Source organism: Haloarchaeobius pelagicus (assembly GCF_051207375.1).
Classification (GTDB): Archaea; Halobacteriota; Halobacteria; order Halobacteriales; family Natrialbaceae; genus Haloarchaeobius.
In genome coordinates this window covers 772,300-828,765 of the sequence record NZ_JBPJZD010000001.1, presented here as the reverse complement: position 1 = coordinate 828,765, position 56,466 = coordinate 772,300, and the positions used below count along the sequence as shown (strand labels likewise).

Genomic DNA, 56,466 nt, shown 5'->3' with positions numbered 1-56,466 from the left:
CTGGCGACCTCGTTCACGTTGTAGCGGGCGGGCGGCATTGCCTCGTCTGGCACTCGGTGAACAGCCAAGATGAAACTGTTGGCCTCTGTCGGGTCGACCAGGGGGACCCTGTGCTCGTGACTGGCGTAGCGTCGGTGGTTCGGAAGCGAACCGACTGCGCAGTGCCGGCACCCGCGCATCGAAATGGAGATGTGTCGGCGAGTCGTGTCGAGCAGCATGACTGACGACCGAGCCGTAAAGGAGATCGGTGAACTGGCGCTGCGCGTCGAGGACCTCGACGAGATGACGGAATTCTACCGCGACGTGGTCGGCCTCGAGGTGCTCGAACGGTTCGAGACGAGCACCTTCTTCCGCCTGCGCGAGGGCTACGGTGGCCACACGCAGATCGTCGCGCTCTTCGACCGCGCAGGTGGGGACGGGTACGTCGCGCCGGAGCCAGCCAGAACCACCGTCGACCACTTCGCGTTCACCATCGACCTCGCGGACTTCGAGGCCGAACGCGACCGGCTCGAATCGCTCGGTGTCGAGCTCGACTTCGCCACCCACGAGTGGGTGTCGTGGCGGTCGCTCTACTTCTCTGACCCCGAAGAAAATCGTGTCGAGTTCGTCTGTTACGACGACTCGGTCGGCGAGTGACCCATCATCACGGCCCGGTTCACTCTCCTGTTCTCACTCCAGTTCGGTGTCGACCATCCGGGTCTTCCGGCCGTTGACCTCGTGGTCGACGACCACGCGCTTCGGGTAGGCGTTGCGGAACCGCATCCGCGACTGGTACGGGACGTGCCCGATACACTGGATACAGGCCGCATCCGTCGACTTCGTGGCACCGATGGTGACCGTCAGCACGTCGTCCTCGAGTTCGGTCCCGGTGACCCTGGCCGTATAGCACGGGTTCGGCGTCAACACGAGCCCGTCGACCACGACCTCCTCGTTCTCGCGGATGACGTCCGCACCTTCGAGGGTGCCACACCGACCACTCTCGGTCGTGAGCGCCGTCTCGACGAGTTCCGCCCCGGGACATCCCTTGCGCGTCGTCGCCGTGGTCGACTTGACCGTCCCTTCGGGTTCGACGCGGATGGTCGTGGTCGCGGTGTTGCAGTCGTACTCGGTGATCCTGGTCTCACCGCCGAACCGTCCCTCGACGTCGACGGCGACGTCGTACTCCGTGGGCTGGTTCAGGGTTATTTCGAGCCAGCCGTTCGCCGGGTACTCGCGAATCTGCCAGAGTCGCATGCGCTCGGCGTCCCTGATGCGGACCCCGATGGTCCGGGCCTCGGGACTGTCGTTCCAGAGTCTGATGGTCCGGGCCACCTGGTTGTCCGGGAAGTCCACCCCGTCGCGCGTGCCGAGCGTCACGCGCGCGAACGGTTCACTCTCCGGGAAGGTGTCATCCCGTGGCCCGAGATTTGCCTTTCGTCCGTACCTGGACCGGTAGTAGCGCCTCCTGGCGTCGAACCGGTTGTTGCCGCGCCCCGTGGCTCCCCCAACGGAGCCAACAGCTGCGAGTGATGCGGTTCCACCGATTGCGGTGAGCAGTTGTCGGCGTCGCATAGTACCCTAATAGAATCCCTCATAAAAGACCATTAGGGTACCTGAAACGCCGAATTCAGCATTCTTTGAGTGGTAAGACTCCCGATTTCTCGTTTAGAGAGTGTGAGAATCTGACCGGTGCTACCGGGCGGTAACCAGTCGTTACCCGAAGCTCTCGACGTTGGCTTCGTCGGGGTCGAGTCCGGCGTCTGCCAGCGCGTCCTGGACCAGCCTGCAGAAGTCCTGGAAGCCGAAGACGTACAGGTCGCCACGGTCACTCGCGGCCACCACCGCGTCGCCGACCTCGCCGTCCGCGTCGTCCCCGAACACCTGCACAAGTGCTCCCGAATCTTCGAGTTCGACCAGACGGTCCTCGTGTGCCGGCTCGTCGTCCTGGTACACGACGGTCGCCTCGTGTCCGCGCTCGACCGCCCGCTCGGCGATGGCGACCGCGGGGCCGATGCCGGGCCCACCAGCGATGACGACCACGTCGCCCTCGTCGTCGTAGCTCACGTTCCCGAACGGGCCTTCGATTCGGACCTCCGCGCCTTCGTCGAGGTCGGCGAGCCACGGCGTGAGGTCGCCGTCGGGGTCGACGCCCACGGTTATCTCGAACGTCTCCCCCACCGTCGGCGACGACAGGGTGTAGTACCGACTCAGCTCCTCGCCGTCGATCTCGGCCCGGAGCAACACGAACTGCCCCGGCAGCGCGTCGAACCCGTCGGGTGTCTCGAGGTCCAGTGCCACAGTGTCAGGACCGACCGTACGAACGCCCCGCACGTCGACTACCGTCTCGTCCATAATTCTAGTTATTACGGTCCCGAGTAAATTCCTTCCGTTCCGGCGCGTTTCCCCATGTTTCAGAACCCTTTTACTCCCACGAGGGGTACCCCCGCACCAACATGGCCGAGGACTTAAACTGGGCAATCGGCGGGGAGGCCGGAGACGGTATCGACTCCACCGGGAAGATTTTCGCTCAGGCACTGTCACGTGCTGGACGTCACGTATTCACCTCGAAGGACTTCGCGTCGCGGATTCGCGGCGGCTACACAGCCTACAAGATCCGCACAGCAGTCGACCCCGTACAGAGCGTGGTCGACCGACTGGACCTGCTCGTCGCGCTCACGCAGCGCACCATCGACGAGAACCTCGACGAGCTCCACGAGGACAGCGTCATCATCTACGACGGCGAGCGCTCGTGGGACGCCGAGTACCCCGACGAGATCACCGGCGTCGACGTACCGCTGAAGTCCATCGCGGAGGACGCAGGGGGTGCCATCATGCGCAACGTCGTCGCACTCGGTGCCGCGTGTGAGATCACCAACTTCCCCATCGAGAACCTCGACGAAGCGCTCAAGAAGCGCTTCGGCTCGAAGGGCGAGAAGCTCGTCGAGAACAACAAGCAGGCGGCCCGCATGGGCGCGGAGTACGTTCGCGAGAACTACGACCTCGACACCGACTACGACCTCGACACCACGGACGAGGACTACGTCCTGCTCAACGGTGACGAGGCCATCGGGATGGGCGCAATCGCCGCCGGCTGTCGCTTCTACTCCGGCTACCCCATCACCCCCGCGACGGACGTGATGGAGTACCTCACCGGCCGCATCGAGCAGTACGGCGGCCACGTCGTGCAGGCGGAAGACGAACTCTCCGCCATCAACATGGCACTGGGCGCGGCGCGCGCGGGTGCCCGGTCGATGACGGCAACCTCCGGTCCCGGTATCGACCTCATGGCCGAGACGTTCGGCCTCGTCGCCACCAGCGAGACCCCGCTGGTCATCGTCGACGTCATGCGCTCCGGTCCCTCGACCGGGATGCCGACCAAGCAGGAGCAGGCCGACATCAACATGGCCCTGTTCGGCGGCCACGGCGAGATTCCGCGTTTCGTCGTCGCCCCGACCACCATCGCCGAGTGTTTCTGGAAGACCGTCGAGGCGTTCAACTACGCCGAGAAGTACCAGACCCCCGTCTACGTGCTCGCCGACCTCTCGCTCGCCGTCACCGAGCAGACGTTCACGCCGGACACGTTCGACATGGACGCCGTCGAGGTCGACCGCGGCAAGGTCGTCGACGACGACACCATCGGGGAGTGGCTCGACGACGAGGGCCGCTTCACGCCCCACGCCAACACCGAGGACGGCATCTCGCCGCGCGCCTTCCCCGGCACGGACCAGGGCGCGCACATGAGTACCGGCCTCGAACACGACGAACTCGGTCGCCGGACCGAGAGTACGGAGGTGCGCGTCGAACAGGTCGACAAGCGCAACCGCAAGGTCGAGACCGCGAAAGAACAGGAGAACTTCGACTACCGCGAGTTCGGCGATTCGGACGCCGACAACCTCGTCATCTCGTGGGGGTCGAACGAGGGTGCCCTCAACGAGGCACTCGACTACCTCACGGAAGACGGCGTCGACGTCCGCGTCCTCTCGGTCCCGTACATCTTCCCGCGCCCCGACCTCACCGAAGAGGTCGAGGCCGCCGACGAGGTCATCGTCGTCGAGTGTAACGCGACCGGCCAGTTCGCGGACCTCATCGAACACGACGTGCTCCAGCGCGTCACCCGCATCAACAAGTACAACGGCGTCCGGTTCAAGGCGGACGAACTCGCTGCAGACATCAAGGACGCGATCTCCCAGGAGGCAGACCAATGAGCTCAGACGTTAGATTCACCGACTTCAAGTCCGACAAGCAGCCCACCTGGTGTCCCGGGTGTGGTGACTTCGGTACGATGAACGGCATGATGAAGGCACTGGCGAACACGGGCAACGACCCCGACAACACGTTCGTCGTCGCCGGTATCGGCTGTTCCGGTAAGATAGGCACCTACATGCACAGCTACGCGCTCCACGGCGTCCACGGCCGCGCGCTCCCCGTCGGCACGGGCGTCAAGCTCGCCAACCCCGACCTCGAAGTGATGGTCGCGGGTGGCGACGGTGACGGCTACTCCATCGGTGCCGGCCACTTCGTCCACGCCGTCCGCCGCAACCCCGACATGACCTACGTCGTCATGGACAACCGCATCTACGGGCTGACCAAGGGCCAGGCCTCCCCGACCTCGCGCTCGGACTTCGAGACGAGCACGACCCCGGAAGGCCCGCAGCAGCCCCCGGTCAACCCGCTCGCGCTCGCCCTCGCCTCGGGCGCGACGTTCATCGCCCAGTCGTTCAGCTCCGACGCCCTGCGCCACGCCGAGATCATCCAGCAGGCCATCGAGCACGACGGCTTCGGCTTCGTCAACACGTTCAGCCCGTGTGTCACGTTCAACGACGTCGACACCTACGACTACTTCCGCGACTCCCTGGTCGACCTCAAGGAAGAGGGCCACGACCCGACCGACCGCGAGGCCGCGAAGAAGAAGATCCTCGAAGGCGACAAGGAGTACATGGGCGTCCTCTACCAGGACGAGGACTCCGTCCCGTACCACGAGGTCCACGGCGTCACCGAGAACATGTCTGAGATTCCGGACGGCGCGCCCGAGAACGCGATGGACCTGGTCCGCGAGTTCTACTAGTACCTTTTTCTTCGTCGGGTTCGCTCACTTCGTCTTCGTTCGTACTCCGTGAACGACAGCACTCGGGTTCTGCGAACCGCTCGTGCTGTCGACGGTTGTATTGCTTGTTGAATCGTTGGAGGGCGCTATCTTCGAGACGGGACTCACAGTTGTTCGGTTCTGAGTCCGACCACGTTCTTGCCAGCGGTGAGCGTGAGTTGGTCGCCCGTACTGCTGACCTGCCGCAGTGTGAGTGGTTCGTCCGTATCGCTCGCCTCCCGCAAGTCGCTCACAGCCTGCGGGACCCCCTGGTAATAGGCCGTTCCGTCATCGAGGTGGAACCCGTGAAGAGACGTCGTCTCGTCTTCACTGTCCTCACTGACGACCCAGCAGACGTCTTTCGCTATCGCGACCGACGACGTGACGGTCTCGCCGATGTCCTGCGTCCAGACCGAGTCACCGGACTCGATGTCGACCGCCATCACGCGCTGGTCCGCACCGAGGTACAGGGTTCCCTCGTCGAACGACGGTGGTGCGACCGCTGCCGCTCTTCCCGTCTCCGTGCCGAGCTGTGACGACCACAGTCGCTCCCCACTGGACGGGTCCAGCCGCAGCAGCTGGTTGTCCGATGAGTGGACCGCGAACACACCGCCCTTCTGGTCACTGAATGGTCCGTGTCGTGGCGACGCGATGGTGGCGTCAGTCTCCCACAACTCCGTACCGGACGATGGGTCGTATCCAGTTACCCGGCCGTTTCGGAACGCAGCAGTCACTGCATCGTCCGTCGTTACCGCTCCATTGAACCCGGTGAGGTCGCTCGATACCGTCCACTGCTCGGCGAGCGTCTCCGAGTGCAATCCGTACAGTGTGTCCTCACCTGGACCACTGTTCGTGCCGATGACGAACGTGCTGTCGGCGAGCGCACCGGCTCCCTGCGTGTCACCGATTTCCGCCGACGCCAGCTGTTCACCTGTCTCCAAATCGAGCAGATACACCGTCTTCAGATTACTCGCGCTGACATACAGTGTGTCAGCATCCGATTCGAGATACAGCGCCCCCGGGAAGCCGCCGAGTTCTGTCGTCCACGTGCGCTCGCCCGTGGCGCTGTCCACTGCCGTGACCGCACCCTTATCGTCAGGGCGCGCGCTGCTGATGTACATCGTGTCGCCGTGTTTTCGGCTGTCGATGGCAGACTGAAACGAGGTCTGCCAGCGGGCTGTGATGGCGAGACGATTCTCGACCGCGTCGGTAGTCGTCGTCTCACCGGCTGTCGACGTCTCCGTTGGAACGGCTGTGTCAGTGGGTCCCTCGGTCGACGAGCGCGTGCTTGACGACTGGTCGGGTGACTGTAATCGAAGACACCCTCCAAAAACGACGGAGCCCAGCGCAGCAAGCGCTCCTCTCCTGTTCATACGGTCTGTTCAGAACAACAATAATATAAATGCGGTGATAGGGGAGGGCGTCGGCTACTCCTCGTCGGTGTCGTGGCGGACGTTCTGTATCATCGTGTAGATGTCGGCCTCCTCGTTGGGCAGTTTCGTCGGGTGGCCGCCGATGGCGACGACGTAGTCCTCGCCGTGTTTGACCTTCGTGACGTAGAGGCTGATCTCGACCGTCTGCCCCTCCAGGGTGGTCTCGCCGGTGAAGATGGTCACCTCGGTCTGCTGGCCGAGCATGGTCACCTGCTCGGTGCCGGTCTGGCGGACGTTCGAGATGTCGCCGTACCCCGTCTGGTACTGGCCGAGCACCTGGTCGATGAGGTCGCTGTTGCTCATGTTCCCGACCGGGTTCTGCGGCTGGCCGATGACGTCGACCTCGTGGGTGGAGACGACCGCGAACAGCCCGACCTGCTGGTCGATGAAGTCGTCCTGCTTCTCGTACTGGGCGATCCAGTTGTCGACGATGATGGTCCGGTCACCGATGCCGACCTCGGTGCCGTTTATCTCGATGGTCTGATTCTCGACGCTGCTCTCTGTGTAGCCGGTTCCGCTGTCACCGAGTGCCCCGTCGGCGACCGTCGCCTTGTTCGCCGAGTACTCCAGCGGCTCCTCGCCCATGACGAAGCCGAGACATCCGCTCGTAACCAGCACTGCGGCGATAGCCACGACGGCCATCCCGCGCCTCGTATCCATGTCCGGAACGTCCCCGCGGTCGGCTAAGAAGGTTCCGGCTATTGGGGTGACGCGGGTGCGTCAACGGCTGGCACAGCAGGTCGAACCCAAAAGACCTTTTTCGAGGGTCGTAATTACATCTCATTACAGATGTCCGAGTTCCCCGACTACCTCGACGTCGATTACACGGACGGCGAAGGCGAGTCCCCCGCAGACTACCCGTCCATCGAGCACAAACTCGAGAAAGCGCTCGACGTGACCAAGAAAGGTCTCGAACAGTACGAGAACCCGGCCGTGATGTGGACCGGCGGCAAGGACTCCACGCTCACGCTCTACTTCGTCAAGGAGGTCGCCGAGCAGTACGACCTCGACCTCCCGACCACGGTCTTCATCGACCACTACCAGCACTTCGACGAGCTCATGGACTTCGTGAAGCACTGGGCCGACGAGTGGGACCTCGAGGTGAAGTGGGCTCGCAACACCGACGTCGGGCAGTACGTCGAGGAGAACGACCTCGAACCGGGCGACGACATCCCGGTCGACGCGCTCTCCGAGCACAACCAGCACCACATCCGCAACATCCTCGAGTACGAGGAGGAGACGTTCCCGTTCCTGCTCGACACCTACGTCGGCAACCACCTGCTGAAGACCGTCGCACTGAACGACACGCTCGAATCCGAGGGCATCGACGGCATCATCTCCGGCATCCGCTGGGACGAGCAGGAAGCTCGTGCCGACGAGACGTTCTTCAGCCCGCGCCACGACCCCGACATCTACCCGCCCCACGACCGCATCCAGCCCATCCTCCAGTTCACCGAGGCAGACGTCTGGGAGGCGTTCTGGCACTTCGTGGTGCCCGAGACCGTCGAGGACTACCCGGACGAGGGCTACGTCCCGCAGGACTACGACGACCTGCCGAACGGCCTCACCCACGAGGACATCCCGGTGTCGCCGAAGTACTTCGAGGGCTTCCGCTCGCTCGGCTCCGAGGTCTCCACGGAGAAGGCCGAACAGGAGCCCGCCTGGCTGCAGGACCTCGAGAACACGACCGAGCGCGCCGGCCGCGCCCAGGACAAGGAGGACCTGATGGAGCGCCTGCGCGACCTCGGCTACATGTAAGCTCGGCCGCCGAGTCACACACCCGATAGCGATACTTTCCCACACCGCTTCTCTAGGGGTATGGAATCCACCCCTGCTGTCGATTACACCCTCGGTACTGGCGAGACCGCCGAGGACTACCCGACGGTCGAATCGCGCCTCGATCGGGCACGCGGGGTGGTCACAACAGCGCTCACGACCTACGACAACCCCGTCGTCTGCTGGACCGGCGGGAAGGACTCCACGCTGTTACTGTGGCTGGTCCGCCAGGTCGCGGCCGAACGGGACCTCCCGGTTCCGCCGGTCGTCTTCATCGACCACTACCAGCACTTCCGAGAGACCGCCGCGTTCGTCGAACGCTGGGCGACTCGCTGGAAGCTGGACCTGCACGTGGCGCGCAACCGGGACTTCCGGACGTTCGAACCCGGTGAATCGGTCCCGGTCGGGGCGCTCCCCGAGCGTGCCCGCCGAGAGCTCCGGACCGTCCTCGACTACGACCGCGACGAGTTCACCGTCAGTGCCGACACGACCGAGGGGGCGCACATGCTGACGACGCGGGCACTCGTCGACGAACTCGAGAACCACGGGTTCGACGCGGTGCTCACCGGCGTTCGCTGGGACGAACAGTACGCCCGGGCCGACGAGACGTTCTTCTCGCCACGTCGAGACGCACCCGTCCCGCACGACCGGGTTCAGCCGCTGCTGGCGCTCGGCGAGCGCGACGTGTGGGCGGTGACCTGGGAGACGGTGGTCCCGGAGGCCGTGGTCGGGTACCCGATGGGCCACATCCCCCGGAACGCCGCGGACCTGCCGCCGGACCTCTCGGTCTCGGACCTGCCGGTCGCTCCACAGTACTTCCACGGCTACCGGAGTCTGGGCACGGCGTCGGGCTCGGGGCGGGAATCCGACCGACCAGCCTGGGTGCTCGCGGGCAACGGTATGCCAGAGCGCGCGGCCCGCGCAGACGAACCGGAAGCGTACATGCGGCGGCTGCGCGAGTTGGGGTACATGTAGGTCCCTCGCTCGTGCGGCGACGATGCACGCTCCGGATACGGGTAAGAGGGTTCGCGACCTCCCTACCAGCATGGGAGAGAAACACACGCGCCGAGCGATGCTCGCCGCGGCCGGCGGTGGGCTCGTCGGCCTCGCGGGCTGTCTCGGTGCCGGCGGTGGCAACACCGCCTCGGTCGGTGGCGGTGGTGGCGGCGGGACCGGCACGACGGCCGCCGACACTGGAAGCGACCCCACGGCGGGCGGCGGCAGCCCCGGGACCGCCGTTCCGCTGGCCGACGAGCGGTTCACCGTCGAGTACGACTACGCGACGCTGAACGACTGGGTCCGGTCGGGTGGCCCGCCAAAGGACGGTATCCCCTCCATCGACGAGCCCACGTTCGAGGCCGCATCGACGGTCGGCTCTCGGGTTCGGACGGGTGACCCCGTCTTCGGCGTCGAACTGAACGGCGAGACGAAGGCGTATCCCCAGTCCATCCTGGTCTGGCACGAGATCGTCAACGACACCTTCGGCGACGAGAACGTCACCGTCTCGTACTGTCCGCTGACCGGGACGGCCATCGGCTACCTGCGTGGCGACACGGAGTTCGGTGTCTCCGGCAACCTGCTCAACTCCAACCTGGTGATGTACGACCGCGAGACCGACAGCCGGTGGCCACAGGTGATGGGCACGGCCATCTCGGGCGGCTACAGGGACCACAGCCTCCAGCACGTCCGCGTCACCTGGACCACCTGGGACAAGTGGAAAGCGGTCCACCCCGACACGACACTCCTCACCGAGGACACCGGCTACATCCGGGACTACGGTCGCGACCCCTACGGGACGTACAACCCGAAAGCGGGCTACTACAAGACCGATGGGATGCTGTTCGAACCCGAGAAACAGGACGGCCGCCACGCGCCGAAGATGGTCGTCATCGGCGCGCGGACCGGAAGCGGTGCCTTCGCCGTCTCGAAGATACACCTCAGCCAGGAACGCGTCGTGACCGGCATGGCCGGCGACGTGCCGGTCGTCGCGGTGTACGAACCCGACCTCGACACGGGCTACGTCTATCGGGCCGACAGCGAGGTGGTAGCCGACGGCGAGCAGTACGCGGTCGACGGCGAGACCCACACCGGCGACGCCCTCCCACTCGAGTCGATACCCGCGTTCGACGCGATGTGGTTCGCCTGGTTCGCGTTCTACCCCTCGACCGAGATCTATGTCTGAGACGAACCAGCGGTCCTGGTCGGTTCCCGACAGGGTGTCCCGGACCGGTCACGCGGTCCGACTCGCACTCGGTCGTCGGGACTCGCTGGCTGTTACCCTCGCCGTGACGGCCCTGTACCTCGGCATCTACCTGGTTGCCATCGGCGACCTCGCCATCCGGAGCGGCTTCGGGGTCGGCTACATCGTCGTCAGCGACCCGGTCGCGCGGATGTTCGAGCCGACGACGAGCCGGTTCGCCTGGGAGGCTATCGCGCTGGTGAACCTCGAAGTCGTCCGGCTGCTGGTCTCACCCCTGAACATCGCGCTCGGGCTGGTTCTCGCCGGCCTCGTGGGCATCAACCTCGGCGTCACGTACCTGACGTGGCGGCACCCGAAAGCGTGTGGCATCGACCGCGGTGGCGCTGGCTCCAGTACCAGCGTCCTCGCGGCGGTCCCGGCGCTGCTCTCTGGGACCGCGTGCTGTGGCCCGGTCGTCCTCATCGCGCTCGGGGTCTCCGCTTCGGGCGCGCTCCTGACCGTGTTCGAATGGCTCCTCCCCGTCGGCGTCCTGCTGTTGCTTGCCAGTCTGGTCTACTCGGGCGGGAAGATGGACCCCGTCGGCGCGGCCCACGGCTGAGCCTCGGCCGTCGGGAACCGCCAGTATTCTGTCGGTGACTTAGTCGTCCATCGCCGACTCGGGTTCTGCCCGGTCCTCTCCGACGCCGCCGGTCGTGCCATCCGTCTCGAACTCGAACCGTGCCCCGCCCGCGTCGCTCTCGGTGAGGGTGACGGACCAGCCGTGTGCCTCCGCGATGCGACTGACGATGCTCAGCCCGAACCCGGTTCCACTCTCGGTCGAGGTGTGACCGAACTCGAACACGGCGTCGCGCTTCTCGGGTGGAATGCCGGGGCCGTCGTCCTCGACGAAGAATCCCCCCGTAGTCTCCCCGATCGTGACGGAGACGCCGGGTGGGTCGTCTGGGTCTGCTCGAATGTTCCTCGAGCCGTGCTCGACGGCGTTGCCGGTCTCCGACCGGCTGTTCGTGGAACCGTGTTCCACGCTATTCCGAAACAGGTTCTCGAACAGTTCCCGGAGACGCTGTCGGTCCGCGGTAACCGTGTCGGACACGTCCACCAGCAAGCGGCCTGTCGCGTCCGGGACCGCCTCCCAGGCCTCTCGAGCGACGCTCTCGAGGTCGACTGGATGCTTGTCGTCGATGGTCCGCCCCTCACGCGCCAGGGTCAGCAGGTCCTGTATCATCCGGTCCATCCGCTTGAGTGCCTCGTTCACCTCCTCGAAGGCCGCATCCTCCCCGGTCTGGCGACCGAGTTCGAGATAGCCCGTGGCCACGCCAAGGGGGTTGCGCAGGTCGTGACTCACGACGCTGGTGAAGCGTTCGAGGCGCTCGTTCTGCGCTTCGAGCTGGCGCTTTCGGTCCTCGCGAACCGTGATATCGCGGGAGTTGACGACGATGCCCCCGATGACGGGGTCCTCGACGAGGTTGCGCGCCTTCGACTCGACGAGACACCACGAGCCGTCGGCCCGACGGAGCCGATGCTCGAACGTCACCGACCCGCCCGGGTCCGAGAGGACCGTCTCGATGTCGGCCCAGACCCGGTCCCTGTCTTCGGGATGCGTGAATTGCTCGACCGAGTTGCGACGGATGGCGTTCGGGTCGTACCCGAGTACGCCCCGTACCGAGGGGCTGACGTACTCGATGCAGCCGTCGCTATCGAAGACAGTCACGAGGTCCGAGGACTCCTCGACGAGCCGACTGTGTCGCTTCTCGGCGCGTCGCCTGGCCGTGATATCTCGGAAGACGAGCAACTGGTCGGTTCCATCGGAGTTCTCGGAGACGTACGTCCGCCGCATATCGAAGTGGCGGCGCTCCCCGGCGACGGTGACGACCACGTCCTCGGGGTATCGCTCGGCCGTGTTCCCGTTCCCGCCTTCTGGCACGACTGCCGAGAACTGCTCGCCGACCAGATCGTTCATGGACCGCTGCAGTATCCCCGCCATGGCGGCGTTCGCGTCGACGATCCGCCCGTCGTCGTCGAGCGCGACGAACCCGTCCTGCATCTCCGCGACCAGCGTGTGCCTGGCGACCGGGAGGACCCGCAACAGCTCGAACGAGAACAGGCTCACCGCGAACGACACCCCGGTCACCAACAACAGGAACGGGGAGAGGTCGAGGTGTTCGACGGGACTGACACCGAACCACCAGAGGAGGTTCCCGAACACCGGAACCATGACGCCCCCGAGCATGGTCAACGCCTGCAACCGGTAGAGGCGCTGGTCCCGGGACGCGACCATGACGAGTACTCCCAGCGTTATCGCTATCTGGGCGTACTGCAGGAAGTACCACGCCGAGAACAGCGGCGTGTAGGTGAAGTCCATCACGAGCACCGGCGACTCCCGGACCACCGTGGTGTCGGCCCAGATCATCGACGGTGCGAGCCAGACGACCGTCAACATTGCGAGTGGTGGGACGACGAACAGGCCGACCCGCGGCCACCGGGTCCATCCCTCGTACCCCGCATAGGCCAGGACGAACACCAGTCCGAGCGCGACAGCCGTCTGTGCGCCGAACCTGCTGACGCGGTACCAGAACAGGAACGCTTCGGGGTCGGTCTGGCCGTACCGGACGGCGTTTCCGAGACACCAGACCGCGATGCTCGTCAGTAAGAGGACGAACCATCGTGACCCGACCGCCTCGGACCGACGAAGCCCGACAACCGCCAGTGCCAGACTGATTCCTCCCGCGATCACCAGGGCGACAACGTAGGTGTTCGGCACGTTATCAAAGACTGGACCCTGATATACAAAGCTCGATTGGCCGAGATTCGCACAGAACGGTGCTCGGCAGTGGTGGTTGCTATCTGGGCAGACCGGCGTACGGATTCGGGGAAATCGAATATTTCCCTGCTCGCCGAATCGCACGAGACGGTCGCTCACTTCGTTCGCGCTGTGACTCGTTGATTTGACGAAGCTCCGCTTCGTCGAACACCGTGAAGCTCTGCTTCACGAGCGTGACTTCGGCTTACACTTCGTCAAACAGCGCAAATCGGAGATTTGCTGGCTCGACGAGTCGTTTCACTCCTCGTCGAACAGCGTCTCGCCTTCGACCATGTGCTCCTCGACGGCGTCCATGTCCAGCGTGACACCCAGGCCCGGCTTCTCCGGCACCTCGATGTAGCCGTCCACGATGACGTCCTCTTCGACCAGGTCCTCCCACCAGCCGAGCTCGTAGGAGTGGTACTCGACGGCGAGCGCGTTCGGGATGGCGGCACCGACGTGGGCAGAGGCCATCGTCGCGACGGGCGAGGAGACGTTGTGCATCGCGACCGGGATGTAGTACTGGTTGGCGACGTCCGCGATCTTGCGGGTCTCGCGCATGCCACCGACCTTCGGCATGTCGGGCGCGATGATGTCGACCGCCTGGTTCTCGATGAGGCGGCGCTCCTCGGTCACGCGGTACCGGTTCTCACCGACCGTGATGGGCGTGATGGTGGACTTCGTGACCTCCTCCTGCACGTCGAGGTTCTCCGGCGGCACGGGGTCCTCGAGCCACCAGACGTCGTAGTCCTCGATGGCGTTGGCCAGGCGCTTCGCGGAGCCACCGGAGAACGTCCAGTGGCAGTCGAACGCCACGTCGGCGCGGTCCTTGACGCGCTCGGTGACCGTCTCGACGATTTCGGCCTTGTGCCGAATCTCGCCGGGGCGAAGGTGGCGGTTCGCGCGGTCCTTCTCGAAGCCGGAGGGCACGTCGAGGTCGAACTTGAGGGCGTCGTAGCCCAGGTCCTCGACGACGCGCTCTGCCTCGTCGGCACAGGCCTCGGGGTCGGCTTCCGCCTCGGTGTGGCAGTCACAGTAGACGCGCATCTCGTCGCGGTACTTGCCGCCCAGCAGCTGGTACGCCGGGATGTCGAGGATCTTGCCCGCGAGGTCGTGCAGGGCGATCTCGATGCCGGAGATGGCCGTGACGGTGACGCCCTCGATGGAGCCCTCGCCGGACATCTTCTGGATGAGGTGTTCGTAGAGGCGGTCGATGTCGAGCGGGTTCTCGCCGACGACCATCGGCTTCATGCGCTCGATGAGCTCCGGGACACCCGCGCCCCAGTAGGCCTCACCGGTGCCGACGACGCCCGCGTCGGTGTAGATTCGCACGAGTGTCCACGGGAAGTTCCCGTCTATCATCGTGGTCTGGACGTCCGTTATCTGGACGTCCCGGCCGCCGCCGCGCTCGCGCGTGACTCCCATCGTCTCGCCGGAGAGCTCACGCATCGTGTACTCCGCGTTCGGATCGTGAAGGTCCGAGTAATCGATTCCCATACCTCGTGATTTACTCGCAACATAGTAAATGTTGGGCAATCCGCAGCGACGTGTCGGAAGAACGGGCAGGTGACTGGACGGCGCGTGTGCTATTCAGTGTATTGATACTGACTCACAAGGAGGCCATGTCGAGCGATTCCAGCCCCGAACCTACCCGAGCCGTGCGTCGGTAATCTCGATGTGCCCTCGCGTCCCCTCCCACACCGTCTCGTACTCCAACTCGATGGGCCGGTCCATATGCGGCCCGTCCGTGACGAACGTCCCAGGAACCACCTTTTTCGTCGTCGGGTGGACTCGCTTCGCTCGCCCACCACTCCTCGAAAAAGCTGGGCCAAAAAGACCGCCAGCTGCGCTGGCGGGACTTCACAGTCTCGCCGAGTCAGCCAAGCTGCGCGTCGGTAATCTCGATGTGCCCTCGCGTCCCCTCCCACACCGTCTCGTACTCCAGCTCGATGGGTCGCTCCATGTGCGGCCCGTCCGTCACGAACGTCTCGAACTCCCCACCCTCTCCGAGGACGTGAACGCCGTACTCCTCGTTGAGCGCTTCCAGTTCCGCGAAGGCGTCGGCGTCGAGGGTGCGCCCGAGCCAGGACTCGTCGAGACCGTGTGCAGCGACCTGCAGGATGGTTATCTCGAAACCGGCGTCGAGCATCTCGCGCGCCAGTTCCGAGGGGTCGCGCTGCCAGAGCGGCGCGAACACGTCACAGCCGAGGCGGTCGGCCATCGCCTGGATGCGCGAGGTCTGGTACTCGCTCTCGATAGCACCCGCGGTGACGCCCGCGAGGCCCCCCTCCAGATCGTCGCTGAGGCCGGCGAGCGCGGCCTCCAGCGGTTCCAGTTCGGCATCACCCTGTTCGCCGGAGTCCGTCGCGGTCATCGCGTCGAAATCATCGGGTGTGACGTTGACGTGCTGCAGGCCGATGCTCTCTGCCGCCAGCGACGTGAGTTCGGTCGCCGGCACGTGGTACATGTACGACTCGCCCTCGGGGTGGACCGTCAGCATGTGCGAGACCGGAAGCCCCTCTTCGAGCGCCCGGTAGAGGGCCCACGAAGAGTCCTTCCCGCCGGAGAAGAGGCTCACCCAGGAACCGTCGGCTGTCATAGCTGACCAAGTGGACCGCGAGAGTAAACGTGTGACGGACCGCGGATGACGCTACGAACCCTGTTCGAGTTCGGCCTCCTCGATACCCGTCCCAGACAGCGCCGCCGCGATGCGCACGCCCACGAGCGCGAGCAGGACTGCGACGACGACGAAACCGGCGAGGCGCTCACCCGGGAGCAATGCGAACGCCCCGAACTCGCTCTGCCCGACGGTCACCCGGGGAATCTGGAGCGCGTCGATGAGATCGCTGCGTTCGAGGAAGTACGCCGAGAACCCACGAATCACCAGCGAGACGGCGACGAGGATGAACGGCATGTTCAACATCGCGTTCGGGACGGCCTCGGAGTCGATTGCCTCGTCGAGCACCCGCCCGATGCTCGCGGTCGCACCCGCCATCGCTAACCACGGGACCGCGTGGAAGACGAACATCATCGACGGCAACACGACGCCTTCGACACCGCTCATCCGCGAGACCTCGAGCGCCCCGACGAACATCCCGACCATCGTCAGCCCGGCCGCGACGACGTACGTGACGACGGAGACGTTACCGGAGTAGAGCGCGGTCTGGACCTGCGCCGCGCCGTCTTTGGCCAGTTCGTCCACCGCGAAGCCCTTGTAGAGCAGGAACAGCCCCACGATGGCGGTGATGGTCGCCGCGCCGACGGCCGGCCCCGCCGTGAGCGCCAGCGCCGGGAAGGCGACCAGCGCCACACCCAGTGGGACCAGCACGGTCTGGCGCAGCTCCTCGTCGGCGAGGAACTGCTTCAGCAGGTAGTACGTCGACTCGATGTCGCGGGCCTGTCGCACGACGACGCGGTCGACCGAATCGACGCGGAGTCGTGACTCGACGACCGGCACCAGGCGTTCGTCCTGTGCACTGTCGATGACGACGACGGCGGAATCGAGATCGTAGCGCGCGATCAGCTCGTCGAGCTGGTGGGCGACCGACCGGTCAGCCCCCACGACGTTCTCGCTCGCACCGGAGATGACCGCCACGACGGTCTCTTCGTCCTCGTCGCGCAGGTCACGCGCGACCCGGAGTGTCTCTAGCAGACAGTTCACGTTGGAGTCCTCCGGGTCGGCCAACCCCACGTCCGTGACGAGCGAACGCACGGCTTCCCAGCCGACAACAGGCGTCTCCAACCCCGTCTTCCGTCCGATGTCGTCGGTACGGTCGACGCACACGACCAGCGTAGCCACTACCCAATGCGAGCACGAGAAGGGATAAAAAACTGCCGTGACCGGCGGTGCTGTCGCTCACGGACGGTCGAGAAAAACGCAATCAAAGTGCTGCACGTCGGGACCGCAAACAGAGAGAGTCCCCGAGTTGGGCGCTTAGAGGCGGCCAGCCTTCTGCAGCTTCATCAGGTCCTCGGTGTCGAGGGTCTCGCCTTCCTTGAACTTCTGGTAGATCTCCTCGGCCTCGGCCTCGACTTCCTCGCGCTTCTGGTCGCGCTTGGACTGCTTGGCCTCCTCCTCCTTCTTGTCCATCTCGCGCAGGCGCTTCTGGACGCGGACGAAGTCCTCGTGGTGACGGTCGGCCGCTTCCTGGGCCTCGACGAACTTCTCGTGCATCTCGTCGGCCTCGTCACGGATGTCGTCGGCCTCGCGGTAGGCCTCGATCATCTGGTTGTGGTGCTCCTGTGCCTTGTCGGCGAGCTCCGTGACCTTCTGGTGGTGCTTGGATGCTTCAGAACGGACCTCCTCGGCCTCCTCGACGAGCTCGTCGAGGTCGTCGTTCTGCCCCATCTTCTCCTTGCGGCTCTGGTACTCCTCGCGCTTGGACTCGATCTTCTCGATGAGCTCTTTCTCCTCCTCGGAGGAGAGAACCTCGGTCTGCTGCTTGAACTCCAGGTCCTCGATCTCGGACTCGAGCTCTTCGAGGTCCTTGCCGTCGTCGAGCTCCAGGTCGGACTTCATCTCCTCGACCTTGTCGAAGAGCTCGTTAGCGTCGGCGTTGAGGTCGTTGCGCTTCTGTTTGTGCTCCTGGACCAGCTCGTTGAGCTCGTCACGCTTCTCGCGGTGTTCCTGGGCCTCGTCGACCTTCTCGCGAGTCTTCGCGTTCAGGTCGTCACGGCTGGAAGCCCGCTCAGAAGCCATCTGGTTGAGATCGTTACGTCGGTCTCGCAGCTGTCCTGCGAGCTTGATAAGTTGACCTTTGGATTTGTTCGCAAGGTCGTCTTCTGTGAGTTCTACGTTCTTGGATGTGTCTATCGAATCAGCCATTGTGTATTCGTACCTCGATTCCGTCCCGCGCCGGAACGGTAGCTCTCGCTGGCGGCCTGCGACCTCTCGGGGACAAGATTCCGTGTCATTCTGGTCGGCTAGCGATGCTACCGGAACACCGGCGGCGTTCTGGTATCGATTACTACCACGGCAAGTAATTTAAAGGTACCGATTGCCTATATTCCCGGAATCGGGAGACAGCGCCGACACAGGGTGTGTAAATTGCTACCATACACGACGATTCCGGTTATAAAGAGTACTCGTTGACGTACCGCGTCCCACCAGCCTCGACGACGAGCTCGAGCCGGTCCGCACCAGCCGGAATCGAGACGGTGCCAACTGGCTCGCGGGCGCTCGGCGCGACCACGACCGGTATCGATTCACCAGCGTCCCCGGCGGTCCACGAGAAGGTCCCATCGACCTGTGCAGGCGAATCGTTGACCACCGTGACACCGACAGAGCCCGTCGGCTCGCCGTCGAGCAGCGCGACGACCGGCTGGAACGAGTCGGCCAGCGCGTCGTAGGCTGGCTTCTCGGTCCCGTCGACCGAGACGATACCCATGCCACCGCCGGCGTCAACGTCGCGCAGACAGAACGCGGCGAGGATGTCCGTACCCGACCGCCGAAGCGCCTCCGCGACACGCTTGATGGTTCTCGACTGCGCGGCTTGCGACGCCCCTGCCCCGTCGCCGCCCACAACCGCATCATGGGTCTCACGGTCGAGGCCAACCGGGTTCTCCCCCCGTTCGGTGAGCGATCCTGCGCCGAACTCGGTCACGACGGTCCCGAACTCCGGATACGTCGAGAGAAGCCACTCGACCGTGTCGGCGTCGCCGTAGTTCCAGCCGGGATACAGGTGCGCCGCATCCGGGGAACTGCCCGGCGGGCCACACACCGGGAACACGGTCGCACCCTCGGGGAACGCGCTCGCGATCGTGTCCGCGGTCGACCGATCGAACGTGGTCCCGCTGACGCGCCGCCGGAACCGAAGACGAGCGAGGCGACCGCTCCCCAGTCGCTCCGGGAACGGGTCGACGGGGTCGTCATGGACGCCGAACAGGGCGACCGACGGGTGGTGGTCGTATTCGGCCGACAACGTCCGGGCGAGTCCCTGTCCGCGGCCGGGGTCGACCGCCTGTGGCCCAGTGAGGGGGAGGTCCTGCCAGACCAGTATCCCCGCCTCGTCCGCCGCGTCGTAGAACGACTGCGGCAGCACGTGCGCGTGAACACGAACGAAGTTACAGTTCGCCGCCGCGGCGCGTTCGAGGTCTGCAATGGGTGAGTCACTCGGCATGACGTTCACCCCGCGGGCCTGGACGCGCTCGCCGTTCGCCCAGAGCCCGCCGTCATAGCGGACCGGACAGACACCGGTCGTCCGGCTCCGTTCGTGGTCACGGAACTTCGCCCGGACCGTGTACCGGTGCTGGTCCCCGTACCCACGAGGCCACCAGTACGCCGGGTCACGAAGCGCCAGCGTTCGGGTGACGGTGACGCGCTCTCCCGCGGCCGCGTCGACGTGGACACGTTCCATCGCGCCACCACCACGGAACCCTTCGGGGCGGAGGGAGAGCGTCACCGGTTCGTCGACCGGCTCCGCCGCATCCACACAGACTGCGGTGTCGATGACCGCACCCTCGTCGGTCAGTCGCGGGTTTATCATGAGGTCGGTGACGAACGCGGGCGGGCGCAATCGAAGGTGCGCCCCCCACCAGATGCCGGGGACTGCCAGGGAATCCGGCACCATATCCGTCTCGTACACACCACCGAACCCGTCGGTCGGGCGGTGGCACTCGACGACTAGTTCGTTCTCCGGCTCCGGATCGAACTCGAACTGCGCCGGCTGGAAGTACGTGTCGTGCTCGCCGAGCAACTCGCCGTTCAGCCAGATACGAGCGCGTCCGTACACACCACGGAAATCCAGGAGTACCCGCTGGTCGCTCGCCGACCGTGGGTCGCCGAACCGGAGTCGGTAGGCGACCGCATCGTCGCCAGCGAACGTGGTCGGCCGACCCGGAACCGTCACGGGTTCCCACGAGTCGACCGCCGGTGGCTCGTCGCCGTGTGCCTCCACGACCGTAGCCCCCTCCCACTGGCTCGTCATACGAACAGACAGACCGACCGCAATCAGGAAAGGTCTTCCGACCACTTTCACTTTCACCGCGCGGTTGGCGGACCTTGACATGGGGTGCGGTCGTTCCCCGTAGTATGCTCGAACACCTGACCGGCACCTGCGAGGGCTGTGACGCGACACTCGACGCGGACCGCCTGATGCTCACCATGCGGACCGACGGTGGCGTACGGCGCGCCTACGAGTGCACCTGCGGTGCGGTGACCGTCACGGTCGTTCGCGAGGACTAAGTTCACCGGTCGGATACGCCGGGGCATGCAAGAGGTCATCCACGCCCGCGGCCACGAGAACGTCTCCGCCGAGCACACGAGCACGTTCGAAGTGACCACGGACGACTATCTCACCCCGGCCGGCGACTGCATCCTCGCCATCGACGCCGACCGCAGTCCGGCTGACTTCGACCCCGAGTTCGTCGAGTTGTGCCAGACTCAGGGCGCACGAATCACCTTCACCATCGAAGCTGGCGGCTACTCGGACTCCGTGACCGGTCTCGGCCATCCCTCGCTCGAATTCACCAACGACCGGAGCATGGTCGGGCGTACCTCCGACTACGTCGACGACCGGACCATCATGCTCGCCGCCCCGTTCGCCGCCGAGGGCTTCGACCGCGACCTGGTCGCTGCGCTGGCCGAGGGAGCCGAGGTCACGGTGACGCTCGAAGTCGACGCCTGAACTCGTTTTAGAAGCCGACCTCGGAGAGCGCGGCGGTTTTCACCCTCCCGTCCCAACCCACGGCCATGCCAGACGACGAACCCACGGAGAACATCTCCGGTGGTCCCAGTGGTGGCGGCATCGCCGCCGAGTTCCAGCCCGGCGAGTGCGCGACCCGCGCCGAAGCGGTCGTCGATCGCCTCGGTGAGATGTACTGGCAGAAAGCGTACGGTGGGCAAGATGCCTTCGAGTGCCTCGTGCGCACCATCCTGAGCCAGAACACGAGCGACAAGGCGAGCCAGCCCGCCCACGACCAGCTCATGGCCCGGTACGGTCCCGAGGACGAGCTGGCGGAGACGCTGGTCGACGTCTCCCAGGACGACCTCGCGGAGACAATCTCCGCGGCCGGGCTCTACAACCAGAAGTCGGAAGTCATCCAGCGCGCCGCCGAGTGGGTGCTCGATGAGTTCGGCTCGACCACCGCGTTCGACGAGTACGTGCGAGATGGCAACCCCGACGACGTTCGGGACACCCTGCTGGGCGTCAAGGGCGTCGGCCCCAAAACGGCGGACTGCGTCCTCCTCTTTTCGGGGGGTCGTGGCGGCGTCTTCCCCGTCGACACGCACGTCCACCGCATCGCTCGTCGGATGGGCCTCGCGCCGGCCGACGCCGACCACGAGGACGTCCGAGAGTACCTGGAGCGTGACGTGCCCGCCGAGAAATGTGGCTTTGGGCACACCGCGATGATACAGTTCGGGCGGGAGTACTGCACTGCCCGCAAGCCAGCGTGTCTGGACGACCCGGAAGCGTGTCCACTCGCGGACGTCTGTGACCAGGTCGGTGTCTACCCAGAGACGGGTGAGGTCATCGACCCGGCCGACGCGCCCGAGTGAGTGTCGTCACTCCGCCTGCGATTCCAGCCGCTCGACCAGCTCGTCGAGCACGGCGTCGGCACTCGCCAGGTTCGTCGCCAGCGGGACCTCGTGCACGTCGCAGATGCGAAGCAGGGCCGCCACGTCGGGTTCGTGGGGCTGTGCAGTGAGCGGGTCACGGAGGAAGATGACACCAGCGCACTCGTTTTCGGCGATCTCGGCCCCGATCTGCAGGTCGCCACCGATGGGGCCCGACTGCTTGCGCTCGATGTCGAGTCCGGTCGCCTCCATGAGTCGCTTCCCGGTGGTTCCGGTGGCCATCAGGTCGAAGCGAGCGAGGTCGTCGCTCCGGCTGCGCGCGAAGTCGATGAGGTCTGGCTTCTTCTCGTCGTGGGCGATGAGCGCGAGGCGCATGCTCCCCGGTGCGCAGGGGACCGACAAGAAGGTTGGCGCGTGCCGGATTCTTACCGCGCCAGCAGGACGACCGCGACGACAGCGAACCCGATGCCGGCGACGCGTTCGAGCGTCAGCGGTTCGTCCAGCACCGCGATGCCGATGGCGGCCGCGACGACGAAGTAGAGCGCAGAGACGGTGGTGACCACGCTGGTCGAACCGCGGGCGAGCCCGGCGTAGAACGCGACCGCACCGAGCCCGGCGAAGACCCCGGCGACTCCCGCGGTGACCAGCCCGTCACGGGTGTACTCGATGCTCTCTGGCCGCGTGAACACGTACCCCAGGGCGAGGCCGGCACCGACGAAGTAGGAGACGACCATCGCGACCGTCGGTGAGACGCTTCGGGTCGCGATGTCGGCGACGACGGCCCAGAGCCCCCAGGCGAGCATGGCCAGCAGCGCCCACGAGACGGGAGAGTTGAGCATGGTCTGTCGGACCGCTCCCTCGTGGAAAAGCGTTGTCACTCGAGACTCGGTGGTGGCGAACAGGCGACACTCGATTCTGGGTCGGGGACTCTCGACCCGGGTCCATCACGGTGGGAGTGCCGCGCACCCGCGACCACCGTGTGGCGTTCGTCACAGCACGCCGGTCCGTGGCCGCGGCTTCGTACTTGAATTCGCGGACCCAGCCGTGCTGGTTGACGACCGAGAACCGTGAAAACCGACGGGAGAAACGTCCTACTTGAACCGGAACGTCTCCAGGTTCTTCGGGGCGAACGTCCGCATGTTGAACTCGTGGTAGAGCGCGGAGGAGAGGTCCTGCACGGAGGATTCGTCGCCGTGGACACAGAGCACCTTCTCGGGGCGCGGGTTCATCGTGCGGACGAAGTCCATCAGGCCCTGCCGGTCGGCGTGACCGGAGAAGCCGTCGACGGTCTCGACGTCCATCTTCATCTTCATCGTGTCCGAGCGCCCGCCGCCGTTGCGGCCGTTGACCGGAATCTCGTCCCAGCCGTTCTGGATGCGGCGACCGAGCGTCCCCTGTGCCTGGTAGCCGACGAAGACGAGACGGGAGTCCTCGTCGGGACCGATGTGGCGCAGCCAGGACATGATGGGCCCACCGGTGACCATCCCTGAGGTGGAGAGGATGATACACGGGCCGCCGTCGGCGACGTCCTGTCGCTCCTCCTCGCCGCCGTCGATGTGGTTGAACTCCTCGGCGAGGAAGGGGTTCTCGTCCTCGTGGAAGATGCGGTCGCGGAGGTCGTCACGCAGGTACTCGGGATACGTGGTGTGGATGGCGGTCGCCTCCCAGATCATCCCGTCGAGGTGGACGGGCATCTCGGGGATGTCTCCGTTGCGCATCGCCCGTTCGAGCACGAGCATGATCTCCTGGGACCGACCGACCGCGAACGCCGGGATGAGGACCTTCCCACCCTTGTCGTGGGTCTTGTTGATGACGTCGATGAGCTTCTGCTCGGAGTCCTCCTGGTCGGTCTGGTAGTCGTTTCGCCCACCGTAGGTCGACTCCATGACGAGCGTCTCGACCCGCGGGAAGTCGTTCACCGCGCCGTTGAACAGGCGGGTGTCCTTGTAGTGGATGTCGCCGGAGAACGCGACGTTGTAGAGGCCGTCGCCGATGTGGAAGTGCGACACCGCAGAGCCGAGGATGTGGCCCGCGTTGTGGAACGTGAGCTTCACGTCGGGCGCGATGTCGGTCACGTCGCCGTACTCGAGCGGGATGGTGTGCTTGATCGCCTCGCGGACCATCTCGGACTCGTACGGCGGGGTACGACCTTCCTTCGCCGCCACGTCGAGGTAGTCCAGCGTGAGCAGCCCCATCAGGTCACGGCTCGGCTCCGTGGTGTATATCGGGCCGTCGTAGCCGTACTTGTACAGCAGCGGGACGAGTGCGGAGTGATCGAGGTGGGCGTGGGTGAGCACGACCGCGTCGATGCTGTTGAGCGGGGTCGCCTCGGGGACGTGGAGGTAGGGGACCTCGTCCTCGGCACCGGGCTTGTCACCGCAGTCGATGAGGATGCGGGTCTCGGGCGTCGAGAGGATGAACGAAGCCCGCCCGACCTCGCGACAGCAGCCCAGCGTCGTGATGCGGACCCACTCGTCCTTGGACATCTCGTCGCGGTGGATCTGCCGGCCGACGCGTTCGAGGATGTCCCGGCGGTCCTCGCGCTCTTGCTTGAGGAAGTTACGGACGTTCGAGACGGTGGAGGACTCGATCGGCGGCGTGCGGACGACCTCGGGTGTCCAGCCGACCTTCTGCGTTATCTCGCGGAGCGTGGAGCCGTGACGGCCGATGACCATCCCCGGCTTCTGTGCCTCGATGACGACCTCACCGGTGTCAGCGTGGAAGTCGAGGTCGGTGACGCCGGCCTCCTCGGGGATGACGCTCATGACCTCCTCGCGTGCGGATTCGGGCGGGGAGAGGACGTCGGGGTCGGGCCTGACGGTGATTCGCTTGCGTAGCTTCGAGGCGAGTTTCCGGATGAGGTCGCCCTGCTGGGCGAACTTCTTCGGGTCGCGCGTATAGACGACCAGCTCCGGGCCTTCGTACTTGACCGCGGAGACGGAGATGTCGTTCGGGATTTCGCTCGTGATCTCTGCTCGTAGTTCTTCGAGTTGTTGGTCTACGGAACTCATATCTCGGGAAAAGGTAGTGCCATGATGTCCGAATGCGGGCGGTGTCTGTCACCGCACCTGCGGACGGGTCCTTGGATTCCGGTCGCAGGAGTGCCCGGCGCTGGGGCCGCCGCGGAACGGTCACGTCGCTGTGTACCGTGTCGGCGGTCACACTGGAATCGCTGGAAGTCTGTAGTATCGGCCGGGTACATGTTCGTGGTACCTGCGGTTGGAGCCCGTCCCAGACAGTCGTCTGCGCGGGAGGACCCAGGGAGAACCCGCTTATTCGACGGTATGCCATTCGAGTTATAAAAGCCTTCGCAATACTCAGGGGGTTCACCCCCGAACATCGGTGTATGGAAGTGACACCAGAGCGCGTCGCACAGGAGCGAGACTGGGTCAGAGCGCGTGTGAACGTCATCGTTCCGCTGGTCAACGACATCCGCGCTGCCCTGGCGGAGCAGTTCGCCGTGTCGGTCGACCCGATCTCGGCGGACCAGTATCACGCCGCCGTCGACGACCTGTTCGCCGACGGCGACCGGGCGGTGAACGTCGCGGCCATGGTCGCCATCCTGCGCGACCTCGACGTCGACGGCGACTATCCGGGCTTCATCGTCGACGAGGTGCTCGGCCGCGAGCTCGCGGCGACCATCGCCGGGAAACAGCCGCTTCGACTGCTCGGCGAGGCGACGTTCCACTACGCCGACATCATGACCCACGGGGAGGCAGGGGACGCCGCCGGTGCGGACGACCTCGACGCCGCCCTCGCGGCGGGGTTCCAGGAGGTCATCCCGGGCTGGGGCTGGACCGCGCGCGAGAGTCCGTTCGCCGTGCCTCCGGTCGGCGAGGAGGAGCCGTGACGGGGTCGGAGTCAGCGCGCATCCGAGACACCTATCTCGCCGCGCTCCAGCACGACCTGTTCGACCCACAGCCCGACGAGACGCTCGTCGGGGTCGTCCGGCGGCCGACGCGCTGGTTCGCCGGGGCGGTCGACGAGAACGTCCCGGCGCTCGGCCCGCCGACCGACCTGCTCGACGCGGTGAAAGACGAGGAAGAGACGCTGAAGATGCGAGGCATCTGTGACGAGGAGGCCCACAACGCGGCCTGGGACGCCGTCGATTTCGACGCGCGCTACCGGGCGCACCTGCGAGAGTCACCAGAAGCAAGCGAGGCGATGGCCGACCTCCTGCGACGCGTCCGCGACGGCGAGGGTCTCGTCCTCGTCTGCTTCGAGAACACCGAGAAGAAGCACTGTCACCGGACCATCCTCCTGGCGGAACTCGACCGACGACTGGCCGACGACGGAACCAGCTAGGTGAGTGCCAGGAACCACAAGCGGTTAGCCGACCGCCCGCACACGACGGGGTATGGATAGTCGGCCGGTCGTGCGCCTCCTCCTCGTCGCGTGCCTTCTCGGTGCCGTCGGCGTGTTCACCCTGGACTACGCCGCCACCGAGGAGTCGGTGTCGACCTACCCGACCGACCAGGAGCTGGACCGTTCGTTCGAGCGGTACCACGGCGACGAAGTGTTCATCTGGGTCGAGGTGGTGGCGGTGCGTGACGCGAGTTTCGTCGGCGAGTTCGGCCCCACCGACGACCGTGTCGTGGTGACAGACACCCGGGCCGCGGTCGACGTCGGTGACGAGGTCCAGGTGTACGGCATCGCCCGACCCGACCAGCGCATCGACCCGCAGCGGCTGGTCGTCTCCGAGCAGGGGAACCGGACCTACATGCTCGCGGTCTCGGGACTCTCGGTCGTGCTGACGCTCGGGCTGGTGTTCAGCCGGTGGCGGCCCGACCCCACCCGACTGCGGTTCGTTCCCCGGGATGGGGACGATGGAAGAGGTGACGCCGATGAGTGACCTGCTGACCCACGTCCTCGCGGCCTACGTCCTCGCGACGGTAGCCTCGTGGTCGCTGGACTGGCTCGAACCCCATCACGTCCCGATGGCGATGGTCGGCGCGGTCGTCCCGGACGCCGCGAAGGTGTACCTGCTGACCGGTACGGACCGGTTCACCGTCGCGGGCGTCACCGGGTCGTGGTACGCCCTGCAGACCGTGGGGGCAGCGTTCTGCTTCTCGCTGGCCGGGTCACTGCTCGTCCCGAAACGGGAGCGTCGGGTCGTCCTCGCGGTCCTGCTCGGCGCGGTCGGGCTCCACGTCACGATGGACTACATGGTCATACGGGCTGGCGGCGTCGCCCCGCCGTATCTCTACCCCCTCACGTGGGCGGAACTGCCGTCGCTCGACGTGTACCTGAGTTCGAGTCGCTGGCCGTCGCTGGTCGCGGTGCCGACGGCGGGCGTGGTGTGGCTGGTCGACAGGAGCCGTCGCCCCTAGACAGGTCCGTCGGGACAGCAAGGATGATTGCCCGGCAGTCCCGACGTGACGTATGGACGAGGATTCGCCCGACGAGGCGACGCTCTGTTTCCCCCTGCGTGGTGACCTCCCGCTGTCGCCGGACGACGAACTCCTCCTCATCGAGAAAAAGCGCGGTATCGGGGCCGGGCTCTACAACGGCCCCGGCGGAAAGGTCGAAGCGGGTGAGACCCCGCTCGAAGCAGTGAAGCGTGAGGTCGATGAGGAGGTCCACCTCGAACTGATCGACGTGGAAAAGCGTGCGGAACTGCTGTTCTACTTCGGCTCCGACCCACTGTTCCGCTGTCACACGTACGTCTCTCGTGCCTTCGAGGGCACCGCGACGGAGACCGACGAAGCGGACCCGCTGTGGGTCATTCGACGGGACATCCCGTACGGTGAGATGTGGGAAGACGACCAGTACTGGCTCCCGCACCTGCTCGACGGTGACCGGGTACAGGGGACCTTCCACTTCGACGAGGATGGCGAGGAGTTACTGGGGTACGACCTGCGTGTCGTCGACCGTTTCACTGACTGACCGCCGGCCTACTCCTCGTCGAACACGATACCGTCTGGCTGGATGCGGACGTGCAGTGTACTGGCGACCGACCAGTCTTCGGTGTGGTCCGTGTCGCCATCGGCCGCAACCGTGACCGACACGGTCTGTTCCATCGCGACTTCGTTGTTTATCTTCGATTGCTCACCACCGGCGAGGGTGACGGACTCGGTGACGATGTCGGTGCCGTCGGAACCGGTGACAGTGAGGTCGATGGTCTGTTCGGCGTCGCCCTCGTTGTGGAGGACGATGTCGGCGGCACCACGGTTCTGTCCAGACAGACAGCCAGCGGTGGTCGCACCGACCAGGGCGGGGATGGCGGTCTTCAGGTACGTTCTGCGAGTCGGGGACATGTGTGGGGGTTCAGTGTGGTGTTCAGGCAGTTCGGAGACGGGTCGCCAGCGCGGGACCCGGTTCGGTGTTTACGACTTCGTTACGATTTCGTGACCTTCGTGTAGGAACATTCCGACCAGCTACCCCACGTGAGATAGTGGGAGGAATCGTCCCACGTGTCGTGCAGTTCCAGTTCGTCACCGTTCGAGGCGTACCCGACGACGGTCGTCGAGTGGTCGCCGTAGTTCTGTGAGCGGTCGTTCGCCGAGCCGCCGTCGTTCATGTTGAGCAGGAACGGCCTGCTGTTGTCGGAGATCTCTCGCTTCGTGAAGTCAGGGTGGTTCCAGAGGTAAATATTCCGCCCATTGTATGAATGTGAACCGTTGCTGAACTTATCGAATCCGTCGTCGATGTCTGTCGGCCAAGTGGAGCCGGCATCGTTGGTGTTCATGTCGTCGTGCAGGCGGTCGATGAGGTACTCACGCCACCAGGTATCGGATTCGTCGAAGCCCTCGTGGTAGGCGATTATCATCGACGCCGCGACGGGAACGCAGCCGTCCCAGTCGTCCCAGGAGTCGTCACCCGTGCCGTAGCTCGTGGACCCAGAATTACCGTCGTCGTGTTCAGTCCAGGCAGGAACCCCATAGATGGTGTCCCAGTGACTCTGGATTGTCACATCGCTCGTCGTGACGGAGTCCGTCTGGAGCGCGTTCCGTTGCTGGGCGACCTGTTCGCTATCGAAGCCCATGTCAGCAGGATCGATACCACGGCCAGTTGCCGTTGGGCGTCCGTTACGGACGTTCATCGCTCGTCCGTCGCCGAGTTCGAGTCCGTACTTCACACCGCCATGGTACAGCAGTCGTCCGGTCGTGCCATGCCCGTGAGCAGCTGCCTTCGACTGTGCCTGTTCGACCAGACTGTCCGGCGATGTCGCAGTGCTGTACTCCAGTATCGGTGCCCAGTCGGCCCGGGCGGACGCGGTAATGTACCCGACTTCCTCACCCGCGTTCCGAACGCTGAACGTGTAGGCGACGGGGACGTATGCCGGTCCGGAACCGGCGTTCTTCGCGTGAAACGTCGTCGGCTTCGCCAGCGTGGCCCCTCGCCAGGAATCGAACCGAGACCGCTGTGAAACAGCGTCCAGTTTCGTCTTGGCGGCGCGCCTGGCGTCACCACTAGAAACGGTCACGTTGCGAGTAGCGCCCGCGACTGAGCTCAGCCCAGCGAGTCCGAGACCGGCTGCACCGAGCGATTGCAAGACAGTTCGTCTGTCGTACTTCGAGGCATCTCGTGCCACAACCAACAGTTATAGCCAAAACATACAACCTTTGGCAACATATAAGAAAACAAGATTAATAAGATGGATGGCTTTTCCTCTCTTCTGATATCGGAAGATGCAGACGATTACAGCCACAAGTGACGAAGTACACTTCGAATATTTTGGAATTAAAACGATACCATGCGTACGTCTGGGCCCTACATCGAAATCGAGAGGGCTTCCAGACGACCCCCGACTATCAACACCGGCTACAACTCATACGGGAAATCAGTACTCGTTACTATCACGTTTCAGTAACAGCTAGAGACCGGCCATATGAGAGGCGACGACCGGAACAAATGTGGCAGCCGGTGCCGCTACTTCGTGACGACGCTGCCGCCCAGGTCGTGCTTCTCCAGCTCTTCTTCGAGCCCCGCCTCGGGGTCGCGGGTGATACCGGTCTGCTTCGCGAGGTTCGTCGCGACGTCGGTGTCGCGCTCGCCGAACTTCACGACCCAGAAGTACGGCGTCGACGCGGGGTTGGCCGCGACGAACTCCGCGGGCGTGCCCTCGTACCACTCGAAGGAGTCGAAGAACTCGTCGTCACCGCCACCGCCGACGAACACCCACCAGAGGTCGTTCGGTCTATCCTGCGTCGCCGAGGCGACGTACAACTCCGCGATGGTGCCGGGTACGTCGAGCGCCCGGGTCGCGGCGACCGGGCCGGAACCGTCGTGATTCGCGACGGCCTGGAGCCACACGTCGTGGACGAACGTCGGAACCGTCTCGGACTCGAACCCGATGAGCAGGCGCTGGTCGTCGAGCAGTTCGAGTTCGGCGAACCGGCCCGGGTTCCCCGGGTAGACACCGGCGTAGACACGGTTGCCCGGTTCGAGGTCGTCGATTCGCTCCTGAAGCTCACCGCCGTAGTTCATTGTCCCGATTGGCATGGCAGCGCCGACCCAGTACTTGCCCGGGTCCTCGATCTCGAACAGTGGGTGGAGGAGCAGTTTCTCCTCGTCCGCGCGGAAGCCGAGCACGCGCCACTCGCCCTTGAGCATCTTCGTCACTGTGCCGCCCCCTGAACCGGTTCCCCCGATATCATGTTCTGTAGAGAGGTTTGCTGAGGTGATAAGTATGCCGTGGGTAACGAGGTGTGCCAGCCGATAGTGAGGCGTTCGCGCCTGCCTGGCACACCTTCAAGGGGTTTAAGATACCGACGAGAGTTCTTCCATACAATGAGTGGAGAGCAGGAACTTGGGATGACCAAGAGCAAGGAGTACAACACAGGCGAGTGGTACGCCGAACTCGTCCAGAAGGCGAAACTCGCGGACTACGCCCCCATTGGTGGGTTCATCGTCACGCGACCCCGCGGCTACGAACTCTGGGAGCGACTCCAGGACCATCTGGACGGGTGGTTCAAGGAGACCGGCGTCCAGAACAGCTACTTCCCCGTTCTCATCCCCGAAAGCTATCTCGAACAGGAGAAGGACATCGTCGAAGGGTTCGACCCCGAGGTCGCCTGGGTCACCCACGGCGGGCACGAGGAGCTGGAGGAGCGCCTCGCGGTCCGCCCGACCAGCGAGTCCATCATCACGCCCTTCATGAGCGACTGGATCCGCAGCCACCGCGACCTGCCCATGCAGCTCAACCAGTGGTGCAGCGTCATCCGGTGGGAGGCGACGGAGACCAAGCCGTTCTTCCGCACCAAGGAGTTCCTCTGGCAGGAGGGCCACACCGCCCACGCCACCGAGGAGGACGCCATGGACGAGGTCATGATGCGTCTGGGCCAGTACGAGCAGCTGTACGAGGACGTGCTCGCCATCCCCGTGATGCGCGGCCGCAAGCCCGACCACGACAAGTTCCCCGGCGCGAACATGACGACGACCGTCGAGGCGCTGATGCCCGACGGGAAGTCGGTCCAGGGCGGCACCTCCCACCACCTCGGCCAGTCGTTCGCGGACGCGTACGACCTCACCTACACCGACGAGGACGAGGAGGAGCAGACCGCGTGGACGACCTCGTGGGGGCTCTCCTGGCGCGCACTCGGCGCACTCATCATGACCCACTCGGACGACCAGGGCCTGGTCCTGCCCCCGGCACTCGCGCCCGAGCAGGTCGTCATCGTCCCCATCTACAACGAGGACAACAAGGACGAGGTGCTCCAGTACTCGAACGAGGTCGCCGCGGAACTGCAGGAGGACGGCGTGCGCGTCCACCTCGACGACCGCGACGAGCGCAACCCCGGATTCAAGTTCAACGAGTGGGAGCTCAAGGGCGTCCCGGTCCGCTTCGAAATCGGCGGCTACGAGGTCGAGGACGAGGAGGTCACCGTGGTCCACCGCCCCGACGGCGAGGAGGTCGTCGAGGACCGCGCCGACATCGTCGAGGCCACCCACGACCACCTCGATTCGGTGTTCGACAAGCTCTACGAGGCCGCCGAGGAGAACCTCGAGGAGAACGTCCGCGAGGTCGACGAAGTCAACGAGATTCTCGGGACCATCGGCCAGCACGGCGGCTACGTGAAGACGCCGTGGTGTGGCGACGAGGCCTGTGAGGCCGCCGTCAAGGAGAAGGTCCACGCGGAGATCGTCATGCTCCCGATGGACGAGGAGGAGACCCCCGACGCCGACGAGTGTACCATGTGCGGCGACGAGGCGACCGAGATCGCCTACTTCGCGAAGTCGTACTGAGCCGGCGATTTCGCTTCTTTTTCGACGCGACAGGCGGGTAACAAGAGCAAAGTACGAGCACGTCCCAGTTTCTGGCGACCGGGTCCACGGACGGGACTCGACGGAACGATGAGTGACAGCAACGAACCGGCGACGGCGGTGCGAGACGTCCCGCTCGACACCGAAGACGAATCGCTCGACGAACTCCACGCGGCGACGCGGCGGCTGCTCAGGGCCGAGGGGACGGAGGCGATCCTGACGGTCGCCGGCGAGGCGGCGAACGACGTACTCGGGTTCCCGGGGTCGGGCGTGCGGGCGTACGACCCCGAGACGGAGACGCTCCGGCACGTCGCGCTGGGGGGCCGGGTCGGCGGTATCGAGAGCCGCCCCTCGTACGACGTCGCGGATTCGCCACACGGCCGGGCGTTCCAGCGTGGCGAGACCGTCGTCGAGGACATCCCGGACGACGACCGGTTCGACCGTGACTCCTTCGTCCAGACGATGTACGTCCCTCTCGGCGACCACGGCCTCCTGAGCGTCGGGAAGACTGACGGACCGTTCACCGAGCGGGAGGTCGCCCTGGCGGAGATTCTGGCGGGGAACACGACCGCGGTGCTCGACCGCGCCGACCAACGCCAGCAGCTCGAGACGGAGCGCGAGCGCCTCGACGAGTTCTCCTCGGTGGTCGCCCACGACCTGAAGAACCCGCTGGGCGCGGTCCGCGGGTTCCTCGACCTCATCGAAGACACCGGCGAGACGCGCTACGTCTCCGACGCTCGGAACGGCCTGGACCGGATGGAGCGCCTCATCGACGAACTGCTCTCGCTCGCCCGCGACGGGCGAACCGTCGACGACCTGACGACGGTCGGGATCGCCGACGTGGCCCAGGACGCCTGGGAGACCGCGGAGACAGACTCGCTGTCGCTCCACGTCGGAGACGATGTCGACGTGCAGGCGGACGACGCACGGCTCGAACGCCTGCTGGAGAACCTCTTCGCGAACGCGGCGACCCACGCCGACGGGGCGACCACGGTCACCGTCGGTACCCTGTCGAACGGGTTCTACGTCGAAGACGACGGTGCAGGCATCTCACCTGCGGAACAGGCCACCGTGTTCGAGACGGGCTACACCACGGCCCCCCGTGGGACCGGGTTCGGCCTCGCCATCGTCGAGCGCATCGCGGACGCCCACGGCTGGTCGGCGCGGGTGACCGCCGGCGAGACGGGTGGGGCACGTTTCGAGTTCACCGGCGTGGACCGGACTTGCTGAGTCGGAATTCGGCGCGAATGCCACTGTGTCGGCGATTTCTCTCGGTTCCGCAACTGACTCAACTATACACATTAAATCCCTTAATATGTGTTATTAATACCCTTAGTCATTGAGGAGTAGCCTCTTATACGAGTGCGTGGCAGCAGTACACATGACTCAGCCACACCGGGCAGCCCCTGCCACCGAGGGCCTGGCCGACCCCACCGATGAACGCTCGAACTGCGGTGTCGGGGTAGTCATGAACCTCGACGGCGCGACCGACCACGACGTGGTCGCCGATGGACTCCAGCTCCTGCACAACCTCGAACACCGCGGTACGACCGGGGCAGAACCAAACACGGGGGACGGCGCGGGTATCTTGCTCCAGCTTCCCGACGCCTTCTTCGCCGAGACGGTCCCGGTCGACCTGCCCGACGAGTACGCGGTCGGCTCCTTCTTCTTCCCGCAAGATTCGGCGGCCCGCGAGACGTTCCAGTCGCTCGTCGAATCCCAGCTCGCCGAACGCGGCCTCGACGTGCTCCACTGGCGCGACGTGCCGACCGACAACGACGGTCTCGGCCAGACCGCACTCGACTCCGAACCGGACGTCTGGCAGGCCTTCGTCGAGCCGACCGACACCGACAGCTCGGAGCGGGCGTTCGACCAGGCGCTCTACGAAGCGCGACGCGAGATAGAGACGACCGTCGACGACGGCGACTACGACGGTGCCGACCGCTTCTACATCTGTTCCCTCGACCGCAAGACGGTCGTCTACAAGGGCCTGCTCACGGGTGAACAGGTCCCCTCCTACTACCCCGACCTGCGCGACGAGCGCGTCACCTCGACGTTCGTGATGGTCCACGAGCGCTTCTCGACCAACACGCTCGGCGCGTGGCACCTCGCCCACCCCTACCGCGGCATCATCCACAACGGCGAGTTCAACACCATCCAGGGCAACGTGAACTGGATGCGTGCCCGCGAGACGGACCTCGAATCCGACGACCTCGACCTCGACGCGGTCACGCCCATCATCCAGGACCCGGACCAGTCCGACACCGCGAGCGTCGACAACGCGCTCGAACTGCTCACCCAGAACCGCGACCTGCCCCACGCGCTCCGGATGCTCGTGCCCGAGGCGTGGCGCGGCAACGACGACATGGACGAGGGCCGCCGGGAGTTCTACGACTTCCACGCCTCCCTCGTCGAACCGTGGGACGGGCCCGCGCTCGTCGCGGCGACCGACGGCGAACGCGTCGGTGCTGTGCTGGACCGCAACGGGCTGCGCCCGTGCCGGTACGACGTGACCAGCGACGACCGACTCATCATGGCCAGCGAGGCCGGCGCACTCGAGATCGACGAAGCGGACATCGAAGAGCGCGGCCGGCTCCAGCCGGGGCAGCTCTTCCTCGCGGACCCGAACGAGGGTCGCGTCGTCCCCGACGCCGAGGTCTTCGACGACCTCACCGACGAGAAGTACGGCGAGTGGATCGCCAACGAACAGGTGCAACTGGAGGACGAGGCCGACGACGACCCGCGACCCGGCCCGTTCGACGGGAACCTGCGCTCGCGACAGGCCGTCTTCGGCTACACCCACGACGAACTCCAGCACATGATAGAGCCGATGACCAAGAAGGGCAAGGACCCCGTCGGCTCGATGGGTGACGACACGCCCCTCTCGGTCCTCTCGGACTACAACCGCCCGCTGTTCTCGTACTTCAAGCAGCTGTTCGCGCAGGTGACGAACCCGCCGCTGGATTACATCCGCGAGGAACTCGTCACCTCCCTCGAGACCCGGATGGGCTACCAGCGCAACATGCTCGACGAGTCGCCGGAACACGCCCGGCAACTCGTGGCCGATTCGCCCGTCCTCACCGACGCCGAGACCGACGCGGTCAAGAACCTCTCCACCAACGGCCTCTCGACCGAGGTCGTCGACACGACGTTCGACGTCGATTCCGACCTCGAATCCGCCGTCGAGCGTGTTCGGGCGGACGCCGAGGCGGCCATCCGCGACGGCGCGGACGTGGTCGTCCTCTCGGATACGAACATCGGGGCGGACCGACTGCCGGTCCCGGCCCTGCTCGCGATGGGCGCGGTGCATCACCACCTCGTCCGCAACGGGCTGCGCAACCACGCCGGCATCGTCGTCGAGTCCGGCGACCCCCGCACCGTCCACCACGTCGCGACCCTCGTCGGCTACGGGGCCGACGCGGTCAACCCCTACCTCGCGTTCCAGACCATCGCGGACATCACCGCGGGCGCTGACGGCGCGGAACTCGAGGCCGCGGTCGACGCCTACATCCAGGCGGTCGAGAGCGGCCTGCTGAAGACGATGGCCAAGATGGGTATCTCGACGGTCGAGAGCTACCAGGGTGCCCAGATCTTCGAGGCCGTCGGGCTGAACTCTGGCTTCGTCGACGAGTACTTCGAGGGCACCGAGAACCGCACCGAGGGCATCGGTATCACCGACATCGAGTCCGACCTGCGCGACCGCCACGAGGTCGCCTACGGCGAGGACCCCGACCTCGACCGCTCCGGCGAGTTCGAGCACCGGTCCGACGGCATCCGCCACGGCTGGAACCCCGAGACGGTCGGGACGCTCCAGCAGTCCGTTCGCTCGGGTGACTACGAGCGTTACGAGGACTTCGCCGAACTCGTCAACGACCAGACCGAGGAGCTCCAGACGCTACGCGGCCTGCTGGAGTTCGACTCCGACCGCGACCCCATCCCGGTCGAGGAGGTCGAACCCATCAGCGACATCGTCCAGCGCTTCTCGACGGCCGCGATGAGTCTCGGCAGCCTCTCGCCCGAGGCCCACGAGAACAACTCCATCGCGATGAACCGCATCGGCGGGAAGAGCAACTCCGGCGAGGGTGGCGAACCCCCGGAGCGCTTCGGCACCGAGAAGGAGTGCAACGTCAAGCAGGTCGCCTCGGGCCGCTTCGGCGTCACCTCGACCTACCTCGCGAACGCGGACGAACTGCAGATCAAGATGGCCCAGGGCTCGAAGCCCGGCGAAGGTGGCCACCTGCCCGGCGAGAAGGTCAACGAGATGATCGCCCACGTCCGCAAGTCGACGGCCGGCGTCGGCCTCATCTCGCCGCCGCCGCTGCACGACATCTACTCCATCGAGGACCTCAAGCAGCTCATCTTCGACCTGAAGGCCTCCAGCCCCGACGCGGACATCAACGTCAAGCTGGTCTCCGAGGCCGGCATCGGCACCATCGCGGCCGGCGTCGCGAAGGCGAACGCCGACGTGGTCCACATCTCGGGGCACGACGGCGGGACGGGCGCGTCACCGCGCACGTCCATCAAGAGCGCGGGACTGCCCTGGGAACTCGGCCTCACCGAGGCCGTCCAGATGCTCCGCCAGACCAACCTGCGCGACCGCATCCGCGTCTCGGTCGACGGCGGCATGAAGACCGGCCGCGACGTGGCCGTCGCCGCCCTCCTGGGTGGCGAGGAGTACATCTTCGGTACCTCGGCGCTCGTCACCGGCGGCTGCGTGATGGCGCGCCAGTGCCACAAGAACACCTGCCCGGTGGGCGTGGCGACCCAGCGCGAGGACCTCCGCAAGCGCTTCCCCGGCCAGCCCGAGCACGTCATCAACTACATGACGTTCATGGCGCAGGAGCTGCGCGAGATAATGGCCGAACTCGGCTTCGAAACCGTCGAGGAGATGGTCGGCCGGGTCGACTGCCTGACCCAGCGCGAGACCGACCACGAGAAGGCCCGTCACCTCGACCTCTCGGCCGTCCTGGCCGACGTCGGCGAGGGCCCGCGCACCAAGGTCCGCGAGCAGGACCACGAACTCGACGGCCACCTCGACTACGATCTCATGGACGAGGCCCAGCCAGCCATCGAACGCGAGGAGCCGGTCGGCATCGCCGCCGAGGTCACCAACACCGACCGCACCGTCGGTGCGATGCTGAGCAACGCCATCTCCACCGAGTACGGCGAGCGCGGCCTCCCGGACAACACGGTCAACGTCTCGCTGCGCGGGACCGCCGGCCAGTCCTTCGGCGCGTTCCTCGCCCCCGGCGTCGCGCTCCACCTCAACGGCAGCGCGAACGACCACGTCGGCAAGGGCCTCTCCGGTGGCCGCATCGCCGTCGAGACCCCCTCGAACGCGGGGTACGACCCGACCACGAACGTCGCGGTCGGCAACGTCGCGCTCTACGGCGCGACCGACGGCGAGTGCTACGTCAACGGCGTGGCCGGCGAGCGCTTCGCGGTCCGGAACTCCGGCGCGACGGCGGTCGTCGAAGGCGTCGGCGACCACGGCTGTGAGTACATGACCGGCGGCGTCGTCGCGGTGCTGGGCGACACCGGGAAGAACTTCGCGGCCGGTATGTCCGGCGGCATCGCCTACGTGCTGGACGAAGAGGGCGACTTCGAGGAGCGCGTCAACACCGGCATGGTCCACGTCGACCACCAGCTCGACGAGCGCGACCGCGCGATGCTCAAGCGCCTCGTCGAGAACCACCGCGCCTACGTCGACTCCGGGCGCGCCGCCGAACTGCTCGACAACTGGGAGGCGACCCTCGACGCCTTCGTGAAGGTCATGCCGGACGCCTACGAGCGCGTGCTGACCGAGGAGGACGCCGAGGACGTGCGCGAGAGCCTGCCCGACAGCGCGACCGTCGAGGGCGAGTCCGCGGCGGCCGGGTTCGCCTCCAGCGACGACTGAGAGCGAGAGACCCGCACCGCGCCGGCACACCGCGCCGGAACCACCACCGTTTTTCCTGCCTCTCCCATCGCCCCAGTCATGGACACAGCGATGGTCATCGGCGGAACCCGCTTCATCGGCCGCCACACCGTCTCGGAACTCCTCGCCCACGACTACGAGGTCACCATCTTCAACCGCGGCAACCACGAGAACCCCTTCGCGGACGACGACCGCGTGACCCACGTCGAGGGCGACCGCACCGACGACGGCGACCTCGCGTCGGCCGCCCACGCGGTCGACCCGGACGTCGTCATCGACTGCGTGGCGTACAAGCCCCGTGAGGTGCGCATGGCCTGTCGGGTCTTCTCGGACGCCGACGCCTACGTCTACATCTCCTCGGGCGACGCCTACGGGCGCGAGGAGATTCCAAAGCGCGAAGGTGTGACGCCGATGCGCGAGTGCACCGACGAGCAGGCGAAAGACGATTCCGACGAGACCTACGGCAACCGCAAGGCCGAGGGCGACCGCGCGGTGTTCGCCGCTGCCGAGGACGGGGTCAACGCGATGTCGGTCCGTCCCTGCATCGTCTACGGCCCGGACGACTACTCCGAGCGCCTCGACTTCTGGATTTCGCGGGTGAACGAGTACGACCGAATCGTCGTCCCGGGCGACGGCACGAACATCTGGCACCGCGCCTACGTCGAGGACGTGGCCGCGGCCCTGCGCATCGTCGCCGAGGAGGGCGAGGCGGGCGAGGTCTACAACGTCGGTGACCAACGACTCGTGACGCTAGAGGAGCTGGTCCACCTGATCGCCGACACGCTCGACACCGATGTCGAGGTCGTCCACGCTTCCGAGCGCGAGTTGTCCATCGGCGACCTCTCGGGCGAGGACTACATCCTGTACCGCGACTACCCGCACGTGCTCGATACGAACAAGCTGGCGTCGCTGGGCTGGGAGTCGACCCCACTCGAAGAAGCGATGCAGCGCGCGGTCGACGACCACCTGGACTCGGAACGCGACGGGAGCGAGCACGACCCTGGCCGCGAGAACGAAGAGCGCGTGCTGGGCGTGCTCGACACGCTGTGACGGCACTGACACCTCACCGCGCCGCCGACAGTGGCTATACCGGCACAGTGCCAATCACTCCCATGGCGCTCGAGCAGCCTGACCCACCCACCGGCCCGGACGAGAATCCCACCTTCCGCGTGGCGGACGACGACGCCGGCCACGTCGTCGAGTACGGACCGGACGACTACGTCGACTACGAGTACTCCGACGACGGGAACTGGCTGGTCCTCACGGTCGAGACCGAGGACGGTCTGCTCGCCGAGAAGCGGTTCTTCATCGGCTACCCCGCCTGAACCGAATCGGCAGATAGATTTATTCAGCACGGAAGATGTAGTGTAGTAACAACCTCCCACGATGGCCACGGAGACAGACACTTCGCGCCGACACGCCGACGCAGAGTCGGTCCCGTGGCCGCAGCAGGTTCGAAGTTTCGCCGTCCGGTCGACACGGACCATCGTCCGGGACCGGTCCGCGCTGTTCTGGGCGTTCGTCTGGCCCGCATTCTGGTACATCATGACGAGTCTGACGTTCATCTCCCCACCGGCGGACGCGTCGAACCCGGCCCAGCAACTGGGGTACGCGAAAGCAGGGACCGCCATCTCCATCGGCGTCTTCGGTGCGATGTCGGTCTCGCTCATCGTCCTCGGGACCCGCCTCTCGACGGACCGAACCGAGCGACGCTACCGGATGCTCCGGACGCTCCCGGTGTCGCCGTCGGCCGACCTGACCGGCCGCTTCCTCGCGACGTTCGCGTTCTCGCTTGCGTCCTTCTGCACCATCGTCGCCATCAGTCTGGTCGACGGCGCGCTCTACCCGGCCGCAGGGCCGCTCGCGGTTCCCATCGTCCTTGGCTGTCTGCTCGGCGTCTGCCTCACGAGCGCCGGCGTGAGCGTCCTCCTCGCCGAGGTCGTCCGGCAGCGCGAGTACGTCGTCGCGGTGGGCACCGTGGGACTCCTCGTCTGGTTCTTCTTCAGCGGCTTCAACGGCGGCGTGCCGTCGCTGCTCCCCGAGCAGGCCCGGCAGTTGCTGAACATCGTGCCGAACACGGTCGGGACGCGGACCATCACGTCCCACCTCATCGGCACCCCACTCCCGTCCGACCCGCAACCGCCTGACGCGGCGGTGGCCCTCGCGACCGTGCTGGGCTGGGGCGGACTCAGCTACGGGCTCGGCGTGGCCCTCGCCACCCGGTCGATCTACGACAGGGGTGGTCGCTGAGATGTGGGTCGTCGACGCCTCGGACGTGACGGTCCGCCTCGGCGGCGAACCGGTGCTCGATGGAATCGACCTCGGCGTCGAGGAAGCCAAGATATCCGTGGTCATGGGCCTGAACGGGGTCGGCAAGACCGTGCTGTTGTCCTGTCTCGCCGGGAGTCTCCGCCCCGACGAGGGTGGTGCGAGTCTGTTCGGACACGCGCCCCGGGACGTGCGCCACCGGTTCCGGTTCATGCTGGACGACGGCCTGAGCGACCCGGCACTGACCGGTCGCGAGAACCTCGCGTTCCACGCCGACCTCCACCCGCGGTCGACCGACCGGTGGCGCGACTTCGCCGAGACGCTCGGAATCGCCGACGTGCTCGACCGGCCCGTCCACGAGTACTCGAAGGGGATGCGAAAGAAGCTCGACCTGGTCATCACGCTGTCGGCGGACGTCCAGTTGTACCTGCTGGACGAGCCGACGGCTGAACTCGACCTCGCCGCCGTCGACCGGCTGCACACGATACTCCGGGAGCTACGGGCCGAGGGGCGGACCGTGGTGCTGACCAGTCACCGCCCCGTCGACGCGTCGGCCGCCGACGACCTCGCCTTCCTCCGGAACGGTGGCGTCGTCGCCCGCGCGAGCCCAGGCGAACTCCTCGACCACGTTCCGCCCGTGGTCCGCGTCGAGGGCGGCCTCAGCGAGGTGTTCGACCTGCTCCAGGCCGACGGACAGGTCGACGCGCTCCGGGACCTGGTCCGAGACGGGAAACTGCTGGAGGCGGGCGCAGAGCGCCGTGGCTTCCTCGCCGAGGGCGTGGCCCCCGCGACCGTCGAGCAGTTGCTGCCAGCCGCGTCGCTGGCCACGGCGACGGTCGAACAGCCCCGCGTCTCGGACCTGTTCAACTACTACGTCCACTTCCCGGACGCGGCAGTGTCGACCGAGACGGGCCAGGATGACCGATACCAGGAGGACCTCGAACTGCAGTTCGACGACCCCGCGGACGACCCGGCCCACCAGCAGGGCGACGAGGAGGGGTACGAGGAGGACCTCGACCTCGAAGAGTCCCTCGACTGAGCCCGGCGCAGACGAAAAAGAGTTTCCTGTCCCCCCGATGACTGTCACGTATGTTCACCAAATCTACCTGGATCCGGCTGCCACGGAACGTCGTGGTGGGCCACGGCGTCCTCGACCAGACGGTCGAGGCCGTCGAGGAGCTCCACTTGCACGGGCGACCGCTCATCGTCACGAGCCCGACGCCCCGCAAGATAGCGGGTGAGGCCATCATCAAACAGTTCGCCGAGCGCGGGCTGGACGCCGAAACCGTCGTCGTCGATACGGCGAGTTTCGAGGCGGTCGAGCGCGTCATCGAGGCTGCAGAGGAGATCGACGCCGGGTTCCTGCTGGGCGTCGGCGGCGGCAAGGCCATCGACATCGCGAAGATGGCCGCCGACCACATCGGACGGGGCTTCGTCTCTGTCCCCACTGCCGCGAGCCACGACGGTATCGTCTCCGGGCGCGGCTCGGTCCCCGAGGGCGACACCCGACACTCGGTCGCCGCGGACCCGCCGCTGGCGGTCATCGCGGACACCGAACTCCTCGCCGAGGCTCCCTGGGAGCTGACGACCGCGGGCTGTGCCGACATCATCTCGAACTACACCGCCGTGATGGACTGGCGACTCGCGAACCGACTGAAGAACGTGGAGTACTCCGAGTACGCGGCCGCGCTCTCGGAGATGACCGCGGAGATCCTGGTCGACAACGCCGACCTCGTCAAACCCGGGCTCGAAGAATCCGCCTGGGTCGTCACGAAGGCGCTCGTCTCCTCCGGTGTCGCGATGTCCATCGCCGGCTCCTCGCGCCCCGCCTCCGGGGCGGAGCACCTGTTCTCCCACCAGCTCGACCGCATCGCGCCCGACCCGGCCCTCCACGGCCACCAGGTCGGTGTCGGCTCCATCATGACCGCGTACCTGCACGAGGGCGACCGCGGCATCTGGACGGATATCCGCGACGCCCTCCGCAGCATCGACGCGCCGACGACCGCCCGCGAACTCGGCATCGACTCCGACACCGTCATCGAGGCCCTCACGACCTGCCACACCATCCGCGACCGCTACACCATCCTGGGCGACGGGATGAACGAGCGCGCCGCCCGCGAGGTTGCCACGAAGACGGGCGTCATCTGACGAGGCCACCGAAAACGAGCGACTCAGACGTGTTCGTCGAGGAACTCCGCGACCGCGGAGTACGCCTCGATCTTGTTCTCCAGCTTCGAGAGCCCGTGGCCTTCGTCCTCGAAGATGAGTTCGCGGACGGGGACGCCCTGCCCGCGGGCTTCCTCGACGATCTGGTGGGCCTCGCTCACCGGCACCCGCGGGTCGTTCTCGCCGTGGATGACGAACAGCGGGGCCTGAATCGATTCGATGTTGTTGGTGGGTGAGATGGACTCGAGGAACTCGCGGTCGTCTTCCAGCGAGCCGTACTCGGCCTCGCGGAGCTTGCGCCGCCACTCGCCGGTGTTCTCGAGGAACGTGACGAAGTTGGCGATGCCGACCACGTCGACGCCCGCAGCCCACAGGTCCGGGTATTCGGTCAGACAGGCGAGCACCATGAACCCGCCGTAGGAGCCGCCCATGGCGACGAGCCGGTCGTCGTCGACCGCCGGGTGGGCGTGGAGCCAGTCGACGCAGGCCTCGATATCTTTGACAGAGTCCATCCGCTTTCGCACGTCGTCGCGGTGGCTGTACGCCTTGCCGTACCCGGAGGACCCGCGGACGTTCGGCTCGAAGTAGCCGTACCCGCGGTTCAGGAAGTACTGTTTGACCGGGTTGAACGACGGCCGCCGCTGTGATTCGGGGCCACCGTGGATGGAGACGATGACCGGGACCTCGCCCTCGTCGTAGCCGTCGGGAAGGGTGAGGAACCCGGGAACCGCCAGGTCGTCGAAGCTCTCGACGTGGACCAGTTCGGGCTCGCGGAACGTCTCCTCGGGGATGCCCGCCGTGGCCGCGTAGGTCCAGCGCTCGGTCTCGCCGGTCTCGGTCTCGACGACGTAGACGTTCGTGTTGACCGCCGCGCCGGTCGCCGTGATTGCGAATCGCTCCGCGTCCGGGCCCCAGGAGACGCCGCCAGCGATACCGTTCGGAAGGTCGGGCGACGGGTAGGTGTCGTAGCTGGTGGGACCGGTGAACTTCCCGACCGTTATCTCGGTGAACCCGTCGACGTTGCGCGAGTAGACGAACCGACCGGTGTCCTGGTCGAGCGCGATGCCGTCGACGTTCCAGCCGTCACCCTCGACGACGGTCTCCAGTTCCAGCGTCTCCAGGTCGAGCCGGGCGAGGTACAGCGTGTCCGAGCCCTCGTCCGTGCTGACGTACAGCGCGTCCCCGTCGGGTGCCCACGTCGCGCTGTAGAACCGCACGTTCCCCTCGTGGGGCGTGACGTGGCGCATGTCGCCCGAGTCGATGTCGAGCACGTAGAGGTCCTGGTCGAAGTTCGAGTACGCCTGCGAGACGATGAGTCGCGAGTCGTCCGGGCTCCAGCCACCGACCGTGAGCCAGCCGTCGCCCTCGTGGACCAGCGTCGCCTCGTTCCCGCGCTCGTCCCGGCCCTGGACGTAGACGTCGAAGACGCTCTCGTCCCGGCGGTTCGAGGTGAACGCGAAGCGCTCCCCGTCGTGGCTCCAGCCGCCCCAGCGGTGCTTCGCGTCCGGGTGTTCGGTCAGGTTCACCTCCTCGCGACCGTCACCCGAGAGTCGGTAGAACTGCTGGCGCTCGTTGCCACCCTTGTCCATCCCGAAGACGAGTTCGTCGCGTTCGGGCGACCACGAGGCGAAGGTGACGCGCTCGTCGTAGAAGGTCCGCTGGTCCGGCCACCCGCCGGGTTCGTCGATGGTCCAGACCTGCGAGACGCCGGTCGTGTCCATCAGGAAGGAGAGTCGCTCGCCGTCCGGCGAGAAAGACGCGCTGCCGGCGCTCCGGATATGGAGATACCGCTCGATGTCGTACGACATACAGTAACATGGGACCCCACGCCGTTAAGCGGTTGTGGTGGCGGGGGATTTCGAGTGTGGTTCCGCATTGCCCGGTGACGGCCACGAGGCCATCCACGATTGCAGCCACGACCGACTCGAACCACGCGAAAAGGGGGATTTTTAATACGCTATACAGTGCCTCTCGAAACGAGCAATGCGTATCGCCTTCGTCTCGCTTGAAACTGCCCTCCACTGCGACTACGAGGCGATAGACCGCCTCACGCGGACCGCAGAACTCCTCGCGGCGCGCGGGCACGACGTGACCTGGTTCTGTGCGAAGTGGTGGACCGGGGAGAAATCCGAGTGGGAGCACGAAGGCGTCTGCTACCGGGGACTGGTCGACGACCTGGCCGATGCCCGGAAGTTCCGCTACAGTCTGGCCGTCGCGCTGCCGAAGTTCTCTCCCGACGTCGTCCACGCCGGGGCCATCCCGCCGGGGCAGGTCTCGGCCGCGAGCAAGGGTGCACGGGTCGCCCGCGCGCCACTGGTCACGGACTGGTACGGCGACGCGGCGAACGTCAGCCGCAGCCACCGCAAGGCGCTGAAGAAATCGGACGCGGTCATCGCCCCGTCCCGGCTCGTTCAGACGCGCGTCTGGGAGCAGGGTCTCGCCGAGGACGCGGTCGAGGTCATCCCGAACAGCGTCGACATGGACTACATCGAGTCGGTCGACCCGGTCACCGCCGGCGACATCGTCTACTCCCGCCGGCTGGACGAGGGGGCGAACCTGGAATCCCTCCTGCTGGCGCTCGCGGAACTCCGGCAGGTCGACTGGTCCGCCGTGGTGGTCGGCGACGGCCCGGAGCGTGAGAACTACCAGCGACAGGCGCGCGACCTCCGCATCGACGACCGCATCACCTGGCTGGGCGAATGCGACCGTGAGCAGCGGGTCGCGGTGTACAAGGGCGCACACGTCTTCGCCCAGACCGCCCACGAGTGCCTGTTCGCGACCGAACTCCTCTGGGCGCTGGCCTCGGGCTGTATCGGTATCGTGGAGTACCACGCCGACTCCTCGGCACACGAGCTGGTCGAGCTGCGCCAGATGGACGCCGAACGAGGCTTCCGGACGACCAGCGAGTCCGAACTCGCGGACGCGATCCGCGAGGCTGCCGACATGGAGCACAAGGTCGTCGACGAGAGTTTCGCCGAGTTCGACCACCGCCCGGTGCTGGAACGGTATCTCGACTGCTACCGTGAGGAGATGGAATCCGCCGGACTATTCTGAGCAGACAGCGGGTCACACCGACCGATTCAGGCCGCCTGTGCCAGCACGACCAGCGTGTCGCCACCATCGACCACGAGTTCGAGGACCGGTTCGAACCCGGCGACGGCGAGCGGCGTGTACCCGGTCTCGGCGGTCAGGCTCGTCAGGAGGTACCCGTTCGGCCGCAGGACCCGCCGGTACTCGACGAGCGTGTCGTGTGCCGGGGTCGCGGCGACCACCGCGTCGATCGTGCAGGTGTCACCGATGGGCATCTCGGCGTCGACCGTTCGCCGAGGCTCCGGAAGGTCGAGGACAGAGAGGGAGTCGTCGGTCTTGCCGACGAGCAGGTCTGCGTCGTCGGCGAGCACCGCCTGGAGGGCCGCCGTCATGGAACCGGGACCGCCACGTTCGAGTCGGGTCACCGTCGGACCGTCACCGTGGTGCGTCGCAGTATCGAGATCGCCGCGGGGAGTCGTCGTCGCCATGGTGAACAGCCACGAAGACCGGGGGTATCCCCGTTCTCCTTAATCACTTAGGCTCGGCGCTGGCCGAGCAGGAACTGGAAGGCCCCGTCGCCCATCTCGTCACCGACGATATCGGCTCTCTCGACCACGAAACCGGCGTCTTCGACGAGTTCGCGCTCGGTCTCGGCGTCGTAGAAACTCCAGCGCATCTCGACGCCACCGTCGAGCCAGTTCGGGTTCGAGCCCTCCCACTCGCCCGCGCCGGTGCTCACGAGGAGCCAGCCGCCGGGCTCGACGACCCGCGCGAACTCGCGGTAGAGGGCAGCGTGCTCCGCTCGCGGGATGTGGATGGTCGCGTGGTAGCAGACGAGGCCGGCGAACGCGCCAGTCGGGAACGGGAGTCGAGTGAGGTCGCCCTGGACGAAGTCGCCAACGGGAACGGCGTCGATGGCGCGACGGACTTGCTCGCGCGAGATGTCGAGGCCAGTCACGTCGTACTCGGGGACGAGGCGTGCAGCACAGCGCTGGCCATCGCCACAGCCGGCATCGAGGATGGCGCCCCCAGTGGGGACACGCTCGCGAAAGTGCTCGAGGAGCGGCGCACCGGCCGGCCCGTCGTCGCGCTCTGCGGCGTAGGCATCGGCGACCACGTCGTACCCTTCGCGGACGACGCGGCGGTGCTCGTCGTTCGTCATTTGCGGGAGCGACTCGCGGCGGAGAGAAATCACTTCGGGTGGGGTGTGACCGGGTGTGTTGGGGGCAAACAGGCGGGTCGATGACCGAATCGGATTCCCGTCGCGGTGACCCGCACACCAGCCTCGACCGACGACGGGTCGGTTCTCAGGAGATAGCGGGACTGGCCGCGGCATCCGATAAGAAGGGGCGGGGCGGATTCGAGAGTGCTTACTTCGAGAACAAGTCGGGGTCGCGTGCCGCTTTTGCCACCCGGACCGCGGCGACGTTCTCCGCGACGTCGTGGACTCGGATGACGTCCGCGCCGCGGTCCGCCGCGATGGCCGTCGCGGCGACGGTGGCGTGCTCGCGGTCGTCGGCGTCCTGGCCGATGTAGCCGAACATCGACTTGTGGGAGTGGCCGACGAGAACCGGGCAGCCGAGCGCGCGGAACTCGTCGATGCGTCCGAGCAGGTCGAACGACTCCGCGGCGGTCTTGCCGAAGCCGAGACCGGGGTCGACGAGTATCTGCTCGCGGTCGAGACCGGCCTTCTCCGCGAGTAAGACCTGCTCGCCGAGCTGGTCGATGACGTCGTCGACCACGTCGTCGTACTCGATGTCGTTGTCGGGGTCGACCGGTGTGTCGATGCTGTGCATCACGATGAGCGGGGCGTCGAACTCGGCAGCGACGAAGCGCATCTCGGGGTCGTCGAGCCCGGAGACGTCGTTGAGGACGTCCGCCCCGGCGTCGAGGGCGGCGCGAGCGACCGCGGCCTTCCGGGTGTCGACAGAGATAGTGGTGTCGATGCCGGCGTCGCGGATGGCCTCGATGACGGGGACGACGCGGGCGATCTCGTCCTCGACGGAGACTTCCGCTGCGCCGGGCCGGGTCGACTCGCCGCCGATGTCGATGATGTCCACGCCGGCGTCGACCATCTCCTCGGCGTGTTCGACGGCCGCGTCGACGGCGTCGAACTCGCCGCCGTCGTGGAAAGAGTCGGGCGTGACGTTCAGGATGCCCATGACGGCGGTCCCGTCCTGCCAGGGATAGTCGGTGGGGGAGTCGGGCTGCTGGATGTCGAGCGCCTCGCGGAGTTCGGTGGCGAACTGGGCCAGCCCGTAGGGTTGCCCGTCGAGCTTGTCGGTGAGGCGCTTGAACTGCGAGAGCGTCCCCATGAGGACGACGTCGAGGCGTTCACCGTCGGTCTCCAGGCCGGAGACGGAACACTCGCCGCCCAGGCTGAGCATCTCCTCCTTGAGGTAGGACGCCTGTCGCTTCTGGACGCGGGTCTTGAGCACGCGGTGGACGCCCTTGGCACGCATCCGCCAGATGCCGGGTTGGGTGACGCTGGCTGATTCGAGCACCTCGCGGGCGTCGTCGAGGTCGCGCACCCTCTTCGGAATCTCGACGCGGGTCCAGCGCGTCCGGGCCTCGGCGACGGTGAACAGCGACCCCGTGACCAGCACGCAGTCGTCGGGACCAGCGGCCGCCATGGCCCGGTCGAGTGCGGTGTCGACCGACGTCCGGACCGTGCGGTCCGACACGCCCGCCTCCTCGAACACCCGGGCGAGGACCGCCGAGTCCTCGGCACGGTCGAGATTCGGTTCGCAGGTGTACACCGCGTCGGGTGTGGGCAGGACCGCGGCCATCTCGGCGTGATCCTTGTCGTGCATCGCGCCGAAGACGAGGTGCAACTCGTCGTACTCGAACTCGTCGAGGACCGTCGCGACCTTCTCGCAGGCACCGGGGTTGTGCGCCCCGTCGAGGACGGTCAGTGGCGATTCCGAGAGTACCTCGAAGCGCCCCGGCCAGTGGGCGTTCCGCAGCCCTCTCGCGAGCGTCGCCTCGTCCACGTCGGCGACCTGTCTGGCGAGGACCGCCGCGATACCGGCGTTGACCGCCTGGAACTCCCCGAGGACCGGAATCCGCGTCTCGACGCGCCAGTCCGGGCCGTCGAGGACAATGCCCGCTTCGGCACCATCGACACGACCCTCGTAAGTGGTCTCTACGTCGCCGTCGGGGCCGACGGTGATCACATCGCCGGCCTGCTTCTTTACGGCCTTCAGCGCGGCTCCCGTCGTTCCCGTCACGAGTGGGGCATCGTCGGGCGCGACGTGGGCCTTGTCGGTGGCGATCTCCTCGACGGTGTCGCCGAGGACGCTGGTGTGTTCGAGCGAGACGCTCGTGACCGCGCTCGCAGCGGGGTCGACGACGCTCGTCGCGTCGTACTTCCCGCCGATACCGACCTCGAGGACGGCCACGTCGACGCCCTGGCGGTCGAAGTACCAGAGCGCGAGTGCGGTCATCGCCTCGAAGAAGGTGGGGGATTCGCCGGCCGCGCCGCGGTCGGTGACGTACGGCTGGACCGTCTCGACGAACTCGGTGAGTGCGGTCCGGGTGAGCTTGCGCCCGTCGACGCGAACCCGCTCTCGCACGTCCTCGAAGTGGGGCGAGGTGTAGAGCCCGACCGTCCGGTCGGTGTCGCGAAGCACCGACTCCACCATGCGGGCCGTACTGCCTTTGCCGTTCGAGCCGGCGACCTGGACCACCGTGAGGTCGTCGTGGGGGTCGCCGAGGTGAGCGAGGAGGTCCGCGGTCGACTCGGTGCCGGGGCGTGGCCCGTACCGGCGAAGGTCGAAGAGCGCGTTCGCGGCCTCGTGGTACTGCATATCCGAACGTCCGGGGCGGCCCGCTTTAGCCTGTCGAACTGCGAAGCCGGGAGCGGTCGACGGGCACGGACGCGAGACGCCCGCCTGCTTCTGTAATATATTGTAACTGTCTCACTATTTCCGGACACGAATGTAGGGATTTTAACCGCCTGTACCCGCCCCATGGTGCCTGTTTCACCGAGATGGACTTCCACTGAAAATCATTTTTCAGTATGATGAACCTATAAGGTGTCGGGTACAGTACGAAGCCACATGAATCGACGACGGTTCCTCGCTGTCGCGGCCGGTGGACTGAGTGCCACCGCCGGCTGCCTCGACGCCCTCTCCGAGGATACAGGCCCTCCCGGCGGCGGAGGGAGACGCTCCGAGACCCCGACCGCCCCGGCGACCGTGCGGCCAACGACGAAGGTCGTCACGAGCAGCATCGGTTCCCCGGCGAGCGTCGGTGATATCGCTGCCACCGTGACCGCCGCGGGCGTGTGGCGACGGACGACGCGCACCGGCACCGACCGGTCGGTCGTCGCCGCCGCAGACCGCCAGTACCTCGTCTTTCACGTCACGACGGCCCGCGCCGAGCCAGCCGCCACCGAGACGCCGGCGGCTCCCCAGTCGACCACGTCCGTCTCCGCCACCCGGACCACCGCAACGCCCCCGGACGCGACCGAGCTCTCGCTGGCCCTCTCGCTCGATGGTGTGACCTACACGCGCGTCTTTCCGACGGACACCTGCGAGGACGGGCACGGCTCGTTCGCCGTCCCGGTCCCCGCCGGTATCGACGCGTCGAACGGCGCTGTGATGTGGTACGCGCCCGGTGGCACCACGGTTCGGTGGCCGCTCTCGTCGGGGCACTTCGACCAGCTCGACCGGACGCCGCGTTTCGTGCTCGAATCGTTCGAGGTCGGGTCGGGAGACACCCAGCTACCGGTCCGGCTCTCGGTCAGCAATCAGGGCAGTCGAGCCGGTCGCTTCCTCGCCGAACTTCGGACCCAGTCGGCGACACAGGGCGAGTCCATCTCGTTCGGGGTCCCCCTCGACGAACCGGTCACGTACCACACCAGCGCCCCGGTTCCGCGGGCCGACCACGACCAGGCGACCGTCCTCCTGCGCTGGGGCGACACCGTCCACGAGCAGACGGTCGCCCTCTGAGGGCGGTCCGCGTCGTCGGCTGGCCTCGTACCGTACAACAGACGCTTCAGCTAGCTGAAAGCACTTATCCGGGTAGCGGGAAGTCGGGAACATGAACAGACGGCGTCTCCTCGCCACCGCCGGAGCCGCGATTCCGGTAGCCCTCACCGGCTGCATCGGCTCGGACGGGCTGGGTACCGACACCGGTCGGGAGCCGACCGAGACGGGCACCGACACATCACCGACCGACTCGACAGCCCCCGACACCACGGCGACCGACCCCGCGTCCGGAGACGGGTACGACCTCGTCGTCGAGAACGCCGCGGTGTACCGCCGGACGACGACCGTCGCGAACGGCGTACACGTCGACGTCGCCGCCGACCCCGAGCGCCAGTACGTCACCGCGGACGTCGGCGTGTTGCCCCCAGAAGATGGCGAGCCCACAGCGGACCCGCCCGCACCGACCGACCTCGGGTTCGCGGTCACACTCGACGGCGAGTCATACGAGAACGCCTTCGCGACCGAGTTCGGGAGCCAGTACGCGACGACCATCGCCGTCCCGGTTCCCACCGGAATCGACCCCGGGACGGGCGAACTCGCCGTCGGTCCTGCAGGAGACGGCGGCGTCCGACACGAGTTCACCGCTGCCCAGCTCGCCCGAATCGCCCGTGTCCCGCGGTTCACCCTCGACTCGTTCACCGTCGAAGGCGGCAACGCCTCGGTCCGGGCGACCCTCGAGGTCACGAACGAGGGCGACCGCGACGGGCGGTTCATGGCCGAGCTAGGCACGGACTACATCAGCGACACCCCCGAGGTGACGTTCGAGGTTCCGGCTGGCGAGACGGTGACGACAGAAGAGCTCGTGTCAGTCTACGCAGAGGACGCGTCCGAAGTGACCGTCGTCCTCGGCTGGGGGAGGACGTCTCACCGCCGGACGGTCACGCTGTGACGCTGCCGGCGGGTACCATCCAGCACGCCGTCAGTGCACCCGCCCCTGCAGCCAGAACACGCCCTCCACGTCGTCGCCTTTCCCGGGCTCGAAGTCGCCACAGAGTCGCTTCGCCGCATACAGCATCACCTGGTACTCGGTCCCGTCGTCGCCGCGGAACAGGGGAACGCGCATCCGGTACATCGGCTGGCCGCCGAAGTCGACCTCGGTGACGGTCTCGACCGTCGTCTGGAAGATGTAGTCGTCCACGTCACCGCCCTCGAACGGGACGAACCCGGCCATCCCCTCGGTCGAGAACTCGTTGCCCTCGTCGTCGGTGAGGGTCTCCGTCTCGGCCGGGTTCAGGTCGTACGCCAGCGCCGCGAGTTCGACCTCGCAGTCCCCGCCGAAGTAGTCGGCCTCGTGCTCCCAGAAGTTCGTCGCGAAGAACGAGACCGTCGCGTCGCCGAGCGTGCCCGAGAGCTGTGCTTCGGCCCCGTTCGCCCACGGGATGAGTTCGGAGACGGCCACCTCGTTGGTGATACCCTCCGCGGCCGGGTAGCCGGACCAGATCTCGCCCGCCTCGCTGGCGATGGTCACGGTCGAGAGCGCCCCCGCGCTGCCCCGGTAGCCGACGACCGTCTCGTCGTCGACCTGCCGACCCTCGGTCGCGGTCCCCGACTCGACCGCACCCATGATCGCCTCCATGATGGCGTCGTCGCCTTCGACGACCGTGTCCCAGTGGCTCCCGTGGCTCCCGCTCTTGGCCCCCTCGTGGGCCACGTTCACCCCGGAGCGCCCCCGCCCCTCGGGGTCCGACATCTCCTCGGGCGTCACGTCCGCGTCGTCGTAGCCCGCCGCTGGCCCGACGGATTCGTCCCCCGTCGATGCAGTCTCGTCGCTCCCACCGAACAGACCTCGCAACCGGTCGAACAGTCCCATGTGAGAACAGAATCGGCCGACGGTGGAATGTCTTACCCTCGGCCGGGGCCGGCTCGCGGCCCGGGTGTGGCCGCCTTGCAGGCCGGGTGTGGCCGGCTCCCAGGCCGGGTGTGGCCGGCTCCCAGGCCGGGTGTGACCACCTCGTTGGCGGCCTACGTCGTCTCGCGGTCGAACTCTCGTCGCCGGTCGCGCTCCGTGTCGTCCAGCAGCGCGTCGAGGTCGTCACGGAACTCCCTGTTCTCGAACCCCTCCTCGTCCTCGTACAGTATCTGGAGTTCCCGCTCGAACTCGCTGTCGGAGAGGTCGCCGTCGACGTAGCGCTCCGTCAGTTCCTCGCGCTTCTCTTCGAGGGTCGGCTCCGGCGGCGCGAACCACTCCGAGACGCCGTACTGGCGCGCCTGCGGGACCGCGAACTCGACGAGTGCCGCGGCGTTGGAGATGCGCTGGCTGTTCAGGCTCGGCATCGACACCTGGCTGACGATGGCCACCAGCAGCCAGACCACCCAGAATCCCGAGAGGAGCGTGAGCAAGAGGGCTGCGACGACCCACGGGGCGATGGCCCCGACGAAGGTGAACAGGCTCCCGGCGGTCCCGAGCGCCGCGAACGCTTGCAACAGCCCCCACGCTGAGACGCCGACGAGGGTGAACAGGGTCAGGGCGAGCATGGCCACTAGCGCCTTGACCTTCCGACTGGAGAGCAGACCCATGTGGTGTCCTGTAGGGCGGCGGCGTACTTCAAACGAGAAGGTTCCTATCTGGGTGGTGGTCGTGGGTTCATCGGGCGGTTCGAGTGGGGACGACGGTAGGTGTGGCTGGCAGTATGGGTGCTCTCGGTGGCGAGAAGCAGACGACTCGCGCTGGTGGCTATGACTGCCACCGCACAGCACCGCATCCACACCCTCCCCAGCCGATTCCGTCCCCAGAAATCGGAGATTTCTGGTGGGCTCACGAGACGCAAGACGTCTCGTGAACGTTCCTCGTTTCACTCCGCTTCGCTTCGTTTCACTGCGGTACTCATCCCTCGCGCGGTTTCATCTCGTGGCCTCGCTCGTGCTCGGCACACTCGAAAGCGCACGCCAACTGAAAGAGTAGAAACCGAATCCTCAGGCCTTCAGTCGTGCCTAAAGCACCGCGTCCCGGTCATGACCATCGTCATGCCGAGTTCGTCGGCGGCCTCGATGACCTTGTCGTCGTTCTTCGAGCCGCCGGGCTGGATGACCGCCTCGACGCCGGCTTCGGCGGCCTCCTCGACCGCGTCCGGGAACGGGAAGAACGCGTCGCTGCCCATCACGGCACCGTCGGCGGACTTGCCCTCGGCGTCGCGCTCGGCCTTCATCGCCGCGATCTCGACCGCGTCCACACGGGAGACCTGGCCGACGCCGAGGCCGACGGTCTCGGTCCCCTTCGCGAACACGATACCGTTGGATTTGACGTGCTTCTGGACCTTCCACGCGAACAGCATCGTCTCCAGCTCCTCCTCGGTGGGCTCGCGCTCGGTGACGACTTCGAGGTCGTCGACGGTGACCTCGTCGAGGTCGCGCTCCTGGACGAGGCGGCCGCCGACGAGTTCCTTGCTGGTGAACGTCTCCGTGATCTCGCCGAGTTCGCCCACGTCGAGCACGCGGAGGTTCTTCTTCTCGGTGAGGACGTCGAGCGCGTCGTCGGTGTAGCCGGGGGCGACGACGACCTCCTTGAACGAGTCGGTGATGAGTTCGGCCGTCTCGGCGTCGCATTCGCGGTTGAGCGCGACGATGCCGCCGAAAGCGGACTTCGCGTCCGTCGCGAGCGCGTCGGCGTACGCCTCGCTCAGGGTGTCGGCGACGGCACAGCCGGCCGGGTTGGTGTGCTTGATGACCGCGGCGGCCGGTTCGTCGAACTCCTTGATGAGGTTCAGCGCGCCGTCGGCGTCGTTGTAGTTGTTGTAGCTGAGTGCCTTCGCGCCCTCGTTGAGCTGCTCGGCGTGGACGACGCTGGCCTCCTCACAGGTGTTGTCGGCGTACAGCGCGGCGTCCTGGTGCGGGTTCTCGCCGTAGCGGAGGTCGGCGTGGCGGTCCTCGGTGAGGACCCGGCGCTGGGGCAGGTCGGCGGGCTCGTCGCCCTCGACCGAGACCGCGTTGGCCTCGAAGTCGACGGTGAGGCGGTCCTCCGCGACCCACTTGACAGCGCGGGGGTAGGCCTTGAACTCGCCCTCGTAGAGGACCCGCTCTTTGAGCGAGTCCGTGTCGTCACCCTCGTAGACGGGGACGGGTTCCTGGGTGACGATGGGGCCGGCGTCGACCTCGCCAGCGACCACGTTGCCGGCCTCGTCCACCGCGTTCGTGACGGCGTGGACCGTGCAGCCGACCGTCTTGACGCCCGCGTCGAGCGCGTCGCCCCAGGCGTCCATGCCCGGGAACGACGGGAGCAGGCTCGGGTGGACGTTCAGCGTCAGCGGCATCTCGTCGAGGAACGTCTCCGAGAGCACGCGCATGTAGCCGTCCAGACAGACGAGGTCGAAGTCGTATTCGGAGAGCGCTTCGACCACGCGCTGTTCGTGCTCGCGTCGGCTCTCCCCGTCTTCCATGGGGACCGCCTCGGTGGCGATGCCGCGCTCCTCGGCGTCGGCGAGGACGGGCGCGTCTTCGTCGTTCGTCAGGACGACGGCGAGCTCCGCGCCGCCCGGTGTGAGGTCGTCGATGTGCAGGAGATTGCGACCACGGTTTCCGGCGAGACCGGCGATGCGTGTCATACCTGTGTGGCGTGGTGCGGGCAGGAAAGTAGTTGCGGTTACGAGCGCAAAAGTATGCACAGAACTGCATACTTTCCCGGTTCGAGCGCCAAGAAACGAGTTTCCTGTGCACGAACGCGGATGGTTCCGACAGGCTTTTGCGACCCGCCCCGGCAGTTTCGCCCATGCCGAATCCGCTCTTCGCCGTCTCGCCGCTCGACGGCCGCTACGCCGGTCGCACCCGACCGCTCGCGCCGTACGCCAGCGAGTCCGCGCTCATGCGTGCTCGCGTGCAGGTCGAAGTCGAGTACCTCGTCGCGCTCGCCGACCTCGACGCGACACCGCTCGAAATCGATTCGGAACAGCGCGCCGAACTGCGCTCTCTGTACGAGGACTGGGACGAGGCGGACGCCGACCTCGTCAAGACCATCGAAACGGAGGGTTACGGCGAGTTCACCGCCACGAACCACGACGTGAAGGCAGTCGAGTACTTCGTTCGGGTGAACCTGCCCGAGGACCTCGACGCCGCCCAGTGGATTCACTTCGGGCTGACCAGCGAGGACGTGAACAACCTCGCACACCGCCTGCTCGTTTCTGGGGCTGTCGAGGAGGTCCTGCTCCCCGAACTCGATTCCCTGGTCGACCAGCTCACCGAGATGGCCCAGGAACACCGCGACCTGCCGATGCTCGCACACACCCACGGCCAGCCCGCCACGCCGACGACCTGGGGCAAAGAGGTCGCGGTGTACGCGGCCCGGCTCGGTCGCACTCGCGCCCGGCTCCGGGGCGCTGTCGAGTCGCTGGCAGGCAAACTCGGCGGGGCCTCCGGCACCTACGCCGCCCACGTCGCCGCCTACCCCGACGTCGACTGGCGTTCCTTTGCACGGGAGTTCGTCACCGGCCTCGGCCTCGACTTCGCGCCGGTCACCACGCAGGTCAACCCCTGCGACGACCTGGCAGAAGTGTTCGACGCGGCCCGCGGCGTCAACAACGTCCTGCTCGACATGGACCGCGACTTCTGGCTCTACGTCTCGAAGCGCTACCTCGGCCAGGAGGCCGTCGAGGGCGAGACCGGCTCCTCGACGATGCCGCACAAGGTCAACCCCATCGACTTCGAGAACAGCGAGGGCAACCTCTCGAAGGCGAACTCCGACCTCACCTTCCTCGCGGACTACGTCACCACCTCGCGGCTCCAGCGCGACCTCTCTGATTCGACGGTCAAACGGAACATCGGTGCGGCGTTCGCGCACTGTCTCATCGGCTACACCAAGGCCCAGAACGGCCTCGCGAAGGTCGTCCCGAACGAGCACGTCATGCGCGAGGACCTGCAAGAGACGCCCGAGATCATCGGCGAGGCCGTCCAGACCATCCTCCGGCGCGAGGGCGACACCGCGGCCTACGAGCGCGTGAAGGAACTCACCCGCGGCAAGCGCGTCACCATCGAGGACTTCTACGACCTGTTCGACGACCTCGACGTGAGCGAGGACGTGCGCGAGGAACTGAAAGCGCTGACCCCCGAGGGCTACGTCGGCGTCGGGAACGACCTCGTGGACGAGCTGGACTGAGCTGCTCGGACAATCTTACG

The 56,466-nt window shown here is 66.3% G+C and carries 53 protein-coding genes (2 of these 53 cut by a window edge); 27 read left to right on the top strand and 26 right to left on the bottom strand.

The annotated features are described in order from the left end of the window. Positions 1-53 carry the 5' end (the start) of an NUDIX domain-containing protein gene (locus tag ACSC1S_RS04315; RefSeq protein ID WP_435363304.1) on the bottom strand. Its footprint begins 577 nt before the window's first position, so only the first 53 of its 630 coding nucleotides appear in the window; it begins with the start codon at positions 51-53; its stop codon lies beyond the left edge, outside the window. Positions 54-216: 163 nt separating this feature from the next. Here ACSC1S_RS04315 and ACSC1S_RS04310 point away from each other — a divergent pair, with 163 nt between their 5' ends. After that, the gene (locus ACSC1S_RS04310) at positions 217-636 is read left to right on the top strand and encodes a VOC family protein (RefSeq protein ID WP_435363303.1); all 420 of its coding nucleotides are present in this window, start codon (positions 217-219) and stop codon (positions 634-636) included. A gap of 33 nt (positions 637-669) precedes the next feature. Here ACSC1S_RS04310 and ACSC1S_RS04305 read toward each other — a convergent pair whose 3' ends face one another. Then, positions 670-1,551 (bottom strand): hypothetical protein, encoded by an 882-nt coding sequence (locus ACSC1S_RS04305; RefSeq protein ID WP_435363302.1) that lies wholly within the window; start codon positions 1,549-1,551, stop codon positions 670-672. Positions 1,552-1,692: 141 nt separating this feature from the next. Then, positions 1,693-2,331, bottom strand: coding sequence for an FAD-dependent oxidoreductase (locus ACSC1S_RS04300; protein ID WP_435363301.1), 639 nt, complete (start codon positions 2,329-2,331; stop codon positions 1,693-1,695). A 101-nt stretch (positions 2,332-2,432) separates the two neighbouring features. Here ACSC1S_RS04300 and ACSC1S_RS04295 point away from each other — a divergent pair, with 101 nt between their 5' ends. Then, a complete protein-coding gene (locus tag ACSC1S_RS04295) occupies positions 2,433-4,184 on the top strand; it encodes a 2-oxoacid:acceptor oxidoreductase subunit alpha (protein WP_435363300.1) in 1,752 nt (583 codons plus the stop codon). After that, positions 4,181-5,044 (top strand): 2-oxoacid:ferredoxin oxidoreductase subunit beta, encoded by an 864-nt coding sequence (locus tag ACSC1S_RS04290; RefSeq protein ID WP_435317672.1) that lies wholly within the window; start codon positions 4,181-4,183, stop codon positions 5,042-5,044. The genes ACSC1S_RS04295 and ACSC1S_RS04290 overlap by 4 nt, the downstream gene beginning before the upstream one ends. A 143-nt stretch (positions 5,045-5,187) precedes the next feature. Here ACSC1S_RS04290 and ACSC1S_RS04285 read toward each other — a convergent pair whose 3' ends face one another. Further along, the gene (locus tag ACSC1S_RS04285) at positions 5,188-6,183 is read right to left on the bottom strand and encodes an outer membrane protein assembly factor BamB family protein (protein ID WP_435363299.1); all 996 of its coding nucleotides are present in this window, start codon (positions 6,181-6,183) and stop codon (positions 5,188-5,190) included. A 306-nt stretch (positions 6,184-6,489) separates the two neighbouring features. Then, entirely contained in the window at positions 6,490-7,155 is a 666-nt protein-coding gene (locus ACSC1S_RS04280) for a DUF6517 family protein (RefSeq protein ID WP_435363298.1), read from the bottom strand. A 129-nt stretch (positions 7,156-7,284) separates the two neighbouring features. On the opposite strand from ACSC1S_RS04280, the gene ACSC1S_RS04275 reads away from it, so the two are divergent. From ACSC1S_RS04275 to ACSC1S_RS04260, 4 genes are all read left to right on the top strand, one after another. Next, a complete protein-coding gene (locus ACSC1S_RS04275; RefSeq protein ID WP_435363297.1) occupies positions 7,285-8,253 on the top strand; it encodes a phosphoadenosine phosphosulfate reductase family protein in 969 nt (322 codons plus the stop codon). Positions 8,254-8,313: 60 nt separating this feature from the next. Beyond that, positions 8,314-9,246 (top strand): phosphoadenosine phosphosulfate reductase family protein, encoded by a 933-nt coding sequence (locus ACSC1S_RS04270; protein ID WP_435363296.1) that lies wholly within the window; start codon positions 8,314-8,316, stop codon positions 9,244-9,246. Between the two features lie 70 nt (positions 9,247-9,316). After that, on the top strand, positions 9,317-10,453 hold the full coding sequence (locus ACSC1S_RS04265) for a DUF3179 domain-containing protein (protein WP_435363295.1): 1,137 nt from the start codon (positions 9,317-9,319) through the stop codon (positions 10,451-10,453). Beyond that, positions 10,446-11,069: a hypothetical protein gene (locus tag ACSC1S_RS04260; protein ID WP_435363294.1), complete on the top strand. Its 624-nt coding sequence runs from the start codon at positions 10,446-10,448 to the stop codon at positions 11,067-11,069. Before ACSC1S_RS04265 ends, ACSC1S_RS04260 begins: the two co-directional genes overlap by 8 nt. Before the next feature lie 39 nt (positions 11,070-11,108). Here ACSC1S_RS04260 and ACSC1S_RS04255 read toward each other — a convergent pair whose 3' ends face one another. The 7 genes from ACSC1S_RS04255 to ACSC1S_RS04225 form a co-directional block, all read right to left on the bottom strand. Beyond that, positions 11,109-13,229, bottom strand: a complete 2,121-nt coding sequence (locus ACSC1S_RS04255; RefSeq protein ID WP_435363293.1) for a histidine kinase N-terminal 7TM domain-containing protein — start codon at positions 13,227-13,229, stop codon at positions 11,109-11,111. 297 nt (positions 13,230-13,526) lie between these two features. Further along, a complete protein-coding gene (locus tag ACSC1S_RS04250) occupies positions 13,527-14,765 on the bottom strand; it encodes a mandelate racemase/muconate lactonizing enzyme family protein (protein WP_435363292.1) in 1,239 nt (412 codons plus the stop codon). A gap of 150 nt (positions 14,766-14,915) precedes the next feature. Further along, a complete protein-coding gene (locus ACSC1S_RS04245) occupies positions 14,916-15,038 on the bottom strand; it encodes a hypothetical protein (protein ID WP_435317662.1) in 123 nt (40 codons plus the stop codon). Between the two features lie 106 nt (positions 15,039-15,144). Beyond that, on the bottom strand, positions 15,145-15,867 hold the full coding sequence (locus tag ACSC1S_RS04240; RefSeq protein WP_435363291.1) for a diphthine--ammonia ligase: 723 nt from the start codon (positions 15,865-15,867) through the stop codon (positions 15,145-15,147). Positions 15,868-15,918: 51 nt separating this feature from the next. Beyond that, positions 15,919-17,067: a DUF373 family protein gene (locus tag ACSC1S_RS04235; RefSeq protein ID WP_435363290.1), complete on the bottom strand. Its 1,149-nt coding sequence runs from the start codon at positions 17,065-17,067 to the stop codon at positions 15,919-15,921. A gap of 135 nt (positions 17,068-17,202) precedes the next feature. Then, positions 17,203-18,093, bottom strand: coding sequence for a coiled-coil protein (locus tag ACSC1S_RS04230; protein ID WP_435363289.1), 891 nt, complete (start codon positions 18,091-18,093; stop codon positions 17,203-17,205). 247 nt (positions 18,094-18,340) lie between these two features. Beyond that, on the bottom strand, positions 18,341-20,194 hold the full coding sequence (locus tag ACSC1S_RS04225) for a glycoside hydrolase family 2 protein (RefSeq protein WP_435363288.1): 1,854 nt from the start codon (positions 20,192-20,194) through the stop codon (positions 18,341-18,343). Between the two features lie 104 nt (positions 20,195-20,298). Here ACSC1S_RS04225 and ACSC1S_RS04220 point away from each other — a divergent pair, with 104 nt between their 5' ends. The 3 genes from ACSC1S_RS04220 (at position 20,299) to ACSC1S_RS04210 (ending at position 21,765) form a co-directional block, all read left to right on the top strand. Continuing rightward, positions 20,299-20,451, top strand: coding sequence for a hypothetical protein (locus tag ACSC1S_RS04220; protein WP_261650584.1), 153 nt, complete (start codon positions 20,299-20,301; stop codon positions 20,449-20,451). A gap of 25 nt (positions 20,452-20,476) precedes the next feature. After that, positions 20,477-20,893 (top strand): DUF371 domain-containing protein, encoded by a 417-nt coding sequence (locus tag ACSC1S_RS04215; RefSeq protein WP_435363287.1) that lies wholly within the window; start codon positions 20,477-20,479, stop codon positions 20,891-20,893. Between the two features lie 65 nt (positions 20,894-20,958). Beyond that, on the top strand, positions 20,959-21,765 hold the full coding sequence (locus ACSC1S_RS04210) for an endonuclease III domain-containing protein (RefSeq protein ID WP_435363286.1): 807 nt from the start codon (positions 20,959-20,961) through the stop codon (positions 21,763-21,765). Positions 21,766-21,771: 6 nt separating this feature from the next. Here the strand turns inward: ACSC1S_RS04210 and ACSC1S_RS04205 are convergent, their stop codons facing one another. From ACSC1S_RS04205 to ACSC1S_RS04195, 3 genes are all read right to left on the bottom strand, one after another. Then, complete coding sequence (locus ACSC1S_RS04205) at positions 21,772-22,158, bottom strand: methylglyoxal synthase (protein WP_435363285.1); 387 nt, start codon at positions 22,156-22,158, stop codon at positions 21,772-21,774. 50 nt (positions 22,159-22,208) lie between these two features. Next, complete coding sequence (locus ACSC1S_RS04200) at positions 22,209-22,622, bottom strand: EamA family transporter (protein ID WP_435363284.1); 414 nt, start codon at positions 22,620-22,622, stop codon at positions 22,209-22,211. Between the two features lie 252 nt (positions 22,623-22,874). Beyond that, a complete protein-coding gene (locus tag ACSC1S_RS04195) occupies positions 22,875-24,794 on the bottom strand; it encodes a beta-CASP ribonuclease aCPSF1 (RefSeq protein ID WP_435363283.1) in 1,920 nt (639 codons plus the stop codon). Between the two features lie 335 nt (positions 24,795-25,129). Here ACSC1S_RS04195 and ACSC1S_RS04190 point away from each other — a divergent pair, with 335 nt between their 5' ends. Genes ACSC1S_RS04190 through ACSC1S_RS04170 form a run of 5 tightly spaced genes read left to right on the top strand, consistent with a single transcriptional unit; the run spans position 25,130 to position 27,669 of the window. Continuing rightward, positions 25,130-25,633 carry a DUF7984 family protein gene (locus ACSC1S_RS04190; RefSeq protein WP_435363282.1) on the top strand — a complete coding sequence of 168 codons (504 nt, stop codon included), beginning with the start codon at positions 25,130-25,132 and terminating at the stop codon, positions 25,631-25,633. After that, positions 25,630-26,088, top strand: a complete 459-nt coding sequence (locus ACSC1S_RS04185; protein ID WP_435363281.1) for a DUF488 family protein, N3 subclade — start codon at positions 25,630-25,632, stop codon at positions 26,086-26,088. Before ACSC1S_RS04190 ends, ACSC1S_RS04185 begins: the two co-directional genes overlap by 4 nt. A gap of 52 nt (positions 26,089-26,140) precedes the next feature. Beyond that, positions 26,141-26,635: an OB-like fold-containing membrane protein gene (locus ACSC1S_RS04180; RefSeq protein ID WP_435363280.1), complete on the top strand. Its 495-nt coding sequence runs from the start codon at positions 26,141-26,143 to the stop codon at positions 26,633-26,635. After that, positions 26,610-27,113, top strand: coding sequence for a hypothetical protein (locus tag ACSC1S_RS04175; RefSeq protein WP_435363279.1), 504 nt, complete (start codon positions 26,610-26,612; stop codon positions 27,111-27,113). The genes ACSC1S_RS04180 and ACSC1S_RS04175 overlap by 26 nt, the downstream gene beginning before the upstream one ends. A 52-nt stretch (positions 27,114-27,165) precedes the next feature. Beyond that, on the top strand, positions 27,166-27,669 hold the full coding sequence (locus ACSC1S_RS04170; RefSeq protein WP_435363278.1) for an 8-oxo-dGTP diphosphatase: 504 nt from the start codon (positions 27,166-27,168) through the stop codon (positions 27,667-27,669). 8 nt (positions 27,670-27,677) lie between these two features. Here ACSC1S_RS04170 and ACSC1S_RS04165 read toward each other — a convergent pair whose 3' ends face one another. From ACSC1S_RS04165 to ACSC1S_RS04155, 3 genes are all read right to left on the bottom strand, one after another. Then, entirely contained in the window at positions 27,678-28,040 is a 363-nt protein-coding gene (locus ACSC1S_RS04165) for a hypothetical protein (protein ID WP_435363277.1), read from the bottom strand. An 80-nt stretch (positions 28,041-28,120) separates the two neighbouring features. Then, positions 28,121-29,209 carry a C39 family peptidase gene (locus ACSC1S_RS04160; protein ID WP_435363276.1) on the bottom strand — a complete coding sequence of 363 codons (1,089 nt, stop codon included), beginning with the start codon at positions 29,207-29,209 and terminating at the stop codon, positions 28,121-28,123. A 446-nt stretch (positions 29,210-29,655) separates the two neighbouring features. Continuing rightward, positions 29,656-30,348: a hypothetical protein gene (locus ACSC1S_RS04155; protein ID WP_435363275.1), complete on the bottom strand. Its 693-nt coding sequence runs from the start codon at positions 30,346-30,348 to the stop codon at positions 29,656-29,658. 168 nt (positions 30,349-30,516) lie between these two features. Here ACSC1S_RS04155 and proS point away from each other — a divergent pair, with 168 nt between their 5' ends. From proS to ACSC1S_RS04115, 8 genes are all read left to right on the top strand, one after another. Beyond that, positions 30,517-31,971 (top strand): proline--tRNA ligase, encoded by a 1,455-nt coding sequence (proS, locus tag ACSC1S_RS04150; RefSeq protein ID WP_435363274.1) that lies wholly within the window; start codon positions 30,517-30,519, stop codon positions 31,969-31,971. Between the two features lie 108 nt (positions 31,972-32,079). Further along, positions 32,080-33,219, top strand: a complete 1,140-nt coding sequence (locus ACSC1S_RS04145) for a sensor histidine kinase (protein ID WP_435363273.1) — start codon at positions 32,080-32,082, stop codon at positions 33,217-33,219. Positions 33,220-33,370: 151 nt separating this feature from the next. Next, positions 33,371-37,888, top strand: coding sequence for a glutamate synthase large subunit (gene gltB / locus ACSC1S_RS04140; protein ID WP_435363272.1), 4,518 nt, complete (start codon positions 33,371-33,373; stop codon positions 37,886-37,888). 78 nt (positions 37,889-37,966) lie between these two features. Next, the gene (locus ACSC1S_RS04135) at positions 37,967-38,956 is read left to right on the top strand and encodes an NAD-dependent epimerase/dehydratase family protein (protein ID WP_435363271.1); all 990 of its coding nucleotides are present in this window, start codon (positions 37,967-37,969) and stop codon (positions 38,954-38,956) included. A 62-nt stretch (positions 38,957-39,018) separates the two neighbouring features. Further along, entirely contained in the window at positions 39,019-39,231 is a 213-nt protein-coding gene (locus ACSC1S_RS04130) for a hypothetical protein (RefSeq protein ID WP_261650563.1), read from the top strand. A gap of 61 nt (positions 39,232-39,292) precedes the next feature. After that, positions 39,293-40,156: an ABC transporter permease gene (locus ACSC1S_RS04125; RefSeq protein WP_435363270.1), complete on the top strand. Its 864-nt coding sequence runs from the start codon at positions 39,293-39,295 to the stop codon at positions 40,154-40,156. Between the two features lies 1 nt (position 40,157). Beyond that, entirely contained in the window at positions 40,158-41,213 is a 1,056-nt protein-coding gene (locus ACSC1S_RS04120; protein WP_435363269.1) for an ABC transporter ATP-binding protein, read from the top strand. Positions 41,214-41,263: 50 nt separating this feature from the next. Then, positions 41,264-42,322 (top strand): NAD(P)-dependent glycerol-1-phosphate dehydrogenase, encoded by a 1,059-nt coding sequence (locus tag ACSC1S_RS04115; protein WP_435363268.1) that lies wholly within the window; start codon positions 41,264-41,266, stop codon positions 42,320-42,322. A 23-nt stretch (positions 42,323-42,345) separates the two neighbouring features. On the opposite strand, the gene ACSC1S_RS04110 is transcribed toward ACSC1S_RS04115, so the two are convergent. Further along, positions 42,346-44,148 carry a S9 family peptidase gene (locus ACSC1S_RS04110; RefSeq protein WP_435363267.1) on the bottom strand — a complete coding sequence of 601 codons (1,803 nt, stop codon included), beginning with the start codon at positions 44,146-44,148 and terminating at the stop codon, positions 42,346-42,348. A 175-nt stretch (positions 44,149-44,323) separates the two neighbouring features. On the opposite strand from ACSC1S_RS04110, the gene ACSC1S_RS04105 reads away from it, so the two are divergent. Beyond that, complete coding sequence (locus tag ACSC1S_RS04105; protein WP_435363266.1) at positions 44,324-45,394, top strand: glycosyltransferase; 1,071 nt, start codon at positions 44,324-44,326, stop codon at positions 45,392-45,394. A gap of 26 nt (positions 45,395-45,420) precedes the next feature. Here ACSC1S_RS04105 and ACSC1S_RS04100 read toward each other — a convergent pair whose 3' ends face one another. The 3 genes from ACSC1S_RS04100 to folP all read right to left on the bottom strand — a co-directional run bounded on the left by ACSC1S_RS04100 (position 45,421) and on the right by folP (position 49,179). Further along, positions 45,421-45,858, bottom strand: coding sequence for a hypothetical protein (locus tag ACSC1S_RS04100; protein WP_435363265.1), 438 nt, complete (start codon positions 45,856-45,858; stop codon positions 45,421-45,423). Between the two features lie 47 nt (positions 45,859-45,905). Beyond that, on the bottom strand, positions 45,906-46,532 hold the full coding sequence (locus tag ACSC1S_RS04095) for a class I SAM-dependent methyltransferase (protein WP_435363264.1): 627 nt from the start codon (positions 46,530-46,532) through the stop codon (positions 45,906-45,908). Positions 46,533-46,740: 208 nt separating this feature from the next. Then, on the bottom strand, positions 46,741-49,179 hold the full coding sequence (gene folP, locus ACSC1S_RS04090; RefSeq protein WP_435363263.1) for a dihydropteroate synthase: 2,439 nt from the start codon (positions 49,177-49,179) through the stop codon (positions 46,741-46,743). A gap of 252 nt (positions 49,180-49,431) precedes the next feature. Between folP and ACSC1S_RS04085 the strand changes: the two genes are divergently transcribed. Both ACSC1S_RS04085 and ACSC1S_RS04080 read left to right on the top strand, forming a co-directional pair. Then, a complete protein-coding gene (locus ACSC1S_RS04085; RefSeq protein WP_435363262.1) occupies positions 49,432-50,325 on the top strand; it encodes a hypothetical protein in 894 nt (297 codons plus the stop codon). Positions 50,326-50,416: 91 nt separating this feature from the next. Further along, a complete protein-coding gene (locus tag ACSC1S_RS04080) occupies positions 50,417-51,253 on the top strand; it encodes a hypothetical protein (protein ID WP_435363261.1) in 837 nt (278 codons plus the stop codon). A 30-nt stretch (positions 51,254-51,283) separates the two neighbouring features. On the opposite strand, the gene ACSC1S_RS04075 is transcribed toward ACSC1S_RS04080, so the two are convergent. From ACSC1S_RS04075 to purH, 3 genes are all read right to left on the bottom strand, one after another. Then, on the bottom strand, positions 51,284-52,174 hold the full coding sequence (locus ACSC1S_RS04075) for a hypothetical protein (protein ID WP_435363260.1): 891 nt from the start codon (positions 52,172-52,174) through the stop codon (positions 51,284-51,286). Positions 52,175-52,326: 152 nt separating this feature from the next. Further along, positions 52,327-52,881, bottom strand: a complete 555-nt coding sequence (locus ACSC1S_RS04070) for a hypothetical protein (protein WP_435363259.1) — start codon at positions 52,879-52,881, stop codon at positions 52,327-52,329. A 404-nt stretch (positions 52,882-53,285) separates the two neighbouring features. Next, positions 53,286-54,902 (bottom strand): bifunctional phosphoribosylaminoimidazolecarboxamide formyltransferase/IMP cyclohydrolase, encoded by a 1,617-nt coding sequence (purH, locus tag ACSC1S_RS04065; RefSeq protein ID WP_435363258.1) that lies wholly within the window; start codon positions 54,900-54,902, stop codon positions 53,286-53,288. A 164-nt stretch (positions 54,903-55,066) separates the two neighbouring features. Between purH and purB the strand changes: the two genes are divergently transcribed. Beyond that, positions 55,067-56,446, top strand: coding sequence for an adenylosuccinate lyase (gene purB / locus ACSC1S_RS04060; RefSeq protein ID WP_435363257.1), 1,380 nt, complete (start codon positions 55,067-55,069; stop codon positions 56,444-56,446). 15 nt (positions 56,447-56,461) lie between these two features. Here the strand turns inward: purB and ACSC1S_RS04055 are convergent, their stop codons facing one another. Then, positions 56,462-56,466, bottom strand: partial view of a TetR/AcrR family transcriptional regulator gene (locus tag ACSC1S_RS04055; RefSeq protein ID WP_435363256.1) — the 3' portion only. Its footprint extends 595 nt past the window's final position; 5 of the gene's 600 nt are visible here — the last part of the coding sequence; the start codon falls outside the window, past its right edge; its stop codon occupies positions 56,462-56,464.

Excerpts from the sequence above, each read along its gene's own strand:
- folP (WP_435363263.1), bottom strand. The coding sequence starts at position 49,179 with ATGCAGTACCACGAGGCCGCGAACGCGCTCTTCGACCTTCGCCGGTAC.
- ACSC1S_RS04220 (WP_261650584.1), top strand. The coding sequence starts at position 20,299 with ATGCTCGAACACCTGACCGGCACCTGCGAGGGCTGTGACGCGACACTC.
- ACSC1S_RS04070 (WP_435363259.1), bottom strand. The coding sequence starts at position 52,881 with ATGGGTCTGCTCTCCAGTCGGAAGGTCAAGGCGCTAGTGGCCATGCTC.
- ACSC1S_RS04190 (WP_435363282.1), top strand. The coding sequence starts at position 25,130 with ATGGAAGTGACACCAGAGCGCGTCGCACAGGAGCGAGACTGGGTCAGA.
- ACSC1S_RS04285 (WP_435363299.1), bottom strand. The coding sequence starts at position 6,183 with ATGTACATCAGCAGCGCGCGCCCTGACGATAAGGGTGCGGTCACGGCA.
- ACSC1S_RS04305 (WP_435363302.1), bottom strand. The coding sequence starts at position 1,551 with ATGCGACGCCGACAACTGCTCACCGCAATCGGTGGAACCGCATCACTC.
- ACSC1S_RS04125 (WP_435363270.1), top strand. The coding sequence starts at position 39,293 with ATGGCCACGGAGACAGACACTTCGCGCCGACACGCCGACGCAGAGTCG.
- ACSC1S_RS04300 (WP_435363301.1), bottom strand. The coding sequence starts at position 2,331 with ATGGACGAGACGGTAGTCGACGTGCGGGGCGTTCGTACGGTCGGTCCT.
- ACSC1S_RS04275 (WP_435363297.1), top strand. The coding sequence starts at position 7,285 with ATGTCCGAGTTCCCCGACTACCTCGACGTCGATTACACGGACGGCGAA.
- ACSC1S_RS04270 (WP_435363296.1), top strand. The coding sequence starts at position 8,314 with ATGGAATCCACCCCTGCTGTCGATTACACCCTCGGTACTGGCGAGACC.
- ACSC1S_RS04230 (WP_435363289.1), bottom strand. The coding sequence starts at position 18,093 with ATGGCTGATTCGATAGACACATCCAAGAACGTAGAACTCACAGAAGAC.
- ACSC1S_RS04075 (WP_435363260.1), bottom strand. The coding sequence starts at position 52,174 with ATGGGACTGTTCGACCGGTTGCGAGGTCTGTTCGGTGGGAGCGACGAG.
- ACSC1S_RS04175 (WP_435363279.1), top strand. The coding sequence starts at position 26,610 with ATGGAAGAGGTGACGCCGATGAGTGACCTGCTGACCCACGTCCTCGCG.
- ACSC1S_RS04165 (WP_435363277.1), bottom strand. The coding sequence starts at position 28,040 with ATGTCCCCGACTCGCAGAACGTACCTGAAGACCGCCATCCCCGCCCTG.
- ACSC1S_RS04295 (WP_435363300.1), top strand. The coding sequence starts at position 2,433 with ATGGCCGAGGACTTAAACTGGGCAATCGGCGGGGAGGCCGGAGACGGT.
- ACSC1S_RS04250 (WP_435363292.1), bottom strand. The coding sequence starts at position 14,765 with ATGGGAATCGATTACTCGGACCTTCACGATCCGAACGCGGAGTACACG.
- ACSC1S_RS04310 (WP_435363303.1), top strand. The coding sequence starts at position 217 with ATGACTGACGACCGAGCCGTAAAGGAGATCGGTGAACTGGCGCTGCGC.
- ACSC1S_RS04110 (WP_435363267.1), bottom strand. The coding sequence starts at position 44,148 with ATGTCGTACGACATCGAGCGGTATCTCCATATCCGGAGCGCCGGCAGC.
- gltB (WP_435363272.1), top strand. The coding sequence starts at position 33,371 with ATGACTCAGCCACACCGGGCAGCCCCTGCCACCGAGGGCCTGGCCGAC.
- ACSC1S_RS04135 (WP_435363271.1), top strand. The coding sequence starts at position 37,967 with ATGGACACAGCGATGGTCATCGGCGGAACCCGCTTCATCGGCCGCCAC.
- ACSC1S_RS04290 (WP_435317672.1), top strand. The coding sequence starts at position 4,181 with ATGAGCTCAGACGTTAGATTCACCGACTTCAAGTCCGACAAGCAGCCC.
- purB (WP_435363257.1), top strand. The coding sequence starts at position 55,067 with ATGCCGAATCCGCTCTTCGCCGTCTCGCCGCTCGACGGCCGCTACGCC.
- purH (WP_435363258.1), bottom strand. The coding sequence starts at position 54,902 with ATGACACGCATCGCCGGTCTCGCCGGAAACCGTGGTCGCAATCTCCTG.
- ACSC1S_RS04120 (WP_435363269.1), top strand. The coding sequence starts at position 40,158 with ATGTGGGTCGTCGACGCCTCGGACGTGACGGTCCGCCTCGGCGGCGAA.
- ACSC1S_RS04145 (WP_435363273.1), top strand. The coding sequence starts at position 32,080 with ATGAGTGACAGCAACGAACCGGCGACGGCGGTGCGAGACGTCCCGCTC.
- ACSC1S_RS04265 (WP_435363295.1), top strand. The coding sequence starts at position 9,317 with ATGGGAGAGAAACACACGCGCCGAGCGATGCTCGCCGCGGCCGGCGGT.
- ACSC1S_RS04225 (WP_435363288.1), bottom strand. The coding sequence starts at position 20,194 with ATGACGAGCCAGTGGGAGGGGGCTACGGTCGTGGAGGCACACGGCGAC.
- ACSC1S_RS04240 (WP_435363291.1), bottom strand. The coding sequence starts at position 15,867 with ATGACAGCCGACGGTTCCTGGGTGAGCCTCTTCTCCGGCGGGAAGGAC.
- ACSC1S_RS04130 (WP_261650563.1), top strand. The coding sequence starts at position 39,019 with ATGGCGCTCGAGCAGCCTGACCCACCCACCGGCCCGGACGAGAATCCC.
- ACSC1S_RS04205 (WP_435363285.1), bottom strand. The coding sequence starts at position 22,158 with ATGCGCCTCGCGCTCATCGCCCACGACGAGAAGAAGCCAGACCTCATC.
- ACSC1S_RS04105 (WP_435363266.1), top strand. The coding sequence starts at position 44,324 with ATGCGTATCGCCTTCGTCTCGCTTGAAACTGCCCTCCACTGCGACTAC.
- ACSC1S_RS04095 (WP_435363264.1), bottom strand. The coding sequence starts at position 46,532 with ATGACGAACGACGAGCACCGCCGCGTCGTCCGCGAAGGGTACGACGTG.
- ACSC1S_RS04180 (WP_435363280.1), top strand. The coding sequence starts at position 26,141 with ATGGATAGTCGGCCGGTCGTGCGCCTCCTCCTCGTCGCGTGCCTTCTC.
- ACSC1S_RS04215 (WP_435363287.1), top strand. The coding sequence starts at position 20,477 with ATGCAAGAGGTCATCCACGCCCGCGGCCACGAGAACGTCTCCGCCGAG.
- ACSC1S_RS04210 (WP_435363286.1), top strand. The coding sequence starts at position 20,959 with ATGCCAGACGACGAACCCACGGAGAACATCTCCGGTGGTCCCAGTGGT.
- ACSC1S_RS04280 (WP_435363298.1), bottom strand. The coding sequence starts at position 7,155 with ATGGATACGAGGCGCGGGATGGCCGTCGTGGCTATCGCCGCAGTGCTG.
- ACSC1S_RS04115 (WP_435363268.1), top strand. The coding sequence starts at position 41,264 with ATGTTCACCAAATCTACCTGGATCCGGCTGCCACGGAACGTCGTGGTG.
- ACSC1S_RS04200 (WP_435363284.1), bottom strand. The coding sequence starts at position 22,622 with ATGCTCAACTCTCCCGTCTCGTGGGCGCTGCTGGCCATGCTCGCCTGG.
- ACSC1S_RS04100 (WP_435363265.1), bottom strand. The coding sequence starts at position 45,858 with ATGGCGACGACGACTCCCCGCGGCGATCTCGATACTGCGACGCACCAC.
- ACSC1S_RS04170 (WP_435363278.1), top strand. The coding sequence starts at position 27,166 with ATGGACGAGGATTCGCCCGACGAGGCGACGCTCTGTTTCCCCCTGCGT.
- ACSC1S_RS04260 (WP_435363294.1), top strand. The coding sequence starts at position 10,446 with ATGTCTGAGACGAACCAGCGGTCCTGGTCGGTTCCCGACAGGGTGTCC.
- ACSC1S_RS04195 (WP_435363283.1), bottom strand. The coding sequence starts at position 24,794 with ATGAGTTCCGTAGACCAACAACTCGAAGAACTACGAGCAGAGATCACG.
- ACSC1S_RS04080 (WP_435363261.1), top strand. The coding sequence starts at position 50,417 with ATGAACAGACGGCGTCTCCTCGCCACCGCCGGAGCCGCGATTCCGGTA.
- ACSC1S_RS04085 (WP_435363262.1), top strand. The coding sequence starts at position 49,432 with ATGAATCGACGACGGTTCCTCGCTGTCGCGGCCGGTGGACTGAGTGCC.
- proS (WP_435363274.1), top strand. The coding sequence starts at position 30,517 with ATGAGTGGAGAGCAGGAACTTGGGATGACCAAGAGCAAGGAGTACAAC.